At 62.9% G+C, this 57,671-nt stretch carries 50 protein-coding genes, 1 tRNA gene and 3 pseudogenes; 23 read left to right on the forward strand and 31 right to left on the reverse strand.

What is annotated here, in order from left to right:
* From MRBLMA1_RS14070 to MRBLMA1_RS14085, 4 genes are all read left to right on the forward strand, one after another.
* A partial coding sequence (locus MRBLMA1_RS14070) for a TonB-dependent receptor domain-containing protein (RefSeq protein WP_363737461.1) occupies positions 1-887 on the forward strand: 887 nt, incomplete at its 5' end.
* 272 nt (positions 888-1,159) lie between these two features.
* The gene (locus tag MRBLMA1_RS14075; RefSeq protein ID WP_363737462.1) at positions 1,160-3,385 is read left to right on the forward strand and encodes a molybdopterin-containing oxidoreductase family protein; all 2,226 of its coding nucleotides are present in this window, start codon (positions 1,160-1,162) and stop codon (positions 3,383-3,385) included.
* A gap of 83 nt (positions 3,386-3,468) precedes the next feature.
* Entirely contained in the window at positions 3,469-4,485 is a 1,017-nt protein-coding gene (gene moaA / locus MRBLMA1_RS14080) for a GTP 3',8-cyclase MoaA (protein ID WP_414714692.1), read from the forward strand.
* A 66-nt stretch (positions 4,486-4,551) separates the two neighbouring features.
* Positions 4,552-5,229, forward strand: coding sequence for a hypothetical protein (locus MRBLMA1_RS14085; protein WP_363737464.1), 678 nt, complete (start codon positions 4,552-4,554; stop codon positions 5,227-5,229).
* A gap of 9 nt (positions 5,230-5,238) precedes the next feature.
* On the opposite strand, the gene MRBLMA1_RS14090 is transcribed toward MRBLMA1_RS14085, so the two are convergent.
* Entirely contained in the window at positions 5,239-6,210 is a 972-nt protein-coding gene (locus tag MRBLMA1_RS14090; RefSeq protein ID WP_363737465.1) for a helix-turn-helix transcriptional regulator, read from the reverse strand.
* A 220-nt stretch (positions 6,211-6,430) separates the two neighbouring features.
* Here MRBLMA1_RS14090 and MRBLMA1_RS14095 point away from each other — a divergent pair, with 220 nt between their 5' ends.
* The 7 genes from MRBLMA1_RS14095 (at position 6,431) to MRBLMA1_RS14125 (ending at position 18,219) form a co-directional block, all read left to right on the forward strand.
* On the forward strand, positions 6,431-8,518 hold the full coding sequence (locus MRBLMA1_RS14095) for an amidohydrolase (RefSeq protein WP_363737466.1): 2,088 nt from the start codon (positions 6,431-6,433) through the stop codon (positions 8,516-8,518).
* Positions 8,519-8,585: 67 nt separating this feature from the next.
* Positions 8,586-9,968 (forward strand): aminotransferase class III-fold pyridoxal phosphate-dependent enzyme, encoded by a 1,383-nt coding sequence (locus MRBLMA1_RS14100; RefSeq protein WP_363737467.1) that lies wholly within the window; start codon positions 8,586-8,588, stop codon positions 9,966-9,968.
* Between the two features lie 77 nt (positions 9,969-10,045).
* Complete coding sequence (gene adh / locus MRBLMA1_RS14105) at positions 10,046-11,566, forward strand: aldehyde dehydrogenase (RefSeq protein ID WP_363738200.1); 1,521 nt, start codon at positions 10,046-10,048, stop codon at positions 11,564-11,566.
* 55 nt (positions 11,567-11,621) lie between these two features.
* Complete coding sequence (locus tag MRBLMA1_RS14110) at positions 11,622-12,053, forward strand: DUF779 domain-containing protein (RefSeq protein ID WP_363737468.1); 432 nt, start codon at positions 11,622-11,624, stop codon at positions 12,051-12,053.
* 41 nt (positions 12,054-12,094) lie between these two features.
* The gene (locus tag MRBLMA1_RS14115) at positions 12,095-13,981 is read left to right on the forward strand and encodes an AMP-binding protein (protein WP_363738202.1); all 1,887 of its coding nucleotides are present in this window, start codon (positions 12,095-12,097) and stop codon (positions 13,979-13,981) included.
* Positions 13,982-14,174: 193 nt separating this feature from the next.
* Positions 14,175-16,763: a TonB-dependent receptor gene (locus MRBLMA1_RS14120; RefSeq protein ID WP_363737469.1), complete on the forward strand. Its 2,589-nt coding sequence runs from the start codon at positions 14,175-14,177 to the stop codon at positions 16,761-16,763.
* Between the two features lie 82 nt (positions 16,764-16,845).
* Positions 16,846-18,219 carry an APC family permease gene (locus tag MRBLMA1_RS14125; protein WP_363737470.1) on the forward strand — a complete coding sequence of 458 codons (1,374 nt, stop codon included), beginning with the start codon at positions 16,846-16,848 and terminating at the stop codon, positions 18,217-18,219.
* Between the two features lie 114 nt (positions 18,220-18,333).
* Here MRBLMA1_RS14125 and MRBLMA1_RS14130 read toward each other — a convergent pair whose 3' ends face one another.
* Entirely contained in the window at positions 18,334-18,825 is a 492-nt protein-coding gene (locus MRBLMA1_RS14130; RefSeq protein WP_363737471.1) for a DUF3237 family protein, read from the reverse strand.
* Positions 18,826-19,118: 293 nt separating this feature from the next.
* Here MRBLMA1_RS14130 and MRBLMA1_RS14135 point away from each other — a divergent pair, with 293 nt between their 5' ends.
* Positions 19,119-20,762 carry a tannase/feruloyl esterase family alpha/beta hydrolase gene (locus tag MRBLMA1_RS14135; protein ID WP_363737472.1) on the forward strand — a complete coding sequence of 548 codons (1,644 nt, stop codon included), beginning with the start codon at positions 19,119-19,121 and terminating at the stop codon, positions 20,760-20,762.
* A 118-nt stretch (positions 20,763-20,880) separates the two neighbouring features.
* Here MRBLMA1_RS14135 and MRBLMA1_RS14140 read toward each other — a convergent pair whose 3' ends face one another.
* The 8 genes and pseudogenes from MRBLMA1_RS14140 to MRBLMA1_RS14175 form a co-directional block, all read right to left on the reverse strand.
* Positions 20,881-21,549: an RES family NAD+ phosphorylase gene (locus tag MRBLMA1_RS14140; RefSeq protein ID WP_363737473.1), complete on the reverse strand. Its 669-nt coding sequence runs from the start codon at positions 21,547-21,549 to the stop codon at positions 20,881-20,883.
* A 47-nt stretch (positions 21,550-21,596) separates the two neighbouring features.
* On the reverse strand, positions 21,597-22,010 hold the full coding sequence (locus MRBLMA1_RS14145; RefSeq protein ID WP_363737474.1) for an MbcA/ParS/Xre antitoxin family protein: 414 nt from the start codon (positions 22,008-22,010) through the stop codon (positions 21,597-21,599).
* Positions 22,011-22,123: 113 nt separating this feature from the next.
* On the reverse strand, positions 22,124-23,134 hold the full coding sequence (locus MRBLMA1_RS14150; RefSeq protein ID WP_363738204.1) for a HipA domain-containing protein: 1,011 nt from the start codon (positions 23,132-23,134) through the stop codon (positions 22,124-22,126).
* Positions 23,135-23,137: 3 nt separating this feature from the next.
* Positions 23,138-23,452, reverse strand: a pseudogene (locus tag MRBLMA1_RS14155) (HipA N-terminal domain-containing protein); the annotation flags it as partial.
* The gene (locus MRBLMA1_RS14160; protein WP_363737475.1) at positions 23,452-23,703 is read right to left on the reverse strand and encodes a helix-turn-helix domain-containing protein; all 252 of its coding nucleotides are present in this window, start codon (positions 23,701-23,703) and stop codon (positions 23,452-23,454) included. The gene MRBLMA1_RS14160 and the pseudogene MRBLMA1_RS14155, both read right to left, overlap by 1 nt.
* A gap of 878 nt (positions 23,704-24,581) precedes the next feature.
* Positions 24,582-24,698, reverse strand: a pseudogene (locus tag MRBLMA1_RS14165) (cold-shock protein); the annotation flags it as partial.
* A gap of 277 nt (positions 24,699-24,975) precedes the next feature.
* Positions 24,976-25,131: a hypothetical protein gene (locus tag MRBLMA1_RS14170; RefSeq protein ID WP_363737476.1), complete on the reverse strand. Its 156-nt coding sequence runs from the start codon at positions 25,129-25,131 to the stop codon at positions 24,976-24,978.
* Between the two features lie 315 nt (positions 25,132-25,446).
* On the reverse strand, positions 25,447-25,665 hold the full coding sequence (locus tag MRBLMA1_RS14175) for a hypothetical protein (RefSeq protein ID WP_363737477.1): 219 nt from the start codon (positions 25,663-25,665) through the stop codon (positions 25,447-25,449).
* A 400-nt stretch (positions 25,666-26,065) separates the two neighbouring features.
* On the opposite strand from MRBLMA1_RS14175, the gene groL reads away from it, so the two are divergent.
* The 3 genes from groL to MRBLMA1_RS14190 all read left to right on the forward strand — a co-directional run bounded on the left by groL (position 26,066) and on the right by MRBLMA1_RS14190 (position 30,177).
* Entirely contained in the window at positions 26,066-27,691 is a 1,626-nt protein-coding gene (groL, locus tag MRBLMA1_RS14180; protein WP_363737478.1) for a chaperonin GroEL, read from the forward strand.
* Positions 27,692-29,525: 1,834 nt separating this feature from the next.
* Positions 29,526-29,768, forward strand: a complete 243-nt coding sequence (locus tag MRBLMA1_RS14185) for a hypothetical protein (protein WP_363737479.1) — start codon at positions 29,526-29,528, stop codon at positions 29,766-29,768.
* Between the two features lie 94 nt (positions 29,769-29,862).
* The gene (locus tag MRBLMA1_RS14190) at positions 29,863-30,177 is read left to right on the forward strand and encodes a hypothetical protein (RefSeq protein ID WP_363737480.1); all 315 of its coding nucleotides are present in this window, start codon (positions 29,863-29,865) and stop codon (positions 30,175-30,177) included.
* On the opposite strand, the pseudogene MRBLMA1_RS14195 reads toward MRBLMA1_RS14190, so the two are convergent.
* Positions 30,153-30,873: pseudogene (locus MRBLMA1_RS14195) on the reverse strand (IS3 family transposase); the annotation flags it as partial. The gene MRBLMA1_RS14190 and the pseudogene MRBLMA1_RS14195 overlap by 25 nt on opposite strands.
* A gap of 299 nt (positions 30,874-31,172) precedes the next feature.
* Here MRBLMA1_RS14195 and MRBLMA1_RS14200 point away from each other — a divergent pair.
* From MRBLMA1_RS14200 to MRBLMA1_RS14210, 3 genes are read left to right on the forward strand one after another with little or no spacing between them, the layout of a single operon-like run.
* Positions 31,173-31,526 (forward strand): hypothetical protein, encoded by a 354-nt coding sequence (locus MRBLMA1_RS14200; RefSeq protein WP_363737481.1) that lies wholly within the window; start codon positions 31,173-31,175, stop codon positions 31,524-31,526.
* A gap of 31 nt (positions 31,527-31,557) precedes the next feature.
* On the forward strand, positions 31,558-31,794 hold the full coding sequence (locus MRBLMA1_RS14205) for a hypothetical protein (RefSeq protein ID WP_363737482.1): 237 nt from the start codon (positions 31,558-31,560) through the stop codon (positions 31,792-31,794).
* 54 nt (positions 31,795-31,848) lie between these two features.
* Complete coding sequence (locus MRBLMA1_RS14210) at positions 31,849-31,977, forward strand: hypothetical protein (RefSeq protein WP_363737483.1); 129 nt, start codon at positions 31,849-31,851, stop codon at positions 31,975-31,977.
* Positions 31,978-32,398: 421 nt separating this feature from the next.
* On the opposite strand, the gene MRBLMA1_RS14215 is transcribed toward MRBLMA1_RS14210, so the two are convergent.
* The 19 genes from MRBLMA1_RS14215 to mnmA all read right to left on the reverse strand — a co-directional run bounded on the left by MRBLMA1_RS14215 (position 32,399) and on the right by mnmA (position 51,426).
* On the reverse strand, positions 32,399-32,773 hold the full coding sequence (locus MRBLMA1_RS14215; RefSeq protein WP_363737484.1) for a hypothetical protein: 375 nt from the start codon (positions 32,771-32,773) through the stop codon (positions 32,399-32,401).
* A 455-nt stretch (positions 32,774-33,228) separates the two neighbouring features.
* Positions 33,229-33,304: transfer RNA gene (locus tag MRBLMA1_RS14220), tRNA-Phe, on the reverse strand.
* Positions 33,305-33,355: 51 nt separating this feature from the next.
* Entirely contained in the window at positions 33,356-33,550 is a 195-nt protein-coding gene (locus tag MRBLMA1_RS14225; protein WP_133652449.1) for a DNA gyrase inhibitor YacG, read from the reverse strand.
* Positions 33,540-34,529 (reverse strand): ribonuclease, encoded by a 990-nt coding sequence (locus MRBLMA1_RS14230; protein WP_363737485.1) that lies wholly within the window; start codon positions 34,527-34,529, stop codon positions 33,540-33,542. The genes MRBLMA1_RS14225 and MRBLMA1_RS14230 overlap by 11 nt, the downstream gene beginning before the upstream one ends.
* 6 nt (positions 34,530-34,535) lie before the next feature.
* Complete coding sequence (locus MRBLMA1_RS14235; RefSeq protein WP_363737486.1) at positions 34,536-35,108, reverse strand: Maf family protein; 573 nt, start codon at positions 35,106-35,108, stop codon at positions 34,536-34,538.
* A gap of 14 nt (positions 35,109-35,122) precedes the next feature.
* Positions 35,123-35,341: a translation initiation factor IF-1 gene (infA, locus tag MRBLMA1_RS14240; RefSeq protein WP_003049127.1), complete on the reverse strand. Its 219-nt coding sequence runs from the start codon at positions 35,339-35,341 to the stop codon at positions 35,123-35,125.
* A 59-nt stretch (positions 35,342-35,400) separates the two neighbouring features.
* Positions 35,401-36,690: an adenosylmethionine--8-amino-7-oxononanoate transaminase gene (locus MRBLMA1_RS14245; RefSeq protein WP_363737487.1), complete on the reverse strand. Its 1,290-nt coding sequence runs from the start codon at positions 36,688-36,690 to the stop codon at positions 35,401-35,403.
* Between the two features lie 135 nt (positions 36,691-36,825).
* Positions 36,826-37,224, reverse strand: a complete 399-nt coding sequence (locus tag MRBLMA1_RS14250; RefSeq protein ID WP_414714635.1) for a DUF4168 domain-containing protein — start codon at positions 37,222-37,224, stop codon at positions 36,826-36,828.
* Positions 37,225-37,477: 253 nt separating this feature from the next.
* Entirely contained in the window at positions 37,478-39,493 is a 2,016-nt protein-coding gene (locus MRBLMA1_RS14255; RefSeq protein WP_363737489.1) for a M13 family metallopeptidase, read from the reverse strand.
* 146 nt (positions 39,494-39,639) lie between these two features.
* Positions 39,640-40,251: a dethiobiotin synthase gene (bioD, locus tag MRBLMA1_RS14260; RefSeq protein WP_363737490.1), complete on the reverse strand. Its 612-nt coding sequence runs from the start codon at positions 40,249-40,251 to the stop codon at positions 39,640-39,642.
* Entirely contained in the window at positions 40,248-41,372 is a 1,125-nt protein-coding gene (locus tag MRBLMA1_RS14265) for an 8-amino-7-oxononanoate synthase (RefSeq protein ID WP_363737491.1), read from the reverse strand. Before MRBLMA1_RS14265 ends, bioD begins: the two co-directional genes overlap by 4 nt.
* A 198-nt stretch (positions 41,373-41,570) precedes the next feature.
* Positions 41,571-42,251 (reverse strand): DUF2490 domain-containing protein, encoded by a 681-nt coding sequence (locus tag MRBLMA1_RS14270; RefSeq protein ID WP_363737492.1) that lies wholly within the window; start codon positions 42,249-42,251, stop codon positions 41,571-41,573.
* Between the two features lie 126 nt (positions 42,252-42,377).
* Positions 42,378-44,327: an alpha/beta hydrolase family protein gene (locus MRBLMA1_RS14275; protein WP_363737493.1), complete on the reverse strand. Its 1,950-nt coding sequence runs from the start codon at positions 44,325-44,327 to the stop codon at positions 42,378-42,380.
* A 78-nt stretch (positions 44,328-44,405) separates the two neighbouring features.
* Positions 44,406-46,529, reverse strand: a complete 2,124-nt coding sequence (locus MRBLMA1_RS14280) for a sodium-translocating pyrophosphatase (RefSeq protein ID WP_363737494.1) — start codon at positions 46,527-46,529, stop codon at positions 44,406-44,408.
* Between the two features lie 239 nt (positions 46,530-46,768).
* Positions 46,769-47,683, reverse strand: coding sequence for a thiamine-phosphate kinase (thiL, locus tag MRBLMA1_RS14285; protein WP_363737495.1), 915 nt, complete (start codon positions 47,681-47,683; stop codon positions 46,769-46,771).
* 59 nt (positions 47,684-47,742) lie between these two features.
* Positions 47,743-48,189, reverse strand: a complete 447-nt coding sequence (gene nusB, locus MRBLMA1_RS14290; RefSeq protein WP_133652460.1) for a transcription antitermination factor NusB — start codon at positions 48,187-48,189, stop codon at positions 47,743-47,745.
* Positions 48,190-48,276: 87 nt separating this feature from the next.
* Positions 48,277-49,566: a histidinol dehydrogenase gene (gene hisD / locus MRBLMA1_RS14295; protein ID WP_363737496.1), complete on the reverse strand. Its 1,290-nt coding sequence runs from the start codon at positions 49,564-49,566 to the stop codon at positions 48,277-48,279.
* Positions 49,556-50,218: an ATP phosphoribosyltransferase gene (gene hisG, locus MRBLMA1_RS14300; protein WP_363737497.1), complete on the reverse strand. Its 663-nt coding sequence runs from the start codon at positions 50,216-50,218 to the stop codon at positions 49,556-49,558. The genes hisD and hisG overlap by 11 nt, the downstream gene beginning before the upstream one ends.
* A gap of 86 nt (positions 50,219-50,304) precedes the next feature.
* Positions 50,305-51,426: a tRNA 2-thiouridine(34) synthase MnmA gene (gene mnmA, locus MRBLMA1_RS14305; RefSeq protein ID WP_363737498.1), complete on the reverse strand. Its 1,122-nt coding sequence runs from the start codon at positions 51,424-51,426 to the stop codon at positions 50,305-50,307.
* 122 nt (positions 51,427-51,548) lie between these two features.
* Between mnmA and MRBLMA1_RS14310 the strand changes: the two genes are divergently transcribed.
* The 3 genes from MRBLMA1_RS14310 to MRBLMA1_RS14320 all read left to right on the forward strand — a co-directional run bounded on the left by MRBLMA1_RS14310 (position 51,549) and on the right by MRBLMA1_RS14320 (position 52,666).
* The gene (locus tag MRBLMA1_RS14310; protein ID WP_363737499.1) at positions 51,549-51,848 is read left to right on the forward strand and encodes a hypothetical protein; all 300 of its coding nucleotides are present in this window, start codon (positions 51,549-51,551) and stop codon (positions 51,846-51,848) included.
* A gap of 105 nt (positions 51,849-51,953) precedes the next feature.
* A complete protein-coding gene (locus tag MRBLMA1_RS14315; RefSeq protein WP_007687284.1) occupies positions 51,954-52,253 on the forward strand; it encodes a DUF1153 domain-containing protein in 300 nt (99 codons plus the stop codon).
* Positions 52,254-52,411: 158 nt separating this feature from the next.
* Positions 52,412-52,666, forward strand: coding sequence for a GlsB/YeaQ/YmgE family stress response membrane protein (locus MRBLMA1_RS14320; protein ID WP_013848281.1), 255 nt, complete (start codon positions 52,412-52,414; stop codon positions 52,664-52,666).
* Between the two features lie 62 nt (positions 52,667-52,728).
* On the opposite strand, the gene MRBLMA1_RS14325 is transcribed toward MRBLMA1_RS14320, so the two are convergent.
* A complete protein-coding gene (locus tag MRBLMA1_RS14325; protein WP_363737500.1) occupies positions 52,729-52,977 on the reverse strand; it encodes a GlsB/YeaQ/YmgE family stress response membrane protein in 249 nt (82 codons plus the stop codon).
* A 199-nt stretch (positions 52,978-53,176) separates the two neighbouring features.
* Between MRBLMA1_RS14325 and MRBLMA1_RS14330 the strand changes: the two genes are divergently transcribed.
* Both MRBLMA1_RS14330 and MRBLMA1_RS14335 read left to right on the forward strand, forming a co-directional pair.
* Complete coding sequence (locus MRBLMA1_RS14330; protein ID WP_363737501.1) at positions 53,177-54,349, forward strand: efflux RND transporter periplasmic adaptor subunit; 1,173 nt, start codon at positions 53,177-53,179, stop codon at positions 54,347-54,349.
* Between the two features lie 52 nt (positions 54,350-54,401).
* Positions 54,402-57,560, forward strand: coding sequence for an efflux RND transporter permease subunit (locus MRBLMA1_RS14335; RefSeq protein ID WP_363737502.1), 3,159 nt, complete (start codon positions 54,402-54,404; stop codon positions 57,558-57,560).
* The last annotated feature ends 111 nt before the right edge of the window (positions 57,561-57,671 follow it).

Raw genomic sequence — 57,671 nt, forward strand, 5'->3', positions numbered from 1 at the left:
ATATCGACAGCGTCGAACTGGCTCCGCTGCCGGCCTATCAGAAGGCCGATGGCACGCTGATCTTCGATCCCTATCGCAACAAGCGGAGCAACAACCTGTGGGCCGGCAAGCTCCAGCTCGAATATCGGCCGAACTCCGACACCCTTGTCTATGTCGGCGTCAATCGCGGCGTGAAGGGCGGGGCCTACAATGCCAAGTACCAGGACGGCAGCCTCCCGCTTCTCGAATCCCAGATGGCCTACGGACCCGAGACGCTGTGGTCCTACGAAGCGGGCGTGAAGGCGACCTTGCTGGATGGCGCAGTCGTCGCCAATCTCGCGGCCTTCTATTATGACTACAAGAACTACCAGGCGTTCCTGTTCGTAAACTCGTCGGGTCTGGTCACGAACAGCCCGGCGACCAACTACGGCATCGAAGGCAGTCTCCAGATCAAGCCAACGGACCGGCTTCTGGTCAACCTTGGCGCGTCCATCTTCCGGCCCAAGGTGAAGGATGTCGTCACCGCACCTGCCACGGCTACCGCGCCGGCCATTGTCAAGGACACCGAGCCTGCCTTCGCGCCCCGCGAGCAGTTCTCGGCGATCGTGAGCTGGACACCGCCCATTGCGAACGATGCGATTTCGCTGTCGGCAAATGCCAACTACACCGGGCGGTTCTTCAACAACCTGCGCAACTTCACCGGGGAAGTCACGAAGGGCTATATCCTGACCGCCGCCAATGTGGAGTGGAAGCTCACGCCCCAGTTCACCGCGGCTGCTTCGCTCGACAACATCTTCGACAAGCGGGTCAACGTGATCGGGTTCGATCTGGCGACCTTCTGTGGCTGCATGCATGAATCGTACAACCGTCCGCGCACCTGGAGAATTTCGCTGCGCTACGAACTATGAATAAGACGCGCCTTTAGAGAGGGTTCGATCTGATTGAATTAGACCCCTGTTCTTGATTCCTTGCATTCCGGGATTCTTGCGCAGCGATCTGTTCCAATCGTTCGGAAACTGCTCTAAAATAGAGAACGGGTACACCAAAGCTTGATGAGGAATACTCGTCGAGCTTTGGTCATTCCTGTTCGGGAATTCATCGATCACAGGGCCTGATCGTTCATCAGATCGGCACCCTGTGCACGAACTACTTAAACTTCGGGGCGACGGCATCAATGTTAATGGGTGCCGCACTTCGACGACCATGGTCGAGGAGACTGAGCTTGCGTACGGTGACATCCTTTTGCAGAACTTGCACTGCTGGCTGCGGTACGAAACTGACTATTGACGATGAGGACCGGATCGTCAGCATTCGCGGCGACGAGAACAACGCGATGAGCCGCGGCTATGCCTGCTTCAAGGGAATTCACAGTCACGAAGCGCAATATAGCCCCGAACGCCTGCTGCATCCCCTGAAGCGCCAGCCGGACGGCACCTTCGCGCGCATCTCGATCGAGCAGGCGCTCGACGAAATCGCCGAGAAGATGAAGGTGATCATCGACCGCGACGGTCCCGAGGCGCTGGGCCTGTTCATCGGCAACGGGGCGAACTTCAACTCCGCCGCCTTCTCGATCCACTTGCCGTTCATGCAGGCGGTGGGATCGCGGCACTTTTTCACCACCAATACGCTCGACCAGTCCGCCAAGATGATTACCTATGAGCGCATGGGTTTCTGGGCAGCCGGCCCGCAGCGCTTCGATACCGCCGATGTGATGATGGTCTTCGGCAGCAACCCGCTGATCTCGCACGCGTCGCTCAACTTCCTGATGTCAGACCCGGTCCGCACGATGAAGGCGGCGCGGGCGCGGGGCATGAAGCTCATCGTAATCGATCCCCGGCTGACGGAAACTGCGCGCTATGCCGACATCCATCTCCAGCCGATCCCGGGGCACGACGCGACGATCGCCGCAGGCATGATCCGCATGATCCTCGCCGAAGGCTGGGAGGACAAGGAGTTCTGCGAGCGCTATGTCGGCCCCGAGGGCATGGCCGCGCTGCGTGAGGCGGTCGAGCCGTTCAACGAGGAGATGGTGACGCACCGCGCCGGATTGCCCGAGGGCCAGCTGCGCGCCGCCACCGAGATGTTCGCGCGTGATTCAAAGCGCGGGCCGGTTTCGACGGGGACGGGCAACAATTTCGGGCCGAACTCGAACGTCGCCCAGCATCTGGCAGACGCCATGAACGTCGTGTGCGGACGCTTCCTGCGCGAAGGGGACACCACGCTCGTTGAAATGCTCAGCCCCGAGGCGCCGATCTATCCGGAAGTGATCCCGCCCTCGCGCACCTGGGAGCATGTCCCGCCGAGCCGCATCCGCGGCGTTGGAACGCTGCTCAACCGCGAGGAAATGAGCGGAACGCTTCCCGACGAGATCCTTACTCCGGGCAAGGGACAGATCCGCGGCCTGCTGATCCAGGGCGGCAACCCCGTCGTTGCCATTCCGGGCCAGAAGAAAGTCGTTGAGGCGATGAAGTCGCTGGAACTGTCGGTGATGATCGACCCGTTCATGCACCAGACCTCGCAATATTGCGATTACATATTGCCGCCGAAAATGCCCTACGAGCGCGCGGACCTGCCGCTGACCATTCCCACCATCGTCTTCACCACCATCAACTGGATCCAGTATACGCCGGCCGCCGTGCCGCCGCCCGCGGGGTCCGAGCTGGTCGAGGACTGGCAGGTCTATACCGGCATCGCCAAGCGGCTCGGGCTGGAGATCGAATACAATCACACGACCAAGATCGACCTCGACACGGTGACCACCGACGACCTGCTCGCCATTCGCGCCGCCGACGGCCGGGTGAAGCTCGACGAGATGAAAAAATATCCGAGCGGCAATTCCTTCCCGTTCGCCTCCGAACGGGTGGCGGCGCCTCGCCCGGAAGGCACGGCCAAATTCGACGTGATGCCCGCCGACGTGAGAGGCGAGCTCGAAGAGGCGCTGGCCTATGCCATCACGCCCGACAATATTGTCAGCAAGGGCAGGAAGTTCACCCACCTCGTCAGCTCCCGCCGGATGCGCCACATGTTCAACAGCGTCGGCACGATCGGCATGCCGAGCGTCCGGGCGAGGGCGAAGTTCAATCCGGCCTATATCCATCCGGCCGACATGGCCGATCTGGGCATAGAGAATGGCGATCACATCGAACTGGAATCCGATGTCGGCAAGATCACCGCGATCGCCGAGGCGGACGAGACGATGCGTCCGGGCGTGATCTCTATCCCGCACGGCTTTGGTCCGGCCACCGGTGAGATGGACGAGGATGGCGGGGTCTCCATCGGTGCCCTCATCGTCGCCGATGAGTTCTATCAGCGCGTCAACGCCATCCCACGGATGACCGCCATCCCCGTGAATGTCCGGCGCCTGAGCAGCAGGATTATCGGGCACCAAACCGCAGAAGTGGAGTGAGCAACGTCTGAGAATTGGTAATGATCAGACGCAAAAATGCAGTTGGGAATCTGTCTGTTGACCAGGAATGCCATGCCGTGAAAATTGCGCCCTCCGATAGTTCGGCGCAGGCGGCATCCGGTCGCCTGACAGATCCCAGTGGCCGTAGCTTCGAATATCTGCGGCTATCGCTGACGGATGTCTGCAATTTTCGCTGCACCTATTGCTTGCCCAATGGCTATCGCAAGGCGGCGGGACGGACGCCCGATCTGTCGCCTGACGAGATCGTGCGGGCGGTGACGGCCTTCGCCCGGCTCGGCTTGTGGAAGGTTCGGCTGACGGGTGGGGAACCCACATTGCGCGCCGAATTCACCGAAATTGCCCGGCGCGTAGCGGCGGTGCCGGGCATTCGCCGCGTGGCGATGACCACCAACGGCTATCGCCTGGCCGATCACGCTGCGGAATGGCGAGCAGCTGGCGTAAGCGCGATCAACGTCAGCATCGATTCGCTCGATCCTGCTCGCTTCGCGGCGATCACCGGCCATGACCGGCTCGACGAGGTGCTGCGTGGCGTGGAAGCGGCCCGGGTCGCCGGGTTCGATCCGATCAAGCTGAACGCCGTGCTGATGCGGGGCGTCAACGATGACGAGTTGGAGGCGATCATCGCCTTCGTGCGTGACCATGACCTGTCGCTGCGTTTCATCGAAGTGATGCGCACGAATGACAATGCGCCTTTCTTCCAGGCCCATCATCTACCCGGTCAAACCGTGATAGACGCCTTGGCGCGGGCAGGATGGACACGCGTGGCGCGCGCGCCGGGAGCAGGCCCGGCCGTGGAATTCGCCCATTCCGACGCCAGGGGGCGGATCGGCATCATCGCCCCCTATGCGCAGGATTTCTGCGCTACCTGCAACCGGCTCCGCCTGTCGGCCGAGGGCAAGCTGCATTTGTGCCTGTTCGGCGATGGCGGACTCGACCTGCGCCCGCTCCTCCAGGACGATGCACAGATAGACGAACTGGTCGAGCGGATCATCACGCTCACGGCGCGCAAGGCACCGTCGCACCGCCTGCACGATGGCAATAGCGGCGCCACGCCGCATCTCGCCTCGATCGGCGGCTGACCTGTCAGCCATGGCGGAACTGCACGCACCAGGCTTCGCCATGACCGTCCGGGCCAGCGATGGCGGATGGCTCGGGACAAGGTCGGGCTGATGGGCGCAGCACCGATTGGCTTCGACGAGGCAGTGGCGCGCCTGCCGGGCACCGAAACCGTGGCGTTGGCCAATGCGCCCGGTCGTGTGCTGGCGGAGCCGCTATACGCACGGCAGGATTCACCCAGCCAGCTGACCGCGGCGATGGACGGCTATGCGGTGTGCGACGCGACCACCGCCCCGGATCAATTGCTGTGGGTGACGGGAGAATCTCGTGCCGGGCTCGGCTTTCCCGGCATTGTGAGCGCCGGTGAGGCAGTGCGCATCTTCACCGGCGCGCCGATGCCCGCCGGGGCGGACCGCTGCATCGTGCAGGAGCACGCGATCCGCGAGGGCGGCAACGTCAGGTTCACGGCTGGCTACGGCCCGGCATGGAATGTTCGGGCCATAGCCAGCGACTTTGTCGCCGGCACGCTGCTGCTCGATCGCGGCACCCGTCTCTCCCCTCAGGCCATGATTGCGGCCGCCGCATCAGATGTCGCCAGTGTGACGGTGGCGGTTCGGCCACGCGTGGCGATCGTCGGTACCGGCGACGAACTCGCTTCGCCCGGCGCCGCGGCTGACCGGCCCGGCGCGATTCCCGAGAGCGTCAGTTTCGGAGTCACGGCAATGGTGGCGGAAGCCGGCGGCCTGGTGGGCGACGGGTCGCGATGAGCTGGCCGCTCAGGCCGATTGCGGATCCGCCTGGGCCAGGGACCGCACGTTGCGCGGTGACGCGCCATAGCGCTTGCGGAAATTGCGGTCGAAGGTGCTCAGTTCGTTGAAGCCCCAGCGGAATGCAACCTCGGTAATGGTTCGTTTCGAATGGGTCGGCGCCGTGAGTTCGGCATAGCAGCGATCAAGTCTCCGGTCGCGGATCCAGCTCCAGAATGTTTCCCCCGAAGCCTGAAAAACGCGATGCAGCGTGCGGACGGAGACGCCAGCCCTTGCCGCGACCGTTGCGGGGCTCAGCTCCGGATCGTCGAGCGCGGCGGTTGCGATCGACTTGAGGTCGTTCAGCAGGCCCATTCGCGCCGCATCGGCAAGGGATCCGGTCGCCAGGGTTCCAAGCTGGACGATCGCCTCGGCCAGGCCGACCTGGAGAGCGGCGCAGTCGGCTGCGGAAAGATCCGCGCGAGAGTTGAAGATCGCGTCGATGAAGGAGGCGACACAGGCCCCGATTCCGACCTTGCTCGTGAAGACGCGATCCAGGGAGATGTTCCGCCCATAGGCCAGGCTTTGGACCAGAGCCCAGGGAAGTTGCACGCCTATGGTTTTGCTGCCGCACGATGATGTGTGATATTCCAGCAGCTTGCGGGAGCGCAGGAAGACCAGATCGCCGGGGCCGACTTCATGGCAATGATCGTCGCTCACGATCGTGAGATTGCCCTCCACAATATATTGAAGGGAATGACCCAACTGCATCGGGCTCTTGCGCATGGAGTAGCGATGAAGCGGCGAATTGCATTTATGGACGGAGCAGCTCAGCCTGCCCAGATCGAACGCCATGGAGAATGCGTCGAGAGTATCCCGTTCCTGTATCTCGGCAATGACCTCGCGTTCCGATTCAATGGAACTGTAATAAGAACTGAGCACTTCGGAATAGCGGGCGGCGCGCCCACTTTCCGGCAGTTTTTTTGTGGTGAAGTCGAGCATGCTGTGCCCCCCACATATATGAAGTGCAGGAGCGTGCCATAGTCTACACCATGTTTCAATCCCGTGACGGAGTGGCGGCGACATTGGCACGGAAAGTCGAAAGCGCTGTCTCGGAACGCTGTGATCTTCAGCGCCGCATGAAGCTAGATATGGTCTTGCAAGGGACCGATGAAATATATGCCTCAGGGGTCGGGCCCGTCCGTTTTCGGGAGAAATGACGATGCGCATCGGATCTAAGGCCAGACGTCGCTGGTCTGCCAGGCTCAGGGGGGCGGCCCTGGCGTCATCATTGGCGATCTGCCTGATGCCGCTGGCGCCGGCGATCGCGCGAGGGCCTGTCGCGGCCGATCTGGTGCTGAAAAATGCCCGCGTCTACACGGTGGACGGGGCGCACCGCATCGTGGAAGCCCTGGCCGTAAAGGACGGCAAGCTGGTATTTGTCGGCAGTAACGCCGCCATAGGCGCCTTTATCGGCAGCAAGACGGTCGTCGAGGATGCAGGTGGTAAGCTTGTCCTGCCGGGCCTTGTTGATGCGCATATCCATCCTCGGGGCATTGTGGACTTTGGCGGCTGCAACCTCGAGGCCAAGGCGCATACGCTTGCGGAAATCGCGACGCTGGTTCGCCAATGCCTCGTGGACGCGAAGCTCGAGCCGGGGAAATGGCTTGCCGTTTCGCAATGGGAATATGCGGCCGGCAATCAGACCGATGCCAAATTCGCCACGCTCCGGGCTGCGCTGGATGATGCCGCACCCGATAATCCGGTCGTCATGACCGGTTGGGACGGCCATCATGGCGCCTATAACAGCCGCGCACTGGCCCTGGCCAAGAATGCGAAGGGGGAGACCGTCGGCTATTCCAAGAAGACGCTGCAGACGGATTTCGCTCATTACAAGCCCGTGGTCGGCGTCGACATTCACGGCGAGCCCAGCGGTGACATCCAGGACGAGGGCAAGACCCCCATCGATTCGTCGGAGACATCGCGCGAGGAGTTTGCGAAGCTGCTCGCCGAACCCCAGCGACTCGCCCAGGCGCTCAACAGCCGGGGCATTACGGCGGTATGGGACGCCGCCGCGTCGGCGTCTACCGGCATATTCGGACCGGGCAGCATCTTCGACGTCTATGACAAGCTGCAGAAGAACGGGCAGCAAAGCTTCCGCGTCAATATGGCGCAATATTGGGCGCCCGAAGACTTCCGGGACGCCGACGGCCGCGTGAACTGGGATGCCCTCTTTACCCAGGCGGATGCCATCAAGCGGAAATATGCCGGCAATCCGCTCGCTTCGGCGGATTCCGTGAAAATCTTCGCGGACGGCGACATGGAGGCCAATCCCAACAACGTTCCGCCCACCTTCGGCGCGGCCTTCCGCCCCGTGCCCTATTTGCAGCCGATTTTCGAAAAGGATGCCCAGGGCAATCTGTCCGTCAAGGACTATGTCGACATTTCATCGCCTGAATGCGTCTATGCGCGGGCTGTTCCGGCTGACCTGTCCTCGCCGACAGCCATTGCCGATTTCACCAAGCGCTACGGCTTCCATCCCGGACAATGTGCGATTTCCTACGGCATTCCGCAGCACGCGCCGTGGATCTTTGCCGATTATGTGATGAAGGCGCATCTGAAGGGCTACACGATACACATCCATACGATCAGTGACGCCGCAGTGCATATGGCGCTGGAGGCCATAGAGGCGGCGCGCAAGGCCGATGGCGTCTATACTCGTCCGGACACGCTGGCTCACCTCCAGTGCGCCACCCCGGCCGATATCAAGCGCATTGGCGAAGACCGATTGAATCTCGTCTATACCTTCAGCTGGATGTATGCCGAACCCACCGGATACGACCTCAGCACCGTTCCCTTCTTCGAAAAGGTGCACGGCAACAGCTATGAGGCGCTTCATAAGCCGAACGGCTTTTTCGAACAGTGCAATTATCCCACCAAGACGTCCAAGGATGCAGGTGCGGTTATTGTCGCGGGATCGGATGCGCCAGTCCTGACGCAGGATCCGCAGCCGTTCGTGAACATGGAGATGGGGGTGACCCGGTCGCGCCGCGGCGGGCAGCCGATCAGCCCCTGGCAGCGTCTCAGTGTCGAAGATGTGATCGACGCCTACACGATCAATGGCGCCCGGGCCTTGAATCGCGGTGCGGAGATCGGATCGCTGGAAGTCGGGAAGTCGGCTGACTTCATCATCGTGGATCAGAACATTCTGGAACTTGCCCATTCGGGCCATCCCGAAAAGATCGGCGATACCAAGGTGCTGGCGACATGGTTCATGGGCAAGAAGGTCTATTCGCCGTCGTCCGAATAGAAACGGACCATAAGCAGAAAACGAAATTTATGCCGGTGGGTTCGCCGGCGCGCAGGAGCTTGTCTCAATGATGTCGTTCAAGACTGGTAATGCCGATCGCTTCGTGGCGGATCGAGATCGTGTGGCCCGTATCGATCAGCGTGAAGTTGACCGTTTCAGGCAACGCACCGGCGCGTCCAACGCGCTTCGCGAACGCGCTCTGGCGGTGATGCCGGCAGCCGTCCCCAACTCATGGATGGCGGGCTATTATTCCCATCCCCAGCTTTTTGCCGATCGCGGCGAGGGGGCAAGCTTCTTCGATCCGGACGGCAATTCCTATGTCGACATGAACGTTTCGGACCTCTCGATGACGATCGGCTTCGGCGTGCCGGAGGTCGAGGAAGCACTGGCCCGGCAATATCGCAGGGGCGCCCACTTCCTGCTGCCGACGGAGGATGCCATCGTCTCTGCGGAACTGCTGGCGGCGCAGACCGGCATGCCGGCATGGCAGTTCACCGTCTCGGCTTCCGGATCGAACACCGACATCATGCGGATCGCGCGTCACATGACGGGCCGTCGCAAGCTGGTCGTGTTCGAAGGCAAATATCATGGCCATCTCGAAGAGACGCTGGTCGTTTCCCAAGACGGGCACAATGTCCCCGAATATCAGGGAATGTCGGGAAAGCGCGCGGAGGACACGATCATCCTGCCGTTCAACGATCTGGAAGCGGTTTCACGCGTGCTGAAGCAGGGCGACGTCGCACTGGTGCTGACAGAGCCGACGATGACCAATTGCTCGCTGGTGATGCCGGAACCGGGCTTTCTTGAAGGATTGCGCGAGATTACGCGCGAGACAGGCACGATGCTGTGCATTGACGAGGCCCACACCTATTCCTTCGCTTATGGCGGCCTGACCCGAAAGTGGCAGTTGAAGAGCGATTTCATGACACTGGGGAAGGGGTTCGGCTCCGGGGTTGCCTTCGCGGCCTACGGCATGACCCGCGAAGTATCGGATCATGTGGAGCGGCACCTCGACATCCTCCACCGCCGGTCCGGGATCGGCCTGGGCGGCACGCTCTATGGCAATGCCCTGTCGATGGCGGTTGCCCGGGCGATGCTGGAGCATGTGCTCACGGAAGCCGCCTACGACCGCATCTCTGCCTTGGGCGCGCGCATGGCGGATGGGATCGACGCCATCTGCCGTGACCTTGACCTGCCGTGCCGGGCGTTTCGCCTCGGGCCGCGGTCGGGCATGTGCCTGACGACCGAGTTGCCGCGCAATTATCAGGAGGCACGCGCCTCGATGGATCTCGACATGCTCGACGCCCGGCGTGTGTTCATGGCCAACAGGGGCTATTGGGATTGCATCGTCAGTGCGGGGCCGCAGGCTTCGTTCGCCCACACGGCTGAGGAGATTGACGGTTATGTCGCGCTGGTGGCCGAATTTACCGAGGAACTCGTGCGCGGCTGAAGGAAGATCGATCGGGTTCTTGCTGAGGAAGCACCCCGGTCGAGTAGTTCAAATCCGATAAAGAAAGAGAGATGGAGATGCCTGTCGACGATCGCCCCGATTTGGTCATGAAGGCTCCCTTTGCGGCGCGCTATGACAATTTCATCGATGGCCAGTGGCTTGCGCCGAAATCGGGCCGCTATTTCGACAATGTTTCGCCGATCACCGGCGGCGTTGTCGGGCAGATCGCGCGCTCGCAGGCGGAGGATGTTGAAGCCGCGCTGGACGCGGCGCATCGCGCCAAGGACGCGTGGGGACGGACGCCGGTGGCCGAGCGCGCCCTGATCCTCAATCGCATCGCGGACCGGATGGAAGCCAATCTGGACAAGCTCGCGCTGGCCGAAACCTGGGACAATGGCAAGCCGATCCGCGAATCCACCGCCGCGGACGTGCCGCTGGCGATCGATCACTTCCGCTATTTCGCCAGCGTGATCCGCGCGCAGGAAGGATCGATCGGAGAGATCGATCACGATACTGTCGCCTATCATTTCCATGAGCCGCTGGGCGTGGTCGGGCAGATCATTCCGTGGAACTTCCCGCTGCTGATGGCGGCCTGGAAAATGGCGCCGGCGCTGGCGGCGGGCAATTGCGTGGTGCTGAAGCCTGCCGAACAGACGCCGGCCTCCATCATGGTGTGGATCGACATCGTCGGCGATCTGCTGCCGCCCGGCGTGCTCAATATCGTCAACGGCTTCGGCCTGGAGGCGGGCAAGCCGCTTGCCTCCTCCAGCCGGATCGCAAAGATCGCCTTTACCGGCGAGACGACGACCGGCCGTCTCATCATGCAATATGCCAGCGAGAACCTGATTCCGGTCACGCTGGAACTCGGTGGCAAGTCGCCCAACATCTTCTTCGACGATGTCGCGCGCGAGGATGATGATTTCCTCGACAAGGCGATCGAGGGTTTCGTCATGTTCGCGTTGAACCAGGGCGAGGTCTGCACCTGCCCCAGCCGCGCGCTGGTCGCCGAGTCCATCTACGACCGTTTCATGGAGCGGGCGCTGGCACGCGTCGCTGCGATCCGGCAGGGCAATCCCCTCGACCCGGCAACCATGATCGGCGCGCAGGCCTCTTCCGAGCAGTGCGAGAAGATCCTCTCCTATATCGATATCGGCCGGCAGGAGGGCGCCGAACTGCTTGCGGGCGGCAAGGCGGCTGCGCATGGCGGGGCGCTCGCGGGCGGCTATTATGTCGAGCCGACGGTGTTTCGCGGACACAACAAGATGCGGATCTTCCAGGAGGAGATCTTCGGGCCGGTCCTGTCGGTGGCGACGTTCAAGGACGATGAAGAAGCGCTCCAGATCGCGAACGATACGCTATATGGCCTTGGCGCCGGCATCTGGAGCCGGGACGTGAACAGATGCTATCGCTTCGGACGCAATATCAAGGCGGGGCGGGTGTGGACGAACTGCTACCATGCCTATCCGGCGCATGCAGCGTTCGGCGGCTACAAGCAGTCCGGCATCGGCCGCGAAAACCACAAGATGATGCTCGATCACTATCAGCAGACGAAGAACATGCTGGTGAGCTACAGTCCGAAGAAGCTCGGCTTCTTCTGATGCGGCGCGGGGGATGCTCCATAGGCCGGCGCCGCGGCGGTCAGGGGGCTCTGCGATGAGCGGCGGCGCGGATACCGATGCGTCGGGGGCAGTCCCGCGCGTCGTCGCGTCGCCGGCCGCGCTTGCCTTCATCGCCGAATTGAAGGCGGAATATGGCGCGCTCCTGTTCCACCAGTCGGGGGGATGTTGCGACGGCTCCTCGCCGATGTGTTATCCGGCGGACGGGTTTCGTATCGGCGGGAGTGACATCCTGCTCGGCATGGTGGATGATGTGCCGGTCTATATCGGGGAGGCGCAGGCAGCCGCCTGGGCGCATACCCAGCTTATCCTTGACGTGGTGCCGGGGCGCGGAGGGATGTTCAGTCTGGATAATGGCCGCGAAAAACGGTTCCTCACGCGGGGACGGGTTTTTACGCCGGCGGAAATGGCGGCTCTGGCCGTACAACTGGTCGCGGCGGAGGCCGACAGCCGGGACGAAACCCGATGAGCACAGACATGCCCCATGACGATAATCATGAGATCGGCGCTATGGAGCCGCGCTACACCGCCGCCTGGCGCAGGAGCCTTGAAGATGCCGAGGCGTTCTGGACGGACGCCGCCGAAGCCGTCGACTGGGCCGTGCCGCCGCGCCGCGCCTTCGATCCTGAGGAGGGCTGGTTTCCGGGCGGCGTCCTGAATACATGCCATAACTGCCTCGATCGCCATGTGCTGCAGGGGCGGGGTAGCCAGACGGCCCTAGTCTATGAAAGCGCAGTCACCGGGACTTCGATGCACTGGACCTTCGGGGAGGCGCTTCACGAAGTCCAGCGCGTGGCCGCGATGCTGCTGCGCCTCGGCGTCACGCGCGGCGATCGCGTGGTCATCTACATGCCGATGGTGCCGGAGGCGATTTTCGCGATGCTGGCCTGTGCGCGAATCGGGGCGATCCATTCGGTCGTGTTCGGCGGCTTCGCGGCGCACGAACTGGCCAAACGCATCGACGACGCGTGCCCGACGCTGTTGATAACCGCGAGCTGCGGGATCGAGGGCAGTCGCGTCATTGCCTATAAGCCGATCGTCGACGAAGCCGTGGCTGCCGCCACGCACCAGGTCGATCGAGTCCTGCTGCTCCAGCGCGACCGACTTGCCGCAGAACTGAAACCGGAACGCGACCGCGACTGGGCGGCGCTGCGAGAAGCAAGCGCCGGCGACCCATTGCCGCCCTGCGCCATGCTCGACTCAGGCGACCCGCTCTATATCCTCTACACCTCAGGCACGACCGGAACGCCCAAGGGCGTGGTGCGCGACAATGGCGGTCATGCGGTCGCGCTCGCCTGGTCGATGGCGAACATCTATGGGATCGGCGCGGGCGACGTGTTCTGGGCCGCTTCGGACGTCGGCTGGGTGGTGGGCCACAGCTACATCGTCTATGCGCCGCTCCTCGTCGGGGCGACCACGATCCTTTACGAAGGCAAGCCGGTGGGAACGCCCGACGCCGGGGTCTTCTGGCGAACGATCGTGGCGAACGGGGTGAAGACCTTCTTCACGGCGCCGACGGCGATCCGCGCGATCCGCAAGGAAGATCCGCAGGCGCGGCTGCTCGGCGAGATCGGCACGGGTGAACTGACCGCCATCTTCCTGGCCGGTGAGCGGGCGGATCCCGACACGGTGACCTGGCTGGAGCGGCATAGCGGCCTGCCGGTCGTCGATCACTGGTGGCAGACCGAGCTGGGATGGCCGGCGATCGCGCCATGCCTGTCCCTGGGTGATGACCGGCGTCGACTCGGCAGCGCCGGGCCGCCCGTCCCAGGCTATGCCATCCAGGTGGTGGACGAGGACGGGGTCGAATGCCCGGCCGGCAGCAGCGGCGCGATCGTCGTTCGCCAGCCGCTCCCGCCCGGCGCGTTTCGCGGCCTGTGGAACAATCCCGTGGGCTTTGCGAAGAGTTTCCAGCGTTTCCCCGGCTATTATGAGACCGGAGATTACGGCCATATGGACGAGGACGGCTTTGTCTTCGTCATGGGCCGTACCGACGACATCATCAACGTCGCCGGCCACCGCCTTTCAACCGGGCAGATGGAACAGATCGTGGCGGCGGTCGACGGTGTGGTCGAATGCGCGGTCATCGGCGCGGATGATCCGATCAAGGGAATGGTGCCGCTGGGCTTTGTCGTCGCGCGGAAAGCGTTCGACGCGGACCAGTTGCCCGCGGAGGTCATATCGGCCGTGCGGCGCGAGCTTGGGGCGATCGCCACCTTGCGCGAAGTGCATGTCGTTCCGGAGCTGCCGAAAACGCGATCCGGGAAGATCCTGCGAAACCTCCTTCGCAAAATCGCCAATGGTCAGGATTGGACCGTGCCGCCGACCATTGAAAATGAAGCGACGCCCTATATGATCGCGCAGCTTCTTCAACCTACCGGGCGGGCCGATGGTTGAAGCCATCATATCCTGCCGAAGGAGTAGGCCGGCGCATCGCGTCCATGGCTTCCGCCTGCTGGCGCTGCAAGCCTGATGCGGTGGCACTCAGGGCGTAGCACTGACAGGCGACACATATGAATATGCGTTAGGGATTGGATACCGGGCACCTGCGTCATGAACGCAAGCACAGGGCTAACGGGGAGCACATAAAATGGGGTGTTTTCGAAGCAAATATGGCGCCATGTCGATTGGCGTGGCGTTGACGGCGGTAGCGGCGGCCACGGCGGCCCATGCACAGGAGCCGGAGAAACCGTCCGCGAATGACGCGCGGGATATGGGACAGGCCGAAATCGTGGTGACGGCTACCCGCCGATCCGAGACGCTGTCGAAGGTTCCGATCAGCGTCAGCGCATTTTCGCAGCAGGAGCTGCAGGCCAGGGGCGCGAGGGAGTTTTCGGACGTGGTGCGGCTGACGCCGGGCCTGTCGCTGCAGAAATCCCCGATCGGCGGCAATCAGGTTTCCATACGCGGAATCGCCTCCAGCGCCGGTGCTTCCACCACAGGCATCTATATTGACGATACGCCTATACAGGCGCGCAATCTGGGCTATGCGCCCAGTTCGAGCTTCCCCAGCCTGTTCGACATCGAGCGGGTGGAGGTTCTTCGCGGCCCGCAGGGAACGTTGTTCGGCGCGGGTTCGGAAGGCGGCACCGTCCGCTTCATCCAGACCGAACCCAGCATGAAGGACTTTTCCTATCGCGGCCGCGCCGAAATCGCGACCACGCGGAACGGGGCGCCGACCTATGAAGCGGCCGCGGCCGTCGGCGGCCCGATCGTCGAGGACAAGATAGGTTTCCGGGTCAGCGCCTATTATCGCCGCAATGGCGGCTGGGTCGACGATGTGAATGGAACCTACACGGTCGTGGATCCCACGGCCGCATCCTATGGCGACTCGTTAAACTTCACCAAGACGTCGACGATCCACAAGAACGCCAATTCCGACACGGCGCTTCTGTTGCGCGGCGCGCTGGTCTTCGCGCTCAGCGACGCCATCACGGTGACGCCTTCGCTGACCTATCAGAAACTGCGCAACCATGACGGCATCGGCCAATTCTGGCTGGCCGCTTCCAACCCCGGCAAGGCGCAATATGCCCGTTACCTCTACCAGGCGGGTGATCCGGCGAACGATCCGACGCTGACGGCCCTGTCCGGCACCGATCGGGAGGCGGGAGGCGATCGTTTCTACCTGCCGGCGTTGCGGATCAACTGGGACATCGGCTTTGCCTCCATCACCTCCAACACCTCCTATTACGACCGGCTGCAAGGCCAGCAAGCCGATTATACGAGATATTATTATCGCTATCTGACGCAACAGCTTGTCCCGCCGCCGGGAGCGCGGGCCAATTCCGATTTCACCAACAAGCAGAAGAATTTCGTGCAGGAAATCCGGTTGCAGTCGGCGGAATCGGAATCGCCCCTGCAATGGGTGGTTGGTGCCTTCTACTCGCGTAACATCCAAACGGCCCGGCAACCCATTTCCGAAAATTTCACCGCCAATCTTCCGGTAATCTCCTTTGGCGGCGTCCCCTACGGATTCACCGACGGCGAGCCGTTCGGGCCGGGATCGACCGCGTTTCTCAATACTTTCGGTGCGCCCCTCCTTCCCGGATCCGTCAGCTATGACGAGAACAGGCGGCTTGTCGAAACCCAGATTGCCGGTTTCGCCCAGGCCGATCTCCGACTGTCGAGCAAGCTGAAGCTCACGGCAGGCGTCCGGGTCGCACGCAACAAGTTTGAACAGAATGTCGACCTGCTGGGGCCGGAAAGCAACATCAACGCGCCTTATGGAACGCCATGCGAGGTCTATGTGGGCCCCGGTGGAACCTGTACAGTGGGTCAGGGGCCGCTGACGCCGGTTTACTCCAGCGCGCGATCGAAGAAGCTCGAAACCTCCGTCACGCCCAAGTTCGGGCTGACCTATGAACCGGATTCGCGCAATCTTTTCTACGGCACGGCAGCCAAGGGCTTCCGCCCCGGCGGATCGGGGCCGATCATACCGCCCAATGTGTGCGATGCCGACCTCAATCAGCTCGGCTATACCTCGACGCCCACCACCTATAATTCGGACTCGGTGTGGAGCTACGAGGTCGGCAGCAAGAACCGTTTCCTGAACGGTCGTGTCGCGATCGCGGCGAGCGGCTACATTATCAAGTGGAAGAACATCCAGACGGATATCGCGCTGCCGACCTGCGGCTACAGCTTCGTGGACAATGCCGGCAACGCGACCGCCAAGGGCTTCGACCTGTCGCTGGAAGTCTCACCCGTCCAGGGGCTGATCCTCACAGGCGCGGCCGGTTATACCAAGGCGACGTTTGACGATCCGGTGGCACGCGGCGCCAATGTCATATTTCCGCGCGGATCGGGGGTTCCCGGAGCAAGCGCGCCCTGGAACACATCCTTGTCGGGGGTGTACAACATGCCCCCCGTCGGCAACGTGAATTTCTACACGCGCGTCGATTTTACCTACACGTCGCGTGAACGGCGCGCCGGGCAGACCCAGCCAGGGGCGTTCGGCTATAATCCGCTGCTGCGCCAGGTGTCGGCCTATTCGACTCTGAACGCGCGCCTGGGGGCTACCTTTGGCCGGTATGATCTGTCGGTCTTCATGACGAACATCACCGATGCACATCCGCTTCTGCTGCTCGGCCCGGCATCGCGGCCGATCCAGAACGATCCTGCCTGGGTTTCAACGACGCTCAGGCCGCGCACCGTGGGCCTGACCCTGTCGATAAAGGAATGAGGCGCATGCCGGTCTCAGAACAGGGGCGCGACGGCCCAGGCACCTATCTTCCCGCCGTCGCGGCCGGGCGAGAGGGATCTCGGTGAACGATCATCTCAAGGACAATTCCGTCTCCTTCATCGGGTCGATGATGATGGGCGTCGCGGGCAGTGCGCCCGCATCGTCCATAGCAATGGGCACCGCGGCGCTGATCGGCGCCGCCGGGGTCTTCGCACCGGTTTCCCTCCTCATCTTCGCCGTTCCGATGCTCGGCATAGCGAAGGCCTATCAGGCGCTGGGAGAACGCGATGCGAATGCGGGCGCCTCCTATCAATGGACGTCCGCGATCTTCGGTAAATTCCTGGGATTCTTCTCTGGCTGGTCGCTGCTCATAGCGACGCTGCTGTTCGTGGTCAGCGGCACGGTGCCGATCGCAACCGCGACCCTCAACATCATAGCCCCCAGCCAGGTGGGACACGTCGTCACCACGTCGATCGTCGCCAGCTTCTGGTTCGCGGCGGTATCCGCGATAGTCGTCGCCGGTATCACGGTGACCAGCCGGGCGCAGACGATGATCACCTTGGCGCAACTGCTGATCCTCGTCGTCATTCTCGGCGCGGCGCTGATGCATATCCATGAGGCCGGGAGCGTCGAGGCGTTCGGAAAACGATGGTTTGGCAGCGGCCTGACCCTGGATGGCTTTGCGGCTACGGCCCTGATCGCGGTCTATTTCTACTGGGGCTGGGACGTCACCTCCAACCTGGGCGAGGAAACGGTCGGCGGGGGGCGCAAGGCCGGCCTGGGCGGCCTCCTCAGCATTCTGATCACCATCCTGCTCTACACCAGCTTCGCCGCCGTGGCGTTGATGATGTTCCCGGTTCAGGACGCGGCCAATCTCACGGACAATCTGATATTCAATATCGCATACCGGGCCGGGCTTTCCTATGCAGGCGGATTGCTGGCGTCGGCCGCGGTCATATTGTCGAGCATCGCGGCGATCGAGGCGACCATGCTGATGTTCTCGCGGACGCTGTTCGCGATGGGACGCGATGGATCGATGCCCCGCATCTTCGGAACGGTGGATGATCGTACCTTATCGCCATCGCACGCCATATACGCCATGATCGTCCTGGGCCTGATCCTGATATGGACATCAGCCCTGATGCCGAGCGTGCAGTTGCTGTTGTTCGCGTCGGTGCGGGCGCTGGGCTTTCAGGTGGATTATTATTTCGGACTTGCGGGTCTTGGCGCGGCCTGGGTCTTCAGGGATAGCTACAAGGTCTCGATCGGCAAGTGGCTGACCCTGTGCCTGTTCCCGGCCGCGAGCAGCGTGGCGTTGATCGGCCTGGGGCTCTATGCGGTGACGACCTTCGACCTGTGGACCAATGTGATCGGAATAGGCAGCTTCGCACTGGGGCTGGTTTTTGTCTGGCTCTGTTACAGACCGGGCGCCGCCACTATGGAATTGAACGTTTAGGGGGCAGGCGGGATGAAAGGGGGCGATCCAGGTCGGCCCCTTTCATCCCGTCCGGATCCTGGTTCCGCCCCTTGTCCTCATTCGCGCAGCCACGGCTTCCCGCCCGTCGGGCATTCACAGCAGCTTGAAATAATGGATCCGGTTCGCTCCAGGCGTCTTTTCCGCCACACCCACGAAAACATGCCGCGCGAGCCAGTCATGTGGTCCCGCCGGCACATCGAACTTCGGCGTGACGCGCATATAGTATGAATCGGGATCGACAGGCTCATTCCGTGCCATGCGCTCCCCGATCTCCGGGGTCGATGCCCAACGATAGCCGGAATTCTGCATGTAGATCAGCGTGCCATCGTCCAGTTCCAGAAGGTAACGGGCATCGAAATCGATCACGCCGTCCGGACGCACAAGCGGCCAGTCACCACCGCTCATCGGCACCACGCGACCATTGAGCGCAGGCCCTTCGATGCTGCCCTGCGCCGCATAGACGGCACCGCGTGTAGCGCCCATGGTTGATGGGCTGACCCAGCGGACCGGCGTCAGCGTCAATGCGATGCTGAACGCATATTCGAAACGCGGCGCGAATCGTTCGATGGTGGCGGGTTCAATCATGGGGCCTCCGTTGAGAGGGTGGGAACGAGGGTAACCAAGGCAGCTGTCCGGCGCCCTGCTTTCGTCGAAGATGTCGAGATAATCAGAAGAGCCATGATTACTCGACAAGAATATATGGAGAAGATTCTGTGAGCGAAGGTTTTCTTACGGCCCGATATTGGCCATTTTCAGCGGAAAATCCAGATGATATTATTGACGCGTCAACAAAATGATGATGACTTGCGCCCGTGACCGTGCCCGGGTGGTTCCATAAACCGCTGCAAGCGGCCGGCTTGCCATTCTTGGGGGGTTGGATGACGTCTTTTCTTCAAATGGGATCGGCGCGCGGCGGGCTGGCTTCTCCAGCAGGCGCCCGGTCGGCCGTCGGCCTTTGGGCCGGCGGGACGATGGCATCGGCGCTGGCGCTGTTTCTTGCCGGGACCGGCCCGGCATCGGCCCAGGCGGCCCCATCTCCCCCGGCGACCGCGTGTGACAGGCTGAAGCAAATGGCCGACGGCGACCTGCATGTGCTGGAGGCGCGAGAGGTTGCTGCCGGTCCAGCGGCGGCATTCTACGGTGAGGATCAGGGACGGAAAATGCCGGCGCATTGCCTGATCCGCGCCTCCTTTGGCGATCGCCGGGGCGTCGACGGCCGAACCTATGCGATCCGGTTCGAATTGCGCATGCCGGCGGCTTGGAATGGCCGTTTCCTGTTCGAGGGCGGCGGCAACATGGATGGCGTCGACTGGCCGGCCTATGGATCGCTGTTCAGCCGCCTGTCGCCAACGGCGCTTGAACGCGGCTTTGCCGTGGTGCGGACCAATGGCGGGCATATCAGCCCCGGCAATGAATCGACCGATGGCAGCTGGGCGATCGATCAGCAGGCGCGGATCGACTATGGCTATGTGGCGCTCGACAAGGTCGCGATCGCAGCAAAGCGCATCGTTGCCGCGCATTACGGCAAGCCTGCCGCCAAATCCTATTTCATCGGCTGTTCCAATGGCGGACGGCAGGCGATGCTGGTGACGCAGCGTTTCCCCGACTATTTCGACGGCGTGGTGGCGGGTAATGCCGCGTTCAATCTGACGCGCATCGCGCCGCGCCTGTCATGGACCACCGCTCAGCTCAGCCGCATCTCCAGGCCGGGCGTGGGCGCATTCACCAAGGCGGACTTGAAACTGGTGGCCGATGGTGCGGTGAAGCGCTGCGACGCGCTGGATGGTCTTGCCGACGGGCTGATCCAGGACATTGCGGCCTGCAAGTTCGACCCGGCGGTGCTGCAATGCAAGGGCCCGAAAACCGCCACCTGCCTTTCCAGGGCTCAGGTCGATACGCTGAAGCGGATCGTCACCGGACCAGTAGATGCCCAGGGCAAGCCCTATTACAAGCCGCTGCCCTATGATTCGACGCCCGCCTTCTGGGCGGGTGCCGCGGCCGCCGACACCAGGGCGCCGTCACTGTTCATGGACACGATGCGCTATTTCGCGTTGACCCCGCCCAATCCCGGACTCGATGCACTCGACATACGCTTTCCGGATGTTTTCGCCAGCCTGGTCAGCACGGCCGGGGTCATCGACGCGGAGGGAAGCTTTCTCAACAGCTTCGCGTCGAGATCGAAGCTGATCATCTATCATGGGACCAGCGATTACAGCCTGTCGGCCTTCGAAATCACCTCATGGTACGACCGCCTGGCGCATGATACCGGCGGCAAGACCCAGGATTGGGCGCGCCTGTTCCTGGTGCCGGGGATGATGCACTGCGAAGGCGGGCGGGCGACGGATGATTTCGATCCGTTGACCGCCATCCAGGCATGGGTCGAGCAGGGCATCGCGCCGGACCGGATCGTCGCCACCGGCAAGACACTGCCGGGGGTCAGCCGCCCGCTCTGCCCCTGGCCCAAGGTGGCGCGCTATCGTGGCGGCGACCCTGCGCGGGCGGAGAGCTTCGATTGCGATTGAGCCCGCAGCACCATTCCGGTGGCGCAGGACCCGATAGTCGGGATGACTGTTCAGCGCCTCCGCTGCGCGCTCGTGACGACCGTCAGCAGAGGGCGTCATGGTGCAAACGATCCCTTTGTCATTCTTCCACCACCCGGAAAACCGCTCCGCTCCCAGCATCCCTCACCAGATCAACTCGTTTGCCATCCCAATGATAGTCGAGATGTCTGCCCTGGACAGGGCTGGAGGCACAGTCGGGGTAGAGGAGCCCGACACATTCTCCTCCAGCTTGCCGTACGCTCGGATAGGCTATCCCGTCAGAACCAGCCTTGCGCAGGGCAGCACCTAGCAACTGGGCGGCAGCATAATCATCCGGATCGAGGCAAGCAGCGAACGGATCTTCCTGGCCGCGCAGATCATGAACGTCGGCGCGGACTGTCAGGATGATTTCCCGAAACTGGGAGGTCCAACCGGGCGGTTCAGCCGTGCGCGCCATGAACCGGGCATGATGATGGATCGTCTCGAACAGGGCAGTTTCATAGCGATCGGCGACGTAGAGGACGCCATAGCTCCCGTCGGAAAACCGGCTGGGACGGTCGACACTGACATGGGTGAAGGATGCCATCAGATAGGAAGCGCCGTTGCCACCCACCCGTCGCCCGGGAGGCACAAGGTCGAGATTCCCGATCGATGCCCGAATGCGCGGATTGGTCTTCTGCTCGGCCGACAGCAACAGGGGCCAATCCGCCGGATCGGCGATATCCTCGAACAGGTCGATGGGCGGGTAGACGCTGCGGATGATCCGCACTGCGCCGTCCCATTCCACTCTGCAAATTGGCGGTTCGTCAGCCAGGGTCACCAGCCGCCGCGTTCCGCATCAAGATAGCGCCGCACACGCATCAAGTCCGTCAGTTCGCCGCCCAGCATGACCGCCAGCGCACTCGCGCCCTCGAAGGCCGCATTGGACGCCTTGATCCAGTCATAGCCCCGCTGCGGCTCCTGAAAGATGATCCGGAGCGCCTTATGGATGCCCATGAGGTTGGATAGACGGGCAAGCCCATCGCGCGAAATGCGCCCCGGCCCCTCCGCCTTCCAGCGACGAAAGCTGCGCGCGGGCATGTCGGTAAGGACGGCAGCCTGCTCATCGGTGACGCCCCATTTGGCGAACAGGTTGAGGGCGGCGCGAAACATCGCTCGACCTTCTTCCTGAGTGACAGGTTCCTGCCGGAAGGGAGCGGGAGTTGTCTCAACGGGTTGCAATATAGCCATATAGAACAAAATATATGATAAGCTGCCAAATGGCAATTCATGGCTCGCGGGTGGGTTGCGATAAATCCAATCTGCCGCTCGTGGCGACATACAGGAAGCCCGCGAAACGCGGTTCAAATCTCTGCTAGGCCAAGCTCCAATGACCTGAGCCTGACTTCCATGGCGTTCATGATGCTAGTGTGTGTGGCGATGACAAGCCCATCGGGCATCATGGACAACGCTTGCTCGGGGGCTTTTTCGGCCATTTGAATGACGTCCCGAAGCACCTTGTCGATGAGGGTAGGGCCCAATCCGGCCTCCTTCGCGGTCTCCACGAAATGCCGTCCGCCAAGGTTCAGAATTTGATATTTCCGGCTGTTGCCCGCCGACATTGCGAGCTTGTACTTGTTGTTCGGGATCTGCCGCGCGTCGAACGCAGGTTGAGCGGTGAGGACATCGTAGAATGGCGTCATCCCGAAACGCCCGCCGGGGCGAAGAAAGATGCTGAAATTCTTGGCGTGACCGTCCGCCGCACCGATAAGCCAGAATATGATCTGGCTTTTCAGGAAGGCGGCCTGATCCTCCAGGGGGTTGTCGCTGCTCCCGAGCAGCTTGAGGATTGCGACGGCGCCAGGGCCGCCGTGGCTCTGATATTTTTGGGCAGAAGGGACGCCCAAGGCTTGGCAGAAATCCTCCTGGGGCAATCGAAGCAGTTCGGTCGGGCTCCTCCAGCGACGATCAAATCGCTCGACCGCCAGCACCTTGCGCGCGCCGAATGTCGCGATCTCGGTTTTTGCGACGGGCAGGCCAAAGCCTTCCAGCAGCCTGAGGCAATAATGTTCATTCTCGACGCTGTCGGCCATGTCGATCATCCCGAATGCCGTCGGAATCTCGCCGAGCTGCGGCTTGAGGATGTGGGTCGTGGGGGTGGTTCCAAGCGGTCTCAGCCACTGGCCGTCATGGAAAAGGAGGGCGGTCTTTTCCTGTGCTCCGGCAACCGAAATCCGGAACTCATGATCCATGTCGATGCCGAGTGGCGCCTGGGCCAGATTCGCGAGCATCTGCTCGATCTCGGCGTCGCTGATGGGCTCCCCATCCACCGGCTGGATGCCGTCGAAAGCTGCATCATCCGGCAGGAATTGCATGGCGCCCACGCAATCCCGCCCGATACGCTCCAGCAAACTGTAGGCATCGCTGCCCTGGGCCCCGGTTCGTTCGGCAACCCGGCGACGCACGGCGGCATTATCCGGCAGCAGATTGTCGAAGACGGCGACCACCGGTTCGCCGGTGAATTGCGATTCGCGCAGGGGCAACGAAAGGGAGATTGGAAATGCGTGCTCCCAGGGAAGCCAGCTTTGGTCGTAGCGAAATTCGATGGCGCCGCTGGCCTGCTTGAGAAGGCGCCCAGCCAAACGGTTGTTGATGAATATGTTAAGAGGGGGGTGCGCTCTGCGCCGGCCCATCAGAAGATGTCCTCAATATCAGGCACCGATTTGCCGGACCTCTGATCGATGACCATCTCCAGGCCGAGAGCGGCAAACAACGCATAAATCGAGGATAACCGGGTGCCTTCTTGTCCGGTCTCGATCTTGGAGACCAGTTCCTGCCGCAGGCCTGCCAAGCGGGCCAGTTCCGTCTGGCTCATGCCTTTCTGCTTGCGCACACGCTGGATGGCGGCGCCAAGTTGCTTGGGCGATCGCGCAATATGAGCCATAAGCCAATCTCCTTGGCCAGCGCTATGTCTCAAATCACATAATTTCGCAATATGCTGTTTTGAGCATAAATTCTCTTTATGCCTTAATCTGCATAATCTACATGCACACTTGGCGAATCTTTTGTTTTCAGCACCATAGAAGCTAAATAGCTCAGTCACTCGTCCTTTCGATAAACCGGAACCATCGCTCAGCAAATTGCGCACCTGACAGCGCAAGAAAATGGAATGATCGGCCCTGGCCGGGGCGGGTCGGCAGCGAGAGGCTCGGCAAAGCTGCCAATCCTATCGCCGAGGAAGCTGCCGCGCCGCACTCGACGATTTTGCGAGGTCAGACTGTCACCCTTCCTCCAGCATGACGTCAATCATGGTCTGCCAAACATGTTTTGCCGTCGCACGCGGGTCGGTACTCTCCTCGTAGATAGCTGCCTCTATCATCTGTTGAGAAGGATCTCGCAAGGAGATGACGACGGATCGGACCAACTCTGTAGCGCTCAAATGAAAGTCGCCTTCAGGATCATAGAACGCCAGACGGGCTGCGGATTGCCTTTGAACCTCAGCGACGAGGGCATTGGCGGCTTGTTCAATCGGAGGGGGAGCCATAAAGGCTATAACGCCGCTCAGCGTCCATCGTTCAGATGCCGAGAAGAATCGATGTGACCGTTAAGCAACCGAGTCCATGCGTTGTAGACGCTGCAGTCGCGGCTTCGATCTCACTGCTCACCCGGCAGCGAGAGAGCGCCTAGTGGATTAGCCGGGGTCTCGCCGGCTTATCATTAGCCGCCGACATCAAGCGCCCTTGGATGCAAGCCAGATCGTGTGAATTACATGTTCTTCACCGGCCAGGGCTGGGATGCTCACCTCTTCCACATCGAAACCGGCATGCCCGCACGTTCAACCGCGGTTATGTGCACGAAGGCGTCCCCGCCGCCGCTTTCCGGCGCGATGAAGCCATAGCCTTTGTCGGCATTGAAGAATTTGACTGTTCCGATGATCATATTGGAGCTCCTTGTCCAAGTTTTAGGGGCGCACGCGACAATGCGGGCATCCCGGCTTCAAGAGGCAAATGTGGGACAAGAGAGAGCCGAAGCGGCCCGATATCCGTCGAAGCGCGACGTTCAGCGAGGCGTCAATAGCACAAATTGACAGAAATGGAAAAACCGATCGGGGGCGATCGATCGAATACTTTTCCATCTGCCGGTAACTACGTCTTCAGTTTACCTTAGATTTCGTACGATCGCATCTGTGCCACGACCAAATGCCGCAGCGCGCTGCTCACTTCGAGCGCGCCGCCTCATCGCGCTTGGCTTGAGCAAGCGCATCGTTCAAGGTCGAATATCGCCAGTCACGATAATGGTAGCGATATGCCGGCACCTTGATGATGCCATGGCGAGCCATGACTTCCGCTTCGTCCGCCGGGACAACTGTCATCTTCTGTCCAATCCTGGTGAGCACGGGTTGACGAGCACGATTACTGCCGACCGCCGGCTGCGGGTCGGGCAAGGAGCTGGACCGCATTTTCCACCCTTGAATATCCCGCTGGATCGGCGATCGCCAAATCGAGGGGCCGGGCACCCAACGAGGCATTGTGGGTGTTTAGAAAGCGGATTGCTTCCTCCTGCCCCAGAAGCACGAATGCAAGATGGGTGATCAACCCCTGCCGTCTCGCCTGGTCTGGAGAGATCCGTGGCTCGCGGCTAACAAACGCTCGCCTTCGCGGGCGAGCCGGTGTTGTCGCGTCCGCTGTCATGCCGACCCCACCAAGTCTGCGGCTAGGGGAGACTGATCCATCCAAGGCAGCCAACCCACCGAAGCGCCTGCGTTTTTCGAGGAAAGCACGTCGAAGATCTGACCGCCGATAATGCCCGCTGCGGCCAGATGCTTGCGGCGTGCCGGCTCACTGATCGCGTCGGCGGCGTGTATGAGCAAAATCTGATGCTCGGAATAAAGCTGATTGAGATCCATGTGTAACTCCCTTGGTAAGCGGGAGCGCGATGGTCTCTCAGTCAAGAGCGCCTACGTTGGTATGCACTTGATGACCTCCATATAGGCTTAATCGACAATCATACAACACTGCCGTGTCTCCAAAAATTCGAGAGAAATATCCTTACGTGAAGTGCCCTGATGTTCCACCTGCGACACGACGTTTCTGCTCATGGCTTGTAACAGATTCACCCGTTCTAAGGGATCGCTGATCGGTACCGACATATTGCGTCCAGCTTGTCTTTAGCTGTCGCAGGGCGCATATCAGATTCATCGGCGGTCTATATTTAGGCCTGCCAGTTCGCAATTTGGTAGCGCTGGCTTCCGCTTGTGAAAGCGACATTCCGTCGCGGACCAGCGCCAGGAAAGTCGGACCCAAACCATGACTGCCAAGGACCTGAAATTCGCGCACGAGGCCCGCGAAGGCATTGCGCGTGGCGTCGATATTCTCGCCAACGCCGTGCGCGTGACCTTGGGTCCCAAGGGGCGCAATGTCCTCATTGACAAGAGCTTTGGGGCGCCCCGGATCACAAAAGACGGCGTCACCGTCGCAAAGGAATTGGAATTCAAGGACAAGTTCGAGAATATGGGCGCGCAGATGATCCGCGCCGTGGCGTCCAGAGCGCATGATCATGCCGGAGACGGCACCACTACGGCGACCGTCCTTGCGCAGGCGATCGTTCGGGAAGGGATGAAGTCGGTATCGGCGGGCATCGATCCGATGGACCTCAAACGCGGCATCGACATGGCCGTTGCCGCCGTCGTCGCCGAACTCAAAGCGCGGTCCAAGCCGGTATCGAACAATCAGGAAATCGCCCAGGTCGGCATCGTTTCGTCCAATGGCGACGAGGTGGTGGGCAATCGGATCGCCGAGGCGATGGAGAAGGTCGGCAAGGAAGGCGTCATCACGATCGAGGAGGGAGCGGGCGTCGAATTCGAGCTGGAGGTGGTGGAGGGCATGCAGTTCGATCGCGGCTATCTGTCGCCCTATTTCGTCACTGACAGCGAGAAGATGACGGTGGAACTGGAGGACCCGGTCATCCTCATCCACGAGAAGAAGATGGGCAATGTGCAGGCCATGCTACCCTTATTGGAAGCGGTCGCCAACGCGCACCGTTCGCTGCTCATCATCGCTGAGGATGTTGAAGGGGATGCGCTCTCGACGCTGGTCGTCAACAAGCTGCGCGGCGGGCTGAAGGTCGCCGCGGTCAAGGCGCCGGGCTTTGGCGACCGGCGCAAGGCGATGCTGGAGGATATCGCCATATTGACGGCAAGCGACGTCGTGACGGAGGATCTTGGCATCAAATTGGAGGATGTCACGCTGGACAGGCTGGGCACCGCCAAGCGCGTGACGATCACGAAAGACAACAGCACGATTGTCGACGGTGCGGGCAGCGCGGAAGCCATTAAGGCGCGCGTCGTGTCGCTCCAGGGGCAGATCGAAGCCAGCAGCAGCGACTATGATCGCGAGAAGCTTGAGGAACGTCTTGCCAAGCTATCCGGCGGCGTAGCCGTCATCAAGGTCGGCGGATCTTCGGAACTGGAGGTCAAGGAACGCAAGGATCGGGTGGAGGACGCTCTCCATGCGACCCGGGCGGCGGTGGAGGAAGGCATTCTGCCGGGCGGCGGCACGGCGCTTCTTTATGCGTCGAAGGCGCTGGATAGCCTTGATCCCGTCAAGGACGACCAGCGGCGCGGCATCGACATCGTCCGCCGGGCGCTTCAGGCACCGCTCCGCCAGATTGCGGAGAATGCGGGCTATGATGGTGGCGTGGTTGCCGGTCGTTTGTTGGACGAGAGAGACGAAAATCTGGGGTTCAACGCGCAGAGCGAGCAATATGAAAACCTCTTCCAGTCCGGTGTCATCGATCCGACCAAGGTAGTCCGCACCGCCTTGCAGGATGCGGCCTCCATCGCTGGGTTGCTGATCACGACCGAAGTGGCGGTAGCCGAGTGGGTCCCCGATAGCGACGGCCCGCAGATCAAAGCTTCCGGCGGGGGATTTTGAGGACCTCTCAAGCTCATCGCTCACCGTTCACCATGCCTGACGAATTGATGCATGTGCTCGGGCGTTTCGTGTTACAATTCCTCATCACCCCGATCATGCCGCGGGCATGTTGTGACAGAGAGACCATCGTGCTCCCGCCTGCAACCGGGAGCAGCCTATGCCTGACGATCTGACCCGAAGCCGCTCCGCCGGTGCGAAGCCGTCATGACCATCCGCTCGACACGGAAACCCGTGACATTTTCGGCCCCTTTCCGCCTGACGGGTTTCGAGGAGCTTCTATCTGCGGGCACCTATGTGGTGGAAACGGACGAAGAAGTTCTGGAAGGTCAAGCCCATACAGGCTTCCGTCGGATTGCGACGACCATGCGTATCCGGACAGGCGCGACCATCGAGCATCACCAGATCGATCCTCGGGAATTAGAGGCCGCATTGCAGCGAGATCAGGATGCGGCTCGAGACAAGCTCATTTCAGCTGATCAGCTATCTCGGCAGTCCCGGCGCTCGGATAATTCCCCGCCAGCAGATTGGCGTTGGGTGCCTTTGTGGGTCCGTAACACACCCTCCCACCGCCGCAGTTAGACCAGCCATGTTCAACAGTTCAGCCATGTGCAGGCAACAGGCAGCTCATCACAAAAAAGCAGAATGTATCCAATACTTCCCAAAAGCCTGGAAAAGTTACTCTGGTCACTTTGAAAAGACGAATGCTTGAATGATCTCAGAAACGAAAACCATCATGATAGCTCGCCTTTTCCATTCTACTCACAATGCGCCGTGGCCCTACCTGGTAGCAGCCCTATAATGAGAGCCTGAGCACCCTTGCTCGCGGAGGGCCCCGCGTTGCCGACACGACGCGGGGCTTTTCTTATGTTCACCGAGGGGCCGACATTCAGCAAACAAACTGTTTCCGCTGGACACCGGTTGGGTGAACCATAAGGCTACAATCTCGGACTTGTGATCTTCAGTTCTGGAGACGTCACCCAAAATAATATTATCCAAAATGTTGGAATATCATGTCATAAATCAAAATGATTGCGATCCTGATAATCCCCACGATGCGGTCGAAATTTATAGGCGACGCCCAACCAAAATTCAGATATGAGATTCATATTGCGCGGAAACTGATGCAGGCATCCGCCGTGACTGAGAGACCATCGCGCTCCCGCTTGCCAAGTCGAGGAGCAGATCGTGAAAGACCTTAACGCTCGTTTGAAACGTGAGCAGCAAGAGCTGCTGCGTTCGCAAGCCGCTGCGCGCGCTTCAACGCTATTCCCTTCCGGACCGTTGGGACATCGGGCATGAGCCGAGCTGTCCATATCGATCAGACCCCGACCGCCGTCGAGGATCTGTGCAGAAAACATTCGTTCCGGGTTTCTACAGTGGAAGCCCTTTTATCAGGGGGCTCAAGAGTCGTTCTGCTGGACCCTCGCGATGCCGAGTCATTGCGCATCCTCATGAAGCACAAGCTGATCCTTGGCGGGGTAAGACGATCGCCCTCTCATATTGCACGCCAGTTGCCGCCCTCCGGCTCCCGGAGATAAGGGATGGAAAGATCCCGTTTGTTGGAACGCAGCAGAGTGATGGCGCTGAAAGAAGCGCTTTTAGCCAGTTGCCCCCGTCAAAGGAACCTGCATGAGGAGCAAGCCCGCGCCTACGCAAAGATCATCGACGTGTTGATCCGCGAAGGAAGGCAAGCCATCGCAGGCGTCCGCCCCCGGTAACGCTTCCGGCTATTTTCAGCCAACGTCCAGCACTGCGGATTGTCGGAACAGTAGCCAGTTTCCGATGCTGTCTGGATGCCGGGGCCAAGGCTGTGCCAGGCAGATCAGGATATCGAATGCGCCTGCAGGTAGAAGCAAGGCTCGCCTATCACATGCCGCACACGGCCGATGTGCTTCTGGCGGTCGAAGGCGCGCAGATGACGGAACAGCGTTTGGTGAAGGACCTGCTCACAGTCAGCGGCTGCGAACCGTGCCGGGCGATGGCGGGATTGGTCGCAGAACCTGGGCCTGCACACGAGGCGATTTTATGGCGGAATATCGTGGAACGTTCGATGTGGAACGAGGAGCCATGTCTCTAGTCAAGCGGGCTATTTCCCCGCACCCAGATCTTCCCGCGCATGTCATACTCTCTGGCCTAGCCGCTTCTGCCAATCCGACCGTTTCATATCCTTCGTGGCACGTGAGTTCGAGGATCTGGAAGGCGGGACGAAGATCGAGGCCATCGCGGCATGGATACGCCACAACATCGACTATCGGCTGGGCTACGTCATCGGGATAGGGCTGGGCTTCCTTACTTTCCACCTGCCCAACGCCGCCAAGCTGTCCCGGACAGGTGACGGGTTCGTCTCCCTGGGTGCCGCGCTCCTTGCATATGGCCTCACCCAACTGGCACATGGGTATGGCTTTCTCGCCGTTTTCGTAGCGGCGCTTTGCCTTCGTCATGCCAGCCGCGACCACAGCTACAGGTCGATTACGACGGCCAGATAAGCGAAGCCTTCCAGGGTGCGAATGTAGGTGATGTCTGTCACCCAGGCCCGGTCTGGTGCACCCACGTCGAACTGGCGATCGAGGGTGTTGTCGATCGCCAGGGACGGCTTGCCGCCATAGCTGCCGGGCCTGCGCTTGTAGCCGATCTGCGCCTTGATGCCCGCCAGCATGGTCAACCGGGCAACGCGATTGGGGCAGCAGGTCTCGCCGTGATCCAGCAGATCGTCATGCAGCTTGCGGTAGCCATAGACCTTGCCGCTGTCCTTCCAGGCCCGCCGGATCAACGCGGTCTGCCGAGCATCTTCCCGAGCCCGCTGGCTCAGCGGGCTCTTCTGCCAGGCATAAAAACCGCTGGGCTGGATGCGCAGGCACCGACACATCGACCGAACCTTGAACTGGTCACGATGCTCGGCAACAAACGCGTATCTCACTTTGCATCCCTGGCGAAATACGCGGTGGCTTTTTTAGGATGTCGCGCTCCTCGGTCACCCGGGCCAACTCGCGCTTCAACTGGCGGATCTCGACATCCTTGCCCGCATCGCCAGACACTTGCCGGGCCAGCTGCCGCTTCCATGCATACAGCAAGTGCTGACTGACGCCGAGCCGCTGCGAGACCTCGGCTACCGGATACCCGCGCTCGGTGATCTGGGCCATCGCGTCACACTTGAACTCATCACTGAAATTGGGCTTCCCCATCATCGCCTCCTGTCCTCAAAATTAGGATCGAAGGCGTCCAGAAATCTAGGGGCTACTCAATCGTTCTACATGGCATCACCGTAACTCCGTCCCTCCAGCTTCTCGATCGATGGCAGGCGCGGCGTCAATCTTCGCAGTGATGGCAGGAGGAAGAGGGTGTTCCGATAGCGCTTCAATGCTGAGTAGAAAGTGCTCTTGTCCCCAACCCCAACGTGCTACTGTAGGGCATCCCGGTTCGACTCATCCAGACAGGCCGGGGCTGAGAGACACAGGCGCTCCCGTTTGGCGAGGAGTGCACAATGTCCGCATCTGAAAGCTCTAATCCATCATTATTACTTCGCCAGGCCCGCAGGCAGGCTGATGCCGAGCGACGGTGGCTCGCCCTTGGAGCCGCGCGAGAACGCTCGCGGAGCGCGGCTGCCATTTCGCGTGACCGTAAACGCCAGCTCACGTCGGCGATTGACAGCTGGGAGAATGAGGGTGGAACGGCAATTGGCGTTGCCATGTCATTAAGACCCAAGCCTCTCCGGTTCACTAAGATCCAGTGGTGCGCTGATCTATTTCGTGACGATACCACGACGCGTGCGGCCATTATCAACGGCCTCCTCATGGTGATAGCAGGAACAGTAGCCATCATATTGCTGAATAATTGAGCCCCCCATATTTACAGCGATTGGCAGAAAAATGGATGCTACACCAAAAGGACTGGCGAACGCCGAGTTTCGGCTGACGCCGGGACTGACCTGTGACCTCGACAAGCTACAGGAACTTCAGGATCTCCTCTATGCTGCCCGCGATGCGCTGGCACGTGGAGAAGCGCTGTCTACGGTCGAGAGGCAGCGATTGAACGGTGCGCTCGACAACCTCATGGTCTTGAGAAACAGCAACAATGCGCCACCGGGTGCCCCCCAACGCATCTGAACGAGCGAAGCAGCACAGCCCATACATCTGACGTCCAATGCAAAGGAACACACCATGGCCAAAAGCCAGAAAAGATCCAACCGTGAAGTTCGCAAACCCAAGGCGGAGAAATCCAAAAAGCAGAATGCGTCCAACCCGTCGCAGAAGCCCGGCGCGCTCGGCATCGTTACCCTGAAAAGCTGATTGCACTAGGAGGCGCGGCGGGTGTTTCAAAAGCGTCCGCCAACTCGTTCATCAGGTCCGATCAGGCAGGCCGCCCATGCTGTGCGGTCGCCTACATGTCATATTGCTCTACCTCACTGTTCGTCAGAACTTCTTTCCTCGTCATGGCCGGGGGTGAGAAGCTATGCTTCCTCATCGCGAGCGCGGCTCCGAGCGTCCTCCTCCTCTTCCAAGCGGAATTCCAGAGCAATCGCTGCATCTTCGGGGCTGAGTGCTTCAGACGTCCCTGCCTCACGCGCCTCAGCCTCGGCAGCCTGCGCCTCCCAAACATTGGCGGCTCGCAGGGCAGCCCGGCGTACCTGTTCAAGATGAGAAGCGGCGGCAACCTGACGATGGTATGCCGCCTCTCGTCTGCACATTGTTGAACTGTTGGTCATTGCGCCTACCTCTTACCGTCAGGTGGCGCGTTGCGCACCCAAAGCGACACCCATCGCGCCGCAGCGGACGGCGAACCGCTGGCCGGCTTCGCCTGATCTGCGGCCGAGGCGGGCGGCCTCCCCCGCGGTGGCGCAGCCTTTTGATCGCTTTCCAGTGCAGCAGCGAGATCGGCGGGATCGATCGGGTGATACTCTATGGCAGAACCCATTTGGATCCGCAGCCCCGTAGCGGTGCGATGAAAGCCCGTATGGTTATTGCCCTCCAACATCTCTTCGGTGGTTTCCACTTCGTAGGGACCCGCCGGCAAGGGGGCTTCGAATCCGGGTAGCCGGAATGGTTTGGTGAAGGTCACCGTTTTACGCGTCGTGCGGACGGTCATGATCGCTTCCGCTGGAGAAGAGGGGGCGTTTTTTGTCGGCGGGCATCGGTATCTCCTGCTTGCAGGCGCGAGCACGATGGTCTCTCTGTCACGATATGCCTGGGAAGGATCAGGGTGATAGCCCGTTGTAGCACAGCCGTTCCCGGCGGGGCGCATCTATTCGTCCGGAGCAGACGAGAATCCTGCTCGGCTATAATTCCAAGCCTGTAGGCACCGCCGCGATCCGTTACATCCTGTTTTACCGGCTTCCTTGAGGATCGCATCGATCATGGCTTGCCAGACGTTGATCGCGTTAGCATCTGCGGCGGCACCGTCGCCTCCAGTTGATCATTCCATTCTGTAAGCGGCATCCTGCATCTTATCGCTTCGACTGTGTAGCAGAACTGTGAGGGAGCGAGGGTTAGAAGACCGCCTTTTGGACGATTTTTCAACGATTTCAGTGGGATGACGACAAATGGTGCCCGGGGACGGAGTCGAACCGCCGACACTGCGATTTTCAGTCGCATGCTCTACCAACTGAGCTACCCGGGCATGGCGGCCGGTGAGGATCACCGGGCCTTTGGTGAGGCGTGCCTATAGGCATCAGGCCGGGGTGCTGTCTACCCCATCCTCGTCACTTTTTTTCATCTCGTCATCGACCGGGCGGCCGGGTACGCGATAGCCTTCGCCCAGCCATTGCAGAAGATCGCGGTCGCGGCAGGCCTTTCCACAGAAAGGGCGGGTTTCGAGAGCCGAGGGCTGGCCGCAGACGGGGCAGGAGGAAGCTTTAGGAGACATGGCCCGCAGATATGGCGAGCGTCGCGTCCGCCTTCAAGCCGATTGCGCCGCCGCGACGGCGGGAAAGGGTCTCGATCCAGTCGGCCGCCTTGTGCAGCCGGTCGATGATCGCAGGTGCCGCCGTGATCGTCGCGGGGCCGCCATTGCCGTATCGTTCGGCGCGGCGCAGCAGCGCCAGCGCAGCCGTTTCGACCGGATCGGCGCGGAGCAGTTCCATGAGGTTCATGCGCTCTCGCCGGCGGATGACCTGGACGAAGCCGAAGCCGTTGACCGCCGTGCGCTCAAAGGGCAGCGGCAGATATTTGTCGATCTGGGCCGAGGCGACGGCGCGCTCGTCCTTGTTGTTCATCGTCGGCAGGTCGATGCCGATCGAGCCGGTCAGCCCCAGGCGGCGAATCGCCAGAGCCGCCAGCTTCGCGCCCTTCGGGCCCAGCTTGGCGGGCGGCATGGAGCCGTCGACGTCGATCAGGATCATCGCAGGCGTGGGGAAGATGCGCAGGGCGGCTTCCTCCGTGCCGATATCGCCGGAGATCGCCTCTTCCATCAATTCGCTCCAGCCATGAGCCTCCAGCCGATCCTCTTCATGCGCAGGGCATGGAATGATGGGCAGGCCGGTTGCGCGCAGGCGCTGGAGCAGGCTGGGGGCGGGGTGCGCTTTCGAGCCGGGCTGGGCTATGCGGGCCTTGGCAAGCTTTGCGCGCCCTTCCTCCGGGATTGCTTCGCGCAGGATTTCCAGCAGCACGGTTGCGCCCTCCGCAATCTTGGGCGGGATGGGTTCGACCAGCACTTCTTCGCCGGAGATCAGGCGGGCGATGCCGCGCTTCTTGGGGATGACGGTGCGGACCAGCTTGCCCTGGATCATCGCGCCTGCGCGCGCGGCGTCGCTGTCCCGTTCGATCTGTGCTTGGACAAGCTGGCCCTTTTCGATCAGCGCGGCGCGGGCCTCGCCAATGCCTTCTTCATAGAGCCATTCGGCCATAAGCGGTTAATCCAGTGGATAGCCCGCTGCCTTGAGCAGCGCGCGGGTTTCGTAAAGGGGCAGGCCCATGATGGCGCTGTGGCTGCCCTGTATGGCGCGGATCAGGCCGGCGGCGCGGCCCTGTATCGCATAGCCGCCCGCCTTGCCGTGCCATTCCTGCGCGGCGATATAGGCTTCGATTTCGGCGCGATCGAGATGCTTGAAGGTGACGATGTTGGTCGAGAGGCGGTGGCGCGCCTTCCCTTCCCCATCGATCAGGGTGATCGCGCTGAACACGCGGTGGCGGCGGCCGGACAGGAGTTGGAGGCACGCGCGCGCGTCGGCTTGCGTTTCCGTCTTGGGCAGGATGCGTCGCCCGGCGGCGACCACCGTATCGCCCGAAAGGACCAGCGCACCGGGATGGCGCTGCGCCACGACAGCCCCCTTCTCAGCGGCGACGCGGGCCGCGTAGGCGGCGGGGAGTTCGCCCTTCAGGGGCGTTTCATCAAGGTCAGCCGGGTCCACCGCGTCCGGAGACGCGCCGATCTGACCCAGAAGTTCACACCGTCTAGGAGAAGCCGAAGCAAGGATGAGCCGCATGCGTGGGGGGCGGCTTATTTGAAGCGGTAGGTGATCCGACCCTTAGTCAGGTCGTAGGGGGTCAGTTCGACCAGCACTTCATCGCCCACCAGCACGCGGATGCGGTTCTTGCGCATCTTTCCGGCGGTGTGACCGAGGATCTCGTGATCATTTTCAAGCCGCACGCGGAACATGGCGTTGGGGAGAAGCTCCACAACCTGTCCGCGCATTTCAAGCAGTTCTTCTTTTGCCATAATATCCTGGAAAGCCGAAAAATCGCGCCGCCATAGCGTCAAAATGCGGAAAAAGAAAGTCAGGCGGAACGCCCGAACTTTTCACCGGCTTTTTGTAGCACCGCAAAGACGTGATCGAGCTGATCTGCATCAAGGCAATAGGGCGGCATCAGATAGATGGTGTTTCCCAGCGGCCGCAGCAAGAGGCCGTTTCCATGGGCAAAGGCGCGTAGCCGCGGGGCGACGTCGGAAAGATAGCCGGCGTCCGGCGTGATCAGGTCGATGGCGGCGATGGCGCCCAAGCTGCGCGGGCGGGCGAAGGCGGGATGCGCGGCGAGCGTTTCGAGTCGCTGTGCCATGCCCTGGCCGAGCGCTGCAACGCGGCCCAGCACATCCTCCTGCCGCCAGATGGCGAGATTGGCTGCGGCGGCGGCGCAGGCGATGGCATTGGCCGTATAGCTGCTCGAATGATAGAAGAGGCGGGCGCGGTCTGTGGACTTGTGCGCGTCGAAGATGCGCGGTGTGGCGAGGGTAGCGGCGAGCGGGATTGCGCCGCCGGTGATCCCCTTCGCCACCGCCATGATGTCAGGCACCACGCCGGCCTGTTCGCAGGCGAAGAGGGTGCCGGTGCGGCCCCAGCCGGTCATGACCTCGTCGGCGATGAAGAGGACGTCGTGGCGGGCGCAGATCGCCGCCATGTCGCGCAGGACGGCGGCCGGGTAGATCAGCATGCCCCCGGCGCCCAGGACCAGGGGCTCCACGATGAAGGTGGCTGGCCCCTGCGCGCAGGCGGCCTCCAGCGCGTCGAGCGTCGCCTGTTCCTTGCCCTCATGGGGAAAGGGGATGGTGTCGACATCGAACAACAGCGGCGACCAGGCGGCGTTATAGACGCCGCGTTCGCCCACGGACATGGTGCCGATGGTATCGCCATGATAGCTGTGCTGGAGGACGAGGATGCGGTGGCGCGGCTCGGCAAGACCGTCCAGCGCGCGGTTGTGCCAGTAGCCGAGCGCCATTTTCAGCGCCACCTCGACCGCGGTCGAGCCGCTGTCGGAGAAGAAGACATGGGCGAGCGGATCGCGACCGGCAGCCCTGGGCGCCAGTTCGACCAGTCCGCGCGCCACCTCTTCCGCCGGCTCATGGGTGTAGCCGGCGAAGATAAGCTGGTCGAGCCGCCCCGCCTGCTGGGCGATCGCCGCGGCGATGCGGGGATCGCAATGGCCGTGCGTCGTCACCCACCAGCTGGATATGCAGTCGATCAACGTGCGGCCATCGGCCAGATGCAGCAAGGCCCCCTCCGCCCGGTGGACGAGGGGGATCGGCTCTTTCAGGCCATGCTGGAAAAAGGGGTGCCAGACAGGGGAGGTCATGGCCGCTGTCTAGAGCCTTTTCGCGCTGGGCGAAAAGGCTCTGTCTCCCGATGCGGCATTTTGGTTTGGCCAGCCCCGCAGGTCAGCCTGAAAATGCTGCGGGGCCGATGACCTCCATCCCGTGCAATGTCCCGCTTACTGGGCCGGCGGCGCTGCAGGCGAGGCGGGAGCCGCGTCCGTCGCTGGCGCCGCCGGAGCGGCGGGCTGTGCCGGAGCCGCAGCCTGGATCTTCTGCTGAAGCGCGGGGTCAGCCGCGGCTGCCTGGCCGATCTGGTTGAATTTTTCCGGCGGCATGCCCGATGCCTGGAGCGCGGCCAGCATCTTGGGCTGCTTTTCGGCTTCGGCGATGGACGTATCCTGCTGAATCTTCGTCACCTCGACCGCCGCGGCGGCGAACTGCTTGATTTCGGCATCGCTGAAACTGCTTGACCCTGCGGCTGGCGCAGCCGGGGTTGCCGGCGTGGCGGGAGCCGCAGGCGCAGCGGCATCCTGAGCCAGCGCCGGACCCGCAACGGCCAGTGCGATCGAAGCCATGCCGCTCTTCAGAATGATCGATTTCAGATCCGTCAAATTTCTTCTCCTCAAACTTAGCCAGACTTTGAACGCCAAGCTGAGGAAGAGGTTGTCCGGATTAAAGGGCGATCCGACAAACTGTTGCATTTAAGAGACGGTCAACAAATAAAACGCGGTTAATCGTCCATATGTCACGATTCACCGCCCGGCATATTTGTTACGACAGAAAAACGAAAACGGGGCCGGAATCATCCTCCGGCCCCTGTTCCCGTCCTTACCAGATCTTCACGCGATCTTGCGGCGCAAGATAGATCTTGCCGCCCGGTTGCGGCTTGAAGGCCGAATACCATTGATCGAAATTGCGGACCGTGTCGGCGCGATATTGTGACGGCGAATGCGGATCGGTGACGAGCCGCTGGCGCAGATTGGGTTCGCGATAATTGCGGCGCCAGACCTGCGCCCAGCCCAGGAAGAAGCGTTCGTCGCCGGTCGTGCCGTCGATCACCGGCGCGGGCTTGCCGCCCAGCGACGCATGATAGGCATCGAGCGCCACGGCGACCCCGGCCAGGTCGCCAATATTCTCGCCCAGCGTGAAGGCGCCCTTCACATGCGCGCCGGGAAAGGGTTCATAGGCGTCATATTGCTTGACCAGCTTGTCGGTCAGAGCCTTGAAATTGGCGACGTCCTGATCGCTCCACCACTGGTTGAGCTTGCCCGTCTCGTCATATTTCGCGCCCTGATCGTCGAAATGATGGCTGAGTTCATGGCCGATCACCGCGCCGATGCCGCCATAATTGACTGCCGGGTCGGCATGGGGATCGAAGAAGGGCGGTTGCAGGATCGCGGCGGGGAAGACGATCTCCACCATGCCGAAATTGGCATAGGCGTTGATCTCCATCGGGGTCATGCCCCATTCCCAGCGATAGATGGGCTTGCCGAGCTTGCCCATCTGATAGTCGAATTCGAACTGGTTGGAGCGCAGCGCATTGCCGAACAGGTCGTCGCGCCTGATCGTCAGGCCCGCATAATCGCGCCACTTGTCCGGATAGCCGATCTTGGGCGTGAAGGCGGCGAGTTTCTTGTGGGCGCGGGCCTTGGCGGCGTCGCTCATCCAGCTGAGGCCGTCGATGCGGCGGCCCATGGCGGCGATCACGTTCCGGACGAGCTGGTCCATCGCCGCCTTGGTTTCGGGCGGGAAATATTTGGCGACATAGACCTTGCCCACTTCCTCGCCCATGGAGGATTTGAGGAAGTCGACCGCCTGCTTCCACCGGGCCTCGCGTTCCGGCGTGCCCGACAGGGTGGTGCCGTAAAAGGCGAAATTCTCATTGGCGATGGCGTCGGGCAACTGGTCGGCATAGCCATGCAGCGTGCGCAGCAGCAGCGCGTCCCTGAGGAGGCCGACCGGCGCCTTGGCGATCAGCGCGGCTTCGCCGGCGACGGCGCTGGGCTGGGACACCAGCAATTCCTTGGGCGCGAGCTTGTTGGCGGCGAAATAGGCGGTGAAGTCGAAGCCGGGCGCGGCCTTTTGCAGCTCCGCCAGGGTCATCTTGTTATAGGTCTTGTCGGCGTCGCGGCTGTCGACCTGAGTCCAGTGGACCCTGGCAATTTCGGTTTCGAGGGCCATAAGCGCGGCGGCGCGGGCCTTGGCATCGGCTTCTCCGGCCAGGGTCAGCATCTTTTCCAGATGCGCGACATAGGCGGTGCGGATCGCCGCCATCTTGGCGTCGGGTTCCAGGTAGAAGTCGCGGTCAGGCAGGCCCAGGCCCGACTGGTGCAGGACCAGGATGTAGGTTTCGGGATCCTTGTCGTCCTGGTTGACGTAGAAGCCGAAGGGGCCGTCAATCCCCGCGCGCGCGGCTTCGGCGGCGAGCCTGGCATAGGCTGCCTTGTCCTTGACCGCCCTGATCCTGTCGATCCATGGCCGGACGGGGAACAGGCCCTTCTTTTCGACGGTCGCGGCGTCGAGATAGCTGGCATAGGCATTGCCGATCTTGCTGCCGGGGTCCGCCTGCGCAGCTTCGAGAATGCCTCTGGTCCGCTCGCGCGACAGGTCGTCCAGCGTGTTGAAGGCGCCGTAATTGGACTTGTCCGCCGGGATGGGCGTGTTCTTCGCCCATGTGCCGTTGGCATAGTCGTAGAAATCGTCGCCGGGCTTCACCGACTTGTCCATGCCGGCACTGTCGAAGCCATAGCTGCCATAGGTCGGTTTTGCTGCGGGGTCGGTCTGGGCGACGGACGCGCCGCCCACCAGCGCAACTGCCGCCGCGCCGAGGAGAAGATATCGCATAAAAGCTTTCCCTTGCTTTCTGGCCGGGACGCTTGCGGGCGCCCCCTGATGGCGGGGAGTTGAACGCCCGGGGGCGGCCATGTCCATGTCGTTGGTCGAAAAATCCGGCTTGCTCGCGGCTTTGGTCGCGGGAAGCAGGATGTGCTTCAGGGCAGATTTATGGACTTGAAGGCGGTCTTCAGCGTTCCCGCATCCAGCGGATCGATATAGGGCAAGCGGCCGAGGCCGCGCACCTTTCCCAATATCGGAATGATCCGCTCATTCTCTGCATGCGCGTCGCCGATGAATGCGATGCCGGCAATGGGAATCGCCCGCGTGCGCAGGGCCTCTATGCTGAGCAGGCTGTGGTTGATCGTGCCCAGCCCCGTCCGCGCGCACAGGATCACCGGCAGGCCCCAAAGTGCGAACAGGTCGATCATCAGCAGCGATTCGCTGACCGGGACCATCAGGCCGCCTGCCCCCTCGACCACCAGCGTGCCGTCCACCTTCGGCAGGGCGAGCCGCTCAGCCGTGATTTCGATCCCGTCGATCCGCGCCGCCAGATGGGGCGAGGCGGGAGTGGTCAGGCGATAGGCCTCCGGCAGGATATGGGAGGGGGGCAGGCCCGACAGGGCGGCCACCCGCTCCTTGTCCCCCTCAGGATCGACGCCCGCCTGCACCGGCTTCCAATAATGAGCGCCAAGCGCACCCGCCAGCCCTGCGGCGAAGACGGTCTTGCCGATGTCGGTATCGATGCCGGTGACGATGAAGCCGTTCACGCCGCCACCCGCCTCAGCGTTTCCCCCAGGGCGGCGATGTCGGCGCGTCCCACGTTCAGCGTCAGCGAGATGCGCAGCCGGCTGGTGCCCGGCGGCACGGTGGGTGGACGGATGCCGCGCACGTCGAAGCCGGCCTGCTGCAGGGCGGCGGCGGCGGCCATGGCGCGGCGGTCCTCGCCCAATATGATCGGCACGATCTGGCTGCGCGGGGCTGGCAGGCCGAGCGGCGCGCAGATATTTTCGCTTGCGTCGACCATCAGCGTCTTCAACCTTTCGCGCAGGTCGCCCGCCTGCTTGATCCGGTCCAGCGCGGCGGAGGCCGCCACCGCCATGAGTGGCGAGGGCGCCGTCGAGAAGATGAAGGCGCGCGCCCGGTTGATGAGATAGTCGACCAGAATGCGCGGTCCGCAGATCAGCGCGCCCTCCACGCCCATCGCCTTCCCGCAGGTGTGCAGTGTGACGACATTGTGCAGCCCGTCCAGCCCGGCCGACAGCCCGCGTCCGGATGGGCCGAAGACGCCCGTGCCATGGGCTTCGTCCAGGATCAGCATGGCGTCATGCTTCGCCGCCAGCGCCGCGAGGTCGCTGAGCAGGGCCAAGTCGCCATCCATCGAGTAGAGCGTTTCGACCGCGATCCACACGCGCCCCTTGCCGCCCTCCAGCCGCCAGGCGGCAATCAGGTCGGCAAAGCTCTGTACATCATTGTGGCGGGCGAAGACGGCGACGGCCTTCGACATGCGGAGGCCGTCATGGACGCTGGCATGGATCAGCTCGTCCGCGACGATCAGGTCGCCGCGCTGCGGCAGGGTGGAGAACAGCGCGAGATTGGCGGCGAAGCCGTTGGCCATGAACAGCGCCGCCGGGGTACGGAAGAAATCGGCGGCCTTCGCCTCCAGCCCTTCATGTTCGGGCGCATTGCCGCGCAGCAGGCGCGACCCGCCCGATCCCACCGGCACGCCGCGCGCCACCGCATCAGCCACCGCCTGACCGATGATCGGATCGCCGGCAAGGCCCAGATAATCGTTCGAGGCAAAGTCCCGCCCGGCGCGAGGGGTGAGGCTGCGCAGGCGGCCGCGCCTTTCCAGCGCGGCGAGCTGCGAGCGGAAGGGTTCGCTGGTCATGGCGCGGCCTATAGGCTTGCCACGCGGGGGCGGGCAAGCCCGACCGCCGATCCGCCGGTTCGCTTCGGCTGTGGACGGGACGGGACGAGGGGGGCGGCCGACGTTCCGGTTCGGTCCGGGCAAAGCGTGCTCCCGCCTGCGCAGGAGCACATGCCGATCAATGGCAATCAATGGCCAGGACAGGCCCCATGTCGCAGATCAGAAGGAAAAGCCCAGCGAGAAGGAGGCGACATTGTCATTGCTGTCGTCGGCGCCCGGCCGGAAACCATGCTGGTGAAGATAGCCGATCTCCGCATTCACATTCTTCGCGAGCGGGGTGGTGATGGCGATCTGGTTGCGCATCCGCTCCTCCCCCTGGACCCGCTGGAAATTGGTGGTGTTGAAATCGATGAAACTTTCATGGCTGAGCACCAGCGCGGTCTTGCCGCCTTCCCTGAACGGCAGCACATATTTGACATAGGGACGCAGCCGCCAGGCCGTGCCGTCGATCCCTTCGCGCCAGCGTTCCTCCAGCCGCAGGCGGGCGCTGAGCTGGCCGGGTCCGATCTTCACGATATTGTCGAAGGTCACCTGCTGCCGCCCGCGATGCTCCATCACCGCGAAATCGCCGGCATTATAATTGGGGTCGTGGGTATAGCCGGCCCAGACCGTCACCTTCTTGCCGATCTTGTAGCCGATCAGCGAATTCATCTCGACCTCGTACAGCCCGTCGCGATCGTTGCTGAAGCGGGCGACGACCTCCTGCGAGAAACGCCAGTGATCGCTCAGCTTCACCGTCGCGCTGGCGGTGGTCCAGAGCTGTTCGTCCTCGCTGGCGTGGGCCACGGCCGGAGCAGCCAGCAGGGCGAGCGCGGGCAGCAGCTTGCAGGTCAGTCGCATGATCAATTCTCCCCTCCGCCAGGCTGGCGAACGAGGGCCCACTATGACCATTGCGTTACAGTCTTGTGACTATGATATTTCTAATTTGTGACTTTCTGGCCTGCGCGGGATGGCGCGTGCGCCTGGTCAGGCCGGATTATGCTCCTTCAGAAAGGCGTCCATGCGCTGGAGAAAGTCCAACCGATCCGCCTGGCGGGAAAAGAAATGGTCGGCCAGCGGCTGTTCAACATAGATATAGTCGCGCCCGGCGATTTTACCTGCTGCCTTCAGTTTCTCCGCCATTTCGCGTGACTGACTCACCTGTACCCGCCGATCCTTCCTGCCATGCATCAGCAGGATAGGTGTGGACAATTGCCCCGCGAAGTTAATCGGAGAAACGGAAGCAAAATCGGGCGCCTGTTGCTTCATCCAATCCTTCCGCGTGCCATGATTGAGGAAGCGGCCGTCATAGCGCATCATCGCCGAAAGGTCGGAGACCCCTGCATAAGAAATGGCGCAACGATAGCGGCCGCCATCGCGCTGCGCCCCGCGCATCGCCGCATAGCCGCCATAGGACGCGCCGACGATGCAGACCCGTTTCGCATCGGCGATTCCCTCCTTCACCGCCCAGTCGACCGCGTCGTTGAGGTCGTCCTGCATGGCAAGGCCCCATTGCCCCTCCCCTTTTTCCGCAAGGGCGGTACCATAACCGGAAGAGCCCCGATAATTGGGCTGCAGCACCGCATAGCCGCGATAGGCCAGGAACTGCACCCACCAGTCCCATTCTTCGCTGTCGCGCGCAAAGGGGCCGCCATGCGGCATCAGGATCAACGGCAGATTTTTTGGGTCCCTGCCTGCTGGCAGGGTCAGCACCGCAGTGATCTCCAGCCCGTCGCGGGCCTTGTAACGAATCGTCCTGACCGGCGAGAGATGGATGCCGGGACCGAAATTCTGGCTGATCTTCGACAGGCTGCTCATCACGCCGGCGGAGGTGTCGTAATAATAATAGGTTCCCGGCTGGTCCGCGCTGCCGACGTGCACGATCATGCGCTGATGGTCCCGGCTGGCGGACACGATGCGGGCGCGACGCTGGGCGCCGACCGCCTTGTCGATATCGGCCTGAATCTTCGCCAGCCCCTCATCGAACCAGTGGACTTCCGGCCCGTCGGCCGTATAGCGCACCCCGGCAAGGCCCGTACCAGCCGTATCGCGCTCTATCCCGTCGATGTCGAAACCGGGTGCGGCGAAGATCTTCTTCCCCAATTCCAGTCTGGTCAGATCATATTCGTACAGGGCATTGGTGCCTTCATGGTCGTCACTGGCGATCGCCTTGCCGGGATCGGCGGTGAAAAGCATCGGCACGACCATGGATTCGTCGCGTCGGCGGTTGGCCCGGTCGATCACCCGGAAGTTCGAGCGCCCATCGTCACGATAGAGAAGCTTCGCCATCCGCGTCGTATCTTCATAGCCGACCCCCATGCGCACCGCGCCGGTCGCATCGGCATACCATGACATGACATTCCGGCGCGGCTGCACCACCGGGCGCATCCTTCCGTTGGTGACGTCCACCTCGTCAACCTGCGGCCAGAAACCGGCTTCATCGTCGTAGATGGATGACTGATAGGCCAGCAGGATGCGAGGGCTGCCATCGCTGGCAACCCATATGACATCGTCGCCATTCTGCGCCGCCACATTCTTGGCCAGTATGTTGATCTTCGACCCGTCTCGTTTGATGCTGGCGACGCGGCTGATCGACCAAGGCATGCCCTGCACGCTGGTTTCGCTGCCTATGCCGGCAATCAGCCAGTCGTCATTGACCCAGCGCCACCAGTTCAGGTCGTTTTCTCCCAAGGACAGCGTGCGAACACGGTTGGGCTCGTCTGCGATGGAAGCGATCATCAGCAGCAGCTCGCCGTTGCGTGCCACCCTGGCAGCCAGGTGCATCCCATTGGGCGAGAGTTGCGGTTCCACCATCATCGGCAGTTCGGCAAAGGCCTCGACCGGCCATTCCTTGCGCGGCGCGGGTGCCGTCTCGGCTCTGGCGGACACGCAAAGCTGCGCGAGCAGGACGCCCGCGACGACAGAAAACCCCCTCAATCTTTCCCCCGTAAAATAATAGCCCCGCCTTTCTATAAGGCGGGGCTATTTTCCTGTCTTTCCATTTTTATCGGTGATTTATGCGCCGTGTGCGAGGGCGGCCAGCAGCAGCAGGGCGACGATGTTGGTGATCTTGATCATCGGATTGACGGCCGGGCCGGCCGTGTCCTTGTAGGGATCGCCCACCGTGTCGCCGGTCACGGCAGCCTTGTGGGCTTCGCTGCCCTTGCCGCCATGATGGCCATCCTCGATATATTTCTTCGCATTGTCCCAGGCGCCGCCGCCAGAGGTCATGGAAAGGGCCACGAACAGGCCGGACACGATGACGCCCAGCAGCAGCGCGCCCAGGGCCGCAAAGCCGTTGGGCGTGCCAGCCACGGCCGAGATCGCGAAATAGACGACGATTGGCGCCAGCACCGGCAGCAGGCTGGGGATGACCATCTCCTTGATCGCGGCGCGGGTGACGAGGTCCACCGTCCGGGCATAATCGGGCCGCGACGTGCCCTCCATGATGCCCTTGTTGGTGGCGAACTGGTCGCGCACGTCCTTGACCACGTCGCCCGCGGCACGGCCCACTGCGGTCATGCCCATGGCGCCGAACAGATAGGGCAGCAGCGCGCCCAGCAGCAGGCCGACGATGACATAGGGGTTGGAGAGGCTGAAATCGACCGGCTCGGTGAGGCCGAGCGCGCTGTTGTAGAATTTCAGATCCTCCGTATAGGCGCCGAACAGCACCAGCGCGGCAAGGCCGGCCGAACCGATGGCATAGCCCTTCGTCACCGCCTTCGTGGTGTTGCCCACCGCGTCGAGCGCGTCGGTCTTGACCCGGACGCTGTCGTCGAGATGCGACATTTCCGCAATGCCGCCCGCATTGTCGGTGACAGGGCCATAGGCGTCGAGCGCGACGACCATGCCTGCCAGCGCCAGCATGGCGGTCGCGGCGAAGGCGATGCCGATCAGGCCCGCAAGCTGGTAGGCGACGATGATGCCGATCACGATCACCAGCGTCGGCAGGGCCGTCGCCTCCAGGCTGATGGCCAGCCCCTGGATGACGTTGGTGCCATGGCCGGTTTCCGACGCGCGGGCGATGCTGCGCACCGGGCGATAGTTGGTGCCGGTATAATATTCGGTGATCCACACGATCAGGCCCGTGACCGCGAGGCCGACCATCATCGCCCAGAACAACGCCATACCGCTATAGCCGCCCGCGCCGTCCAGATCGGTCCCGAAACGGGCGTTGAGGTCGCCCAGCGCGAAGTGCGTCACGGCATAGAGCGCCGGGATGGACAGGATCGCGGTGGTCCAGAAGCCCTTGTACAGCGCGCCCATGATCGACTGGCTCGCGCCCAGCCGCACCATGTAGGTGCCGATGATCGAGGTGATGATGCATACCCCGCCGACGATCAGCGGCAGCGACATCAGGCGCATCAGGAAGGCGTTGTCGACCCCCGTCACCAGCAGCGCGGTCAGCACCATGGTCGCGCCCACCGTCACCACATAGGTTTCGAACAGATCGGCCGCCATGCCTGCGCAGTCGCCGACATTGTCGCCCACATTGTCCGCGATGACGGCGGGGTTGCGGGGGTCATCCTCCGGAATGCCGGCTTCCACCTTGCCGACCAGGTCCGCGCCGACGTCGGCCGCCTTGGTGAAGATGCCGCCGCCCAGGCGCGCGAAGATGGAGATGAGGCTGGCGCCGAAGGCCAGCGCGATGAGGGAGTCGATCACCATCCGGTCGTCGGGCGCATGGCCTGCGGGTCCGGTCAGATACCAGAAGAAGACACTGATCGCGAGCAAGGCCAGTCCCGCGACCAGCATGCCGGTGATGGCCCCTGCCCGGAAGGCGACGGTCAGCCCGCTTTGCAGCGTGTCGCGTGCGGCCTCCGCCGTGCGGACATTGGCGCGCACGGAGATGTTCATGCCGATGAAGCCGGCCGCGCCGGACAAGATCGCCCCGATCAGGAAGCCGACCGCCGACGTCACGCCGAGGAAGAAGAAGACCAGCGCCGCGACGACGACGCCGACCATGCCGATGGTGGTATATTGCCGGCCGAGATAGGCCTTCGCCCCCTCCTGAATCGCGCCGGCAATCTGTTGCATGGTTTCATTGCCGGCGGACGCCGCCAGCACCTGTCTACTGGTGATGAGGCCGTAGAGCACGGCCAGCAGGCCGCACCCTATGGCAATCGTGACAATCTGCATGGATGTTCCTCTCCCCCTGTTATGCCTGTCATCGGCCGCTCCGCAGGGAATGACGGGCGGGCGAAGGGCGTAAGGGCGGGCGGCCGGAACATGCGCTTCCGGCATCGGGCACCGCGTCAATCAGCATCGTAGCTCACGCATATCATGCGGTCCTACCGGGCTGAGAAAGGTCGATCGTGAAGCTACATGGCCGACGGCGCGCGTCAACCCGTTACGATGTTAAGGCAAATCAACGCCGATCAGCCATGTTCCCAGCCCAGACGGTCGGGAAGCGGGATCGCCACGCCGTCTATTGTCAGCGTCAGGCCCTTGCCCTTCGTGAAACGGCCGACGGGTATGGCGCGCACGGGCGGCCTGGCCGCGGCGGGCAGGGCAAAGAGCAGTTCATAATCATCCCCCGCCCGCGCCGCCGCGAGATGGACGGCGTTGCTGGCCCCGCGCGCAGCCTCCAGCGCCGGGGAGAGCGGGACATGGTCGATGGTGACCGCCAGCCCGCTTGCCTGCGCCATGCGGGAAGCGTCGATCAGCAGACCGTCGGATATGTCCATCATGGCGTGGACATGATGGGCGAGCAGCGCCCCTTCGGCGAGGCGCGGGCGTGGACGGCGATAGGCCTCCACCAGCGGTCCCGACGCGCCGGCCATGGACCGCAGCAGGTCCAGCCCGACCCCTGCATCGCCCACCGGGCCTGTCAGATAGAGCCGGTCGCCCGCCTTCGCGCCGCCACGCATCGGAACCGGGCCCGTCGCCTCGCCCAGCGCGGTCAGGCTGTAGCTGCGCGGCGCGCCCCTGGGCATCTGCACCGTGTCGCCGCCCAGCAAGGGCATGGCATGGCGGCCCAGCGCCTCGCCCAGCCCTTCCAGAAAGGCCGCGTCCCAATCCTCGTCGCCCGAAAGCGCATAGTTGAGCAGGCAGCCAAGCGGCCTTGCGCCCTTGGCGGCGAGGTCGGAAAGGTTCACCGCCGCCAGCTTCCAGCCGATATCGGCGGGCGGGTCGGTGGGGAGATAATGCACGCCCTCCACCATGGTGTCGCTGGTGAGGATCAGGCGCGCGTCGCCGAATTCGAGCACTGCCACATCATCCTGCAGGCCCCGGGCGGCGGGATCGTTCGCCAGCAGGCGGAGCAGGGTGAGGAAACGGGATTCAGCGGACATGACCGGACCCTATCCTCCGAGCCTGCCATGCCCGCCGATCGGCCGAGGATGGAGCGGACCTATTTCCGCACATCCTTCGCCACGGCGTCCAGCAGGCCGTTCACGAAACCCGCCTCTCGCTTGTCGTAGAAGGCGTGCGCGACATCGACATATTCGCTGATAACCGTGCCGGTCGCCACATCCTGGCGGGCGATCAGCTCATAGGTGCCGGCGCGCAGGATCTGCCGCATCGGCTTGTCGAGCCGTTCCAGGCTCCAGCCCTTGGAGAGGCGCGCCACGACCAGCCCGTCAATCTCCTCCCGCCGCCGGTCGACGCCCTGCACGATATCGTCGAAAAAGCTCTCCTCCGCCTGCGCATAGGTGACATCCTCTATGGTGGCGCCCAGGCGATGCTGGTGGAATTCATGCAGCAACAGTTGGAGCGGCGTGCCCTCCATCTCGAGCTGGTAGAGCGCCTGGACCGCGGCGAGGCGCGCAGCGGAGCGAGATCTGGAGCGGTCGTTCATATTCTTTCCATAACGGTTCGGGCCGGACCTGTCGAAGCCCTTTGCCCGACGCGGCGAGGGACAGGCTTCGGCAAGGTGCGGGCGGGGCTATTCCAATCTCAGCGCCACCGATGCCGCATGCGCGGGAAGCCCCTCCGCCTGCGCCAGGGCGACGGCGGCAGGGCCGATGGCGTCGATGGCCTTCCGGTCGAGGCTGAGGAAGCTGGTCCGCTTCATGAAGTCGAGCACCGACAGGCCGGAGGAGAAGCGCGCGCGCCGCCCGGTCGGTAGCACATGGTTCGGGCCGGCGATATAATCGCCCACCGCTTCGGGCGTCATTCGGCCGAGGAAGACGGATCCGGCATGGCGCACCTGACCGAACAGGGCGTCGGGATCGTCCACGGCGAGTTCCAGATGCTCGGCGGCGAGGCGGTCGACCAGCGGCATGGCCTCTTCCAGGCCGCGCACGACGATGATCGCGCCATTGGCGTTCCAGCTCGTCCGGGCGACGGCCTCCGTCGCCAGCCGGGGCAGCGCCCGTTCGACCGCCGCCGCGACCGCATCGGCGAAGGCGCCGTCGTCGGTGAACAGGATCGACTGGCTGGTCGGGTCATGTTCCGACTGGCTGAGCAGGTCGGCGGCAATCCAGTCGGCATCATTCTTCCCGTCAGCGACCACGACGATCTCCGACGGGCCGGCAACCATGTCGATGCCGACGACGCCGTATAGCTGGCGCTTCGCCTCCGCCACCCAGGCATTGCCGGGGCCGGTGATGACGTCGACCGGCCGGATCCGGTCCGTGCCATAAGCGAGCGCCGCCACCGCCTGCGCGCCGCCGACGCGCCAGATTTCCTCGATCCCCGCGATGGAGGCTGCTGCGAGCACGAGCGGGTTGATCTCGCCATTGGGGGTCGGCGTCACCATGGCGATGCGCGACACGCCCGCGACCCTGGCCGGGATCACGTTCATCAGCAGCGAACTGGGATAGGCGGCCCGCCCGCCGGGCACATAGAGCCCCGCCGCATCGACGGCGTTCCAGCGCGCGCCCAGGCGGACGCCCGCGGCATCGACGCCGTCGCTGTCCTGCGGCTTCTGCTTCTCATGATAGGCCGCGATGCGCGCCGCCGCGAGTTCCAGGGCATCGCGCAGTCCGGTCGAAAGCCCGTCCAGCGCCGCCCGGCATTCGGCCGGCGTCACCGACCAGCCGCTGATGTCCAAGTCGTGCCGGTCGAAGCGGCTGGTATAATCGGCCAGGGCCGCATCGCCCTCTGCCCGGACCCGCTTCAGGATCGCGGTCACGTCGCGCGACACATCCTCATCGGCTTCCCGCCGGGCGTCGACCAGCGCGGTGAAAGCGGCGGCGAAATCCGCGTTGCGGCTGTCGAGCCTAAGCGGCATCCTGCACCCCCACGGCCTTGCGGAAGGCTTCCACCAGCGGCGTCAGTTCCGCCGAGCGCATCTTGAACGCGGCGCGATTGACGATCAGCCGCGCCGACACCTGCATGATGACATTGGTTTCTACCAGCCCGTTGGCCTTGAGCGTCGCGCCCGAGGATACAAGGTCCACGATCCGGCGCGACAGGCCCAGCGACGGCGCGAGTTCCATCGCCCCGTTCAGCTTCACGCATTCGGCCTGAATGCCCCGCGCCTCATAATATTTGCGCGTCAGATGGGGATATTTGGTCGCGACGCGCACATGGCTCATCGCCGCTTCGTCCTCGTCGGCCAGTCCCATGGGCTCCGCAACCGACAGGCGGCAATGGCCCATGTCCAGGTCCACCGGCGCGTAGATTTCCGAATAGTCGAATTCTTCCAGCACGTCCGACCCGACAATGCCGATCTGCGCCGCGCCATGCGCCACGAAGGTCGCGACATCGAAAGCGCGCACGCGGATGATCGATACGTCCGGCCGGCTGGTGCCGAAACGGAGGGCGCGGCTCTTCTTGTCATGGAATTCCGCCTCCGGCTCGATACCGGCTTTGGCAAGCAGGGGCAGAACCTCATCGAGGATGCGTCCCTTGGGAATGGCGAAGGTGAGCGGGCGAGTCATGACAGGCCGCCCTTAGTTGGCGGGGCGAAAAAGGGCAAGGTCGCTGGCGAATCCCGAACCCTGCCCGCGTGCAGGAGGGACCGGGATCACGCCGCCGTTGCGAGCGCCGCTTCGGTCGCCGCGATCCAGCCGCCCCCCAGCACCCGATCGCCCGCATAGAGCACCGCCGCCTGTCCCGGCGCGACGCCATATTCAGGGGCGTCGAAGACCAGCCGATCACCCTCCAACCGCGCCGGAACCGGCCTGGCCATGGAACGTACCTTGGCGGAGAGCGGCCCGGCGAAGTCCCCGCCCAGCCAGTTGATGTCGGAAAGCCGCGCCGCCGACACCGCCAGCGCCGCCTTCGGCCCGACGATGACGCGCCGCCCTTCGGCATCCAGTCGCACGACATAGAGTGGTTCGGCCTGTCCGCCGATCTCCAGCCCCTTGCGCTGGCCGACGGTGTAATGGATCATCCCCTTGTGCCTGCCAAGCAGGCGGCCGTCGACATGGACAATGTCGCCGCCCTCGTCGGCATCGGGGCGCAGCTTGCGGACGATCTTCGCATAATCGCCGTCGGGCACGAAGCAAATGTCCTGGCTGTCGGGCTTCATCGCCACCGACAGGCCGAGTTCGGCCGCGATCTCCCGCACCTGGGGCTTGGGCAGGCCGCCGAGCGGAAAGCGAAGATAGTCGAGCTGCGCCTGAGTCGTGGCGAAGAGAAAATAGCTCTGGTCCCGCGCGGGATCGGCGGCGCGATGCAGTTCGGCCCCCTGCGCGCCCTCGATCCGGCGGACATAATGGCCGGTGGCGAGGCAGTCGGCGCCCAGGTCGCGCGCGATCTGGAACAGGTCCGTGAACTTCACCCCCATATTGCATTTGACGCAGGGAATGGGGGTGCGCCCGGCCATATATTCGTCGGCAAAGTCCGAAATCACCGAATCACGAAAACGGCTTTCATAATCAAAGACATAATGCGCAATGCCGATTCGGTCGGCGACGGCGCGGGCATCGCGTATGTCCTGCCCGGCGCAGCAGCTTCCGGTGCGCCCCACCGCCGCGCCATGATCATAGAGCTGGAGCGTGACGCCGATGGTTTCCGCGCCCGTGCGAGCGGCAAGGGCGGCAACGACGCTGCTGTCCACGCCGCCGGACATGGCGACGACGATACGCCGCGCATCGAGCGGGTCCTGGAGATCGAACCGGGCAGGCGGGAACTGGGAATGCATGGGCGCGCATATAGTCGCCCGCCCTTCGGGGTGCCAGACGGATTCAACGCTTCGTCGCAACCATCCCCATTTTGGGGACAAGTTTACCGGACCTTATCCTTTATTCCGTAAATCACTCACCCATGGATCTGGGATTCCTTCGGACGAGCGGGCTCAAGGCCGGCTTCGTCAAGCCTTCTGGCCGGCGGCGCGTGCCGGTCTGGCCGTCCTTGCGGGCCGCTTCGGCGGCGGCGCAGGCGGCCAGCCCCACCGCGCAGGCGGTCGCAGGCATCCTGCGGGGGCAGGAAATCGAGGGCGACTGGGTGCAGGAACTGGCCGATATCCTCGCGCCACGTTCCAGCGGCAATATCGAGGCCGTGGGGCTCGCGGGCAGCTTTAACCCGTTGATCGCGAACCTTTTAAGGGTGGGGCAAGGAAGATGAAGGGGGCGTTTACCGTGGCGCTTTAGGGCCTGTTCAGGGCTTGCAGCGCAAACAGGGAAGCACTGCTGAAATCGGCAACGCCAGTGCCGCATATTGAGGGTGATAATGATCGAAAACCAGAAAATCAGACCTGCACAGGTCGTCGGGCCGCTAGGAGAACCCCTGACTCTGGAAAGCCTTCCCCCCGTCGACACGACGCGCTGGGTCGTGCGCCGCAAGGCGGAGGTCGTGGCGGCCGTGAATGGCGGACTGCTGACGGTGGACGAAGCCTGCGCGCGCTATTCGCTGACGCTGGAGGAATTCGCCAGCTGGCAGCGGGCCGTCGACCGTTCAGGCATGCACGGCCTGCGCGTGACGCGCATCCAATATTACAAGTCCCTCTACGAACGGCAGCAGAAATACTGATCAAGCCATTACGGCAATAGAGGGTCGCAACAAGGCCGCCGGATCTGGCATCCGGCGGCCTTCTTCTTTGTCAAGGGGTGAAAGGGAACGTAACGCCGACTTCTCCGTTGAACAGATCAGCCCACCCGAAAGGGGCTATGGTCCAAGGAGAGTGAGATATGGGCATCATCTTGTGGCTCGTTGTCGGCGGCGTCATCGGCTGGCTTGCCAGCATGGTCATGCGGACCGACGCACAACAGGGCATCCTGCTGAACATCGTCGTCGGCATTGTCGGCGCGTTCATCGGCGGCCTGATCTTCAGCGGTGGTTCGATCAATGACGGTCTAACGCTTTACAGCTTCCTGGTGTCGCTGGTCGGCGCGATCATCCTGCTCGCGATCGTCAATCTGGTGCGGCGCGGTTCGGTCCGCTAAAAACAGCACCATGCATGAACAAAAGGGCCGTGCTCCGCAAGGGCGCGGCCTTTTTCTGCGGGTCAGCCCCGTCCGGCGAAGAAGGAATAGAGCGCGAGCACGCCGATCGACCCCAGCACCGCGGCGATGAAGCTCGCCTGCTCTCCGGGCGCATAGACGCCCAGCAGCCGCCCGACATAGCCCGCCAGCAGGGCGCCGGCGATGCCCAGCAATATGGTCAGCACGCAGCCGCCCGGATGGCGTCCGGGCATGACCAGTCGCGCGATGGCGCCCGCGAACAGGCCGACCATGATCCATCCGAGCAATTCCATCGCCGCCCTCCAGCCGCTATAGCATGCATTGCGCCACAGTCGGGCTGTTTTGGCAAGGGGCCCATTTGGCAGGGAGTCCGGCGCCGGGACGGGTTTCGCGCAGCCTGGGAGCGCCGTCGCAATGGGGGCTTGAGCCGGGTGATGTATTCATATAATACAGCAACCCGAACGGCGCCTATGGCCGAAAGATGGGTTCAGGATGAATTACGAGACTTCCTTGGTCGGCGATGCCCCGGCACATGTTCTTGGCGAGCAGGAGGAGCGCTCCGGCTGGCGCCGGCGGCTGACGATCGGTGCCATCGTCGCGATCATCCTGATTGCGATCGCCACATGGGTCAGCATGCATAGCAAGGGCGCCGATGCGCCGACCAGTGCGGCGCAGGCGCCCGTCGTGACGGTGATCAGCCCCGGCCGGTCGACCGTATCGAACAGTGTCAGCGCGACGGGATCGCTCGCGGCGCGGGTGGAAATGCCGGTCGGCGTGGTTGGGGAAGGCGGCGCGGTGACGCGCGTGCTGGTCCAGCCGGGCGACTGGGTGCGCGCCGGCCAGGTGCTGGCGACGGTAGAGCGCTCCGTCCAGACCGAGCAGGTCCGGTCGCTCGCCGCGCAGGTGGAGGTCAACCGCGCCGATGCCAAGCTGGCGCAGGCCCAGCTCGACCGCGCCAAGACTCTGGTCGCGCGGGGCTTCATCAGCCAGGCCGATATCGATCAGCGGACCGCGACCCGTGATGCAGCCAATGCCCGCGTGAACGTCGCGGTCGCGCAACTGGCCGAGCAGCGCGCCCGTACCGGCCGGCTGGACATTCGCGCTCCCGCCGCCGGACTGGTGCTGACCCGCGCCGTGGAACCCGGCCAGATCGTGAGCGCGGGCAGCGCCGTATTGTTCCGCATGGCGAAGGACGGGGAGATGGAAATGCTCGCCCAGCTCAGCGAAGGCGATCTGGCGACCATTCGTCCGGGCAACGGCGCCACGGTGACCCCGGTCGGCGGCACGGCGCAATTTGCCGGGCGCGTGTGGCAGGTGTCGCCCGTCGTCGACAACCAGACGCGGCAGGGCATCGCCCGTATCGCCATCCCCTATAATCCGGCGATCCGTCCGGGCGGCTTCGCCTCCGCCACGATCGTGAGCGGCACCGGCTATGCGCCGATGCTGCCGGAATCGGCGGTGCAGAGCGATGAGAAGGGCAATTATGTCTATGTCGTCAACGGCCGCGACGAAGTGCAGAGGCGCGACGTCAAGATCGGTCAGGTGACCGATGTCGGGGTGGCGATCCTGAACGGCCTCAATGGCGACGAACGCATCGTGGCTTCGGCCGGCGCCTTCCTGACGCCGGGCCAGAAGGTGAAGCCCGAGGTCAGCAGGTCGAAATGAAGCGGCGGGACGCGCCCGCCCGGCGCGTCCACCGGCAGGCGAGGAAGCCGTCATGAGTTTTCGTAATATCTCCGCCTGGGCCATCCGCAACCCGGTGTCGCCGATCGTGCTGTTCGTCGCGCTGCTGCTGGCCGGCCTGGTCAGTTTCAGCCGGATGGACGTCAACCAGAATCCGGACGTCAGCTTTCCCATGGTCAGCGTCGTCGTGCTCCAGCCCGGCGCCGCGCCGACGGAGCTGGAAACGCAGGTCACGCAGCGCGTCGAAGCAGCAGTGCGCGGTATCAGCGGCGTGGACGAAATCACCTCCTGGGTGTCGGAGGGCCAGTCCAACACCAATGTGCAGTTCCAGATCGGAACGCCGGTCGACCGCGCCGTCAATGATGTGAAGAATGCCGTCGACCAGATCCGCAGCGACCTGCCCGAGGGAATCCTGGCGCCGCGGGTCAGCCGCGTCGACATCGACGGCGGGCCGATCGCCTATTTCAGCGCCGAAGCGACGGACATGACGCTGGAAGAACTGTCCTGGTACGTCGACAATACCGTCGCCAAGCGGTTGCTGGGGGTGCCGGGCATGGCGGCGGTCAAGCGCGGCGGCGGCGTTTCCCGCGAAATCCGCGTGATCCTGAACCCCGCCAAGCTGCAATCGCATGGCATCACCGCCGGCCAGGTCAACCAGCAGCTTCAGCAGGTGAACCTCAACGCGGCTGGCGGCCGGACCGAGATCGCCGGTGCCGAACAGGCGATCCGCGTGCTGGGCAACGCCCGTGACGCCTATGCGCTGGGCCAGACCCAGATCGCCATTTCCGGGGGCCGCACCGTCAAGCTGGCCGACCTGGCCGATGTGCGCGACATGTATGCCGAACAGCGTTCGCTGTCGCTGATGAACGGGCGGCAGGTGACCAGCTTCAGCATGGAAAAGGCCAAGGGATCGTCCGACGTCACCGTGTTCGACGATGCGATGAAGGTGCTGGACCAGTTGCGGAAGGAAAATCCCAAGGTCCAGTACAAGCAGCTCTATACCAGCGTCGAATATACCCGTGGCCAATATCACAGCGCCATGCAGGCGATGATCGAGGGGGCGGTGCTGGCCGTCGTCATCGTCTTTCTGTTCCTGCGCGACTGGCGCGCGACGATGATCTCCGCGCTGGCCATTCCGCTGTCCGCGATTCCGGCCTTCTGGTTCATGGACATGATGGGCTTTACCCTGAACGGCATCTCGCTGCTGGCGCTCAGCCTGGTCGCGGGCGTGCTGGTCGACGACGCGATCGTGGAGATCGAGAATATCGTGCGCCACATGCGCATGGGCAAAAGCGCCTATCAGGCGTCCATCGACGCCGCTGACGAAATCGGGCTGGCGGTGCTGGCCACCACCATGGCCATCGTCGCGGTGTTCCTGCCGGTGGCGTTGATGCCGGGCATTTCCGGACAGTTCTTCATCCAGTTCGGCATGACGGTCGTGGTCGCCGTGCTGCTCAGCCTGGCGGTCGCACGCCTGATCACGCCGATGATCGCGGCCTATTTCCTGAAGGCCCATGGCCAGGAAAGCCATGGCGAAGGCCGGATGATGGACGTGTACATGGCCGTGCTGCGCTGGTCGCTGGATGAGCGCAAGGCCGTGGCCCATCGCGCCCGCGGCGGCCGGGCGCGTTTCACCGCCTGGCTGCGCGACCATCGCATCTGGACGATGGGCATGGGCTTTCTGGCTTTCGCCGCCACGATCTTCGCCTTCGCCACGCTGCCCATGTCGTTCCAGCCGACGATCGACACCGATTTCAGCCAGGTGAAGATCGAGACCGTACCCGGCAGCACGTTGCAGCAGACGACGGCGATCACGCGCAAGGTCGCGGACATGCTGGCCGCCGACAAGGACATGGTCGAGGCCGCCTTTGCCGATATCCAGACGACCGGCGCCGACATCTTCCTGACGCTGCGGAAGGACCGGCCGATCTCCTCGGTCGAATGGGAACGCAAGATCGCGCCCCAATTCCAGCAGGTGGCCGACGCCCGCGTCAATTTCCAGTCGCAGTCGGGCGGCGGCTTTGGCCGCGACATCATCATCATGTTCGGCAGCGACGATCCCGTGAGGCTGGAGCAGACCGCCAACAAGCTGGTGGCGGAAATGGCGGGCATTCGCGAAATTCGCGCGCCGCGCGTGGCGGGCGACATGAACCGGCCCGAGATCGTCATCAAGCCACGCTTCGACCTGGCCGCCAGCCTGGGCGTCACCACCGCCGCGCTCAGCCAGACGATCCGCGTCGCGACGATCGGCGACATCGATCAGAACAGCGCCAAATTCTCCCTGTCCGACCGGCAGATTCCGATTCGCGTGGCGGTCGCGGAAAACAGCCGGCGCGATCTGGCGACCATCCAGAACATGCCGGTGCCCACGGTCAATGGCGGCTCCGTGCCGCTGAAGGTCGTGGCCGATATCGAATTCGGCGCCGGTCCGACGCAGATCCGCCGATACAACCAGATCCGCCGCATCGTCGTGGGCGCGGACCTGGCGCCGGGCGTCGTCACCAGCCAGGCGATGGCGAAGATCGACGCCCTGCCGACGATGAAGGCGATCGCCGCAGGCCAGATCCCGGGCGTGCAGAAGCTGAATACCGGCGACAGCAAGTGGCAGGCGGAGATGATCCAGAATTTCATGATCGCCGTCGTTTCCGGCATCATGCTGGTGCTGGCGGTGCTGACGCTGCTGTACAAGCGGCTGATGCCGCCCTTCGTCAACCTGGGGTCGCTGGTGCTGGCGCCGCTGGGTGGGGCGCTCGCCCTGCACCTGACGGGCAATCCGGTGTCCATGCCGGTGCTGATCGGGCTGCTGATGCTGCTGGGCATCGTCGCGAAGAATTCCATCCTCGTCATCGACTTCGCGCTGGAGGAGATGGGCAAGGGCGTTCCGAAGCTGGAGGCGATCATCGATGCCGGGCACAAGCGCGCGCAGCCGATCGTCATGACCACTGTGGCGATGGTGGCCGGAATGGTGCCGACCGCCGCGTCGCTGAGCGGCGACGGCGCCTGGCGCGCGCCCATGGGCATCACCGTGATCGGCGGCCTGATCCTGTCGACCGTGCTGACGCTGGTGATCGTGCCTGCGACCTTCAGCCTGGCGCTGGGGATCGAGGAATGGATCGGTCCGCGCCTGGGCCGCCGCCTGCTGACATACAAGCCCGGCGACGATCGCGCGGGAGCGACGCAGCCGGCGGAGTAGGGATCGCGGGCGGACATTTGCTCACGGCAACGGCTTGATGGCGCGTCCTGTGCCGGTGGAGGCCGGGGCCAGGTTCAGGCGTGACGCTGTTCCATCGGGTACGGAACTGGG

Origin of the sequence: Sphingobium sp. LMA1-1-1.1, assembly GCF_040676365.1 — a bacterium.
GTDB lineage: Bacteria > Pseudomonadota > Alphaproteobacteria > Sphingomonadales > Sphingomonadaceae > Sphingobium.

Coding starts and splice junctions, on each gene's coding strand:
- MRBLMA1_RS14235 (WP_363737486.1), bottom strand. CDS start 35,108: ATGCGGCTCATCCTTGCTTCGGCTTCTCCTAGACGGTGTGAACTTCTG.
- MRBLMA1_RS14225 (WP_133652449.1), bottom strand. CDS start 33,550: ATGTCTCCTAAAGCTTCCTCCTGCCCCGTCTGCGGCCAGCCCTCGGCT.
- MRBLMA1_RS14170 (WP_363737476.1), bottom strand. CDS start 25,131: ATGACAGTTGTCCCGGCGGACGAAGCGGAAGTCATGGCTCGCCATGGC.
- MRBLMA1_RS14175 (WP_363737477.1), bottom strand. CDS start 25,665: ATGGATCTCAATCAGCTTTATTCCGAGCATCAGATTTTGCTCATACAC.
- thiL (WP_363737495.1), bottom strand. CDS start 47,683: ATGTCCGCTGAATCCCGTTTCCTCACCCTGCTCCGCCTGCTGGCGAAC.
- MRBLMA1_RS14310 (WP_363737499.1), top strand. CDS start 51,549: ATGGATCTGGGATTCCTTCGGACGAGCGGGCTCAAGGCCGGCTTCGTC.
- MRBLMA1_RS14160 (WP_363737475.1), bottom strand. CDS start 23,703: ATGGCTCATATTGCGCGATCGCCCAAGCAACTTGGCGCCGCCATCCAG.
- MRBLMA1_RS14320 (WP_013848281.1), top strand. CDS start 52,412: ATGGGCATCATCTTGTGGCTCGTTGTCGGCGGCGTCATCGGCTGGCTT.
- MRBLMA1_RS14245 (WP_363737487.1), bottom strand. CDS start 36,690: ATGACCTCCCCTGTCTGGCACCCCTTTTTCCAGCATGGCCTGAAAGAG.
- nusB (WP_133652460.1), bottom strand. CDS start 48,189: ATGAACGACCGCTCCAGATCTCGCTCCGCTGCGCGCCTCGCCGCGGTC.
- MRBLMA1_RS14330 (WP_363737501.1), top strand. CDS start 53,177: ATGAATTACGAGACTTCCTTGGTCGGCGATGCCCCGGCACATGTTCTT.
- hisG (WP_363737497.1), bottom strand. CDS start 50,218: ATGACTCGCCCGCTCACCTTCGCCATTCCCAAGGGACGCATCCTCGAT.
- mnmA (WP_363737498.1), bottom strand. CDS start 51,426: ATGCATTCCCAGTTCCCGCCTGCCCGGTTCGATCTCCAGGACCCGCTC.
- MRBLMA1_RS14150 (WP_363738204.1), bottom strand. CDS start 23,134: ATGCAATTCCTGCCGGATGATGCAGCTTTCGACGGCATCCAGCCGGTG.
- MRBLMA1_RS14280 (WP_363737494.1), bottom strand. CDS start 46,529: ATGCAGATTGTCACGATTGCCATAGGGTGCGGCCTGCTGGCCGTGCTC.
- MRBLMA1_RS14270 (WP_363737492.1), bottom strand. CDS start 42,251: ATGCGACTGACCTGCAAGCTGCTGCCCGCGCTCGCCCTGCTGGCTGCT.
- MRBLMA1_RS14145 (WP_363737474.1), bottom strand. CDS start 22,010: ATGGCTATATTGCAACCCGTTGAGACAACTCCCGCTCCCTTCCGGCAG.
- MRBLMA1_RS14095 (WP_363737466.1), top strand. CDS start 6,431: ATGCGCATCGGATCTAAGGCCAGACGTCGCTGGTCTGCCAGGCTCAGG.
- MRBLMA1_RS14230 (WP_363737485.1), bottom strand. CDS start 34,529: ATGGCCGAATGGCTCTATGAAGAAGGCATTGGCGAGGCCCGCGCCGCG.
- MRBLMA1_RS14210 (WP_363737483.1), top strand. CDS start 31,849: ATGGCCAAAAGCCAGAAAAGATCCAACCGTGAAGTTCGCAAACCCAAG.
- MRBLMA1_RS14130 (WP_363737471.1), bottom strand. CDS start 18,825: ATGATTGAACCCGCCACCATCGAACGATTCGCGCCGCGTTTCGAATAT.
- MRBLMA1_RS14110 (WP_363737468.1), top strand. CDS start 11,622: ATGAGCGGCGGCGCGGATACCGATGCGTCGGGGGCAGTCCCGCGCGTC.
- infA (WP_003049127.1), bottom strand. CDS start 35,341: ATGGCAAAAGAAGAACTGCTTGAAATGCGCGGACAGGTTGTGGAGCTT.
- MRBLMA1_RS14100 (WP_363737467.1), top strand. CDS start 8,586: ATGATGTCGTTCAAGACTGGTAATGCCGATCGCTTCGTGGCGGATCGA.
- MRBLMA1_RS14075 (WP_363737462.1), top strand. CDS start 1,160: ATGGGTGCCGCACTTCGACGACCATGGTCGAGGAGACTGAGCTTGCGT.
- MRBLMA1_RS14325 (WP_363737500.1), bottom strand. CDS start 52,977: ATGGAATTGCTCGGATGGATCATGGTCGGCCTGTTCGCGGGCGCCATC.
- MRBLMA1_RS14090 (WP_363737465.1), bottom strand. CDS start 6,210: ATGCTCGACTTCACCACAAAAAAACTGCCGGAAAGTGGGCGCGCCGCC.
- adh (WP_363738200.1), top strand. CDS start 10,046: ATGCCTGTCGACGATCGCCCCGATTTGGTCATGAAGGCTCCCTTTGCG.
- groL (WP_363737478.1), top strand. CDS start 26,066: ATGACTGCCAAGGACCTGAAATTCGCGCACGAGGCCCGCGAAGGCATT.
- MRBLMA1_RS14255 (WP_363737489.1), bottom strand. CDS start 39,493: ATGCGATATCTTCTCCTCGGCGCGGCGGCAGTTGCGCTGGTGGGCGGC.
- MRBLMA1_RS14185 (WP_363737479.1), top strand. CDS start 29,526: ATGCGCCTGCAGGTAGAAGCAAGGCTCGCCTATCACATGCCGCACACG.
- MRBLMA1_RS14115 (WP_363738202.1), top strand. CDS start 12,095: ATGGAGCCGCGCTACACCGCCGCCTGGCGCAGGAGCCTTGAAGATGCC.
- MRBLMA1_RS14120 (WP_363737469.1), top strand. CDS start 14,175: ATGGGGTGTTTTCGAAGCAAATATGGCGCCATGTCGATTGGCGTGGCG.
- MRBLMA1_RS14215 (WP_363737484.1), bottom strand. CDS start 32,773: ATGACCGTCCGCACGACGCGTAAAACGGTGACCTTCACCAAACCATTC.
- MRBLMA1_RS14135 (WP_363737472.1), top strand. CDS start 19,119: ATGACGTCTTTTCTTCAAATGGGATCGGCGCGCGGCGGGCTGGCTTCT.
- hisD (WP_363737496.1), bottom strand. CDS start 49,566: ATGCCGCTTAGGCTCGACAGCCGCAACGCGGATTTCGCCGCCGCTTTC.
- MRBLMA1_RS14315 (WP_007687284.1), top strand. CDS start 51,954: ATGATCGAAAACCAGAAAATCAGACCTGCACAGGTCGTCGGGCCGCTA.
- MRBLMA1_RS14265 (WP_363737491.1), bottom strand. CDS start 41,372: ATGACCAGCGAACCCTTCCGCTCGCAGCTCGCCGCGCTGGAAAGGCGC.
- MRBLMA1_RS14335 (WP_363737502.1), top strand. CDS start 54,402: ATGAGTTTTCGTAATATCTCCGCCTGGGCCATCCGCAACCCGGTGTCG.
- MRBLMA1_RS14200 (WP_363737481.1), top strand. CDS start 31,173: ATGTCCGCATCTGAAAGCTCTAATCCATCATTATTACTTCGCCAGGCC.
- MRBLMA1_RS14205 (WP_363737482.1), top strand. CDS start 31,558: ATGGATGCTACACCAAAAGGACTGGCGAACGCCGAGTTTCGGCTGACG.
- MRBLMA1_RS14085 (WP_363737464.1), top strand. CDS start 4,552: ATGGCTCGGGACAAGGTCGGGCTGATGGGCGCAGCACCGATTGGCTTC.
- MRBLMA1_RS14250 (WP_414714635.1), bottom strand. CDS start 37,224: ATGGCTTCGATCGCACTGGCCGTTGCGGGTCCGGCGCTGGCTCAGGAT.